A 55,112-nucleotide genomic window follows, 5' to 3' on the forward strand; every position below is an offset into this window, starting at 1 on the left:
GCGGTCGTCGGCGGGCAGTGCGCCGCCGAGGGCCGCGGCGGCGGCCTCGTTGACGTGGTCCACGAGGGGGGCGCCGGTGGTGGGGTGGGTACGGAGCAGGGCGCCGGGGTGGACGAGCGAGTCCAGGACGTCGACGAGGGCGGGGGCGCCGGGCTCCTCGGCGTCGGGCCGGTCGAGGACGGCGACGGCCACGTCCATCAGGCCGGTGACGGCCCGTCGTACGGAAGGGGTGAGCTCCACGGGGCCGGGCCAGCCGACCAGGGCCAGGCCCACGGTCGCCCCGCGCCGGCGCAGCGGCAGCACCGCCCTGGCCGCGTCCGGCCCGGCGCCGGGCAGCGGGCCCGCGTCGCCGGGGCCGTTCTCCAGCCACACGGGGACGTTCTGGGCGAGGGCGGCGCGGATCGGCGCCGGCGCGGCCGGCGGGATCGACCACCAGGCCACCGCCTCCGTCGCCCCGACCCCCGCCTGCCCGGCCAGCCGCAGACAGCCGGCCTCGGCGCACCGCCACAGCCACAGGCTCTGCGCGCCGAGCGGCTCCAGGCCGCCCTCCAGGAGCGTGCGGACGCCCTCGGTCACGCCGTCCGCGATCTCCGCCGCGGCGGCCGTGCGGCGCAGGCGGCGCCCCATGAGGGGCGGAAGGTCACCGGCCGGGAGGGCTTCGGCTCCGAGACCGGCGGCCGGTCCGGTCGGGGGTGCCGTGAGCGTGTCGCTCAGGGTGAGCAGGGGGTCCCCGGGGCTGGCGGACGCGTTCAGGACGTCGGCGGCGAGGTCCTCGGCCGAAAGACCGGTCGCCCCCGCCAGGGCGGCGAGGTGCTCGGCGGCGTCGGCGGTGGAGATGCCCAGCTGGACGGCGAGGACGCCGGTGGCGAGGTCGAGCAGATGACGGCGTACGAGTTCGGCCCGCAGCCTCCGGTTCTCGGCGGCGAGGCCGGCGAACGCTGACTCGGCCCAGGCGGCGGACGTGGTCGCGGACGCCTCGGCGGACTTCTCGGCGGACGTCTCCGCGGGCCCTGCGGAACGGGTCAAGACGACCTCCGGAACACGCGCTCGTGCCTCTTCGGAGTCTACCCGCGCCGTGCCGCGGACGGCCGGACGGAGAGGGCGGGCGGAGGGACGGCCGGAGGGTCGGGCGGACGGAGGGACGGCGCCGGGACGGACGAGGAGCCGGGACGTCGTGGCCGGGGGCTGCGAGGACGGTCCGGGTTGGGCCGACCGGATGAGGCGCGGCCGGAAGATCCGCTCCGCGCCGGAACCTTTCCCGCGCGCCGCCCCTCATCTTCGGTGAACGGGTCGGCCGGGGGCTTCCGGCCCCGTCGACCCGCCGAGGCTCGTCCCCACCCGAAGAAGAAGTCGAGGAAGCCTGTGCTCCGTTCGCCGCACCGACGCCTGGCCGTGGGCGCCGCTCTGTTCGCCGCGCTCGCCGGGGGTCTCGTCCCGGCCGCCCCCGCCTCCGCCGCCGCACCGACGCCCGCGCCCGCACCCGCACCCGCGCCTCAGGCGGATCCCGCGCCCGCGCCCGACATGAAGGGCGTGGTCGCCGCGCTCGAGGCCGCCATGGCCGAGGGCGCGCCCGGGGCGATGGCCCGGTACAGCGGTCCGGACGGCGTCCGGAGCCGTACGGTCGGGGTCCGGGACCGCGCCACGGGCGCGCCCATGGACATTCACGCCCGCTTCCGGATCGGCAGCGTCAGCAAGACGTTCTCGGCCGTGGTGCTGCTCCAGCTGGTGGAGGAGGGCCGGCTGAAGCTGGACGATCCGGTGAACCGCCTGCTGCCGGGGCTCCTGCCCGACGACCGGGTGACGGTCCGTCATCTGCTCACCCACCGCAGTGGTCTGGCGGACTACACGGACAAGATGTTCGAGCACACCGTCCCGGGCTTCGAGGCCGTGCGGAACCGGGTGTTCTCCTACCAGGAGCTCGTCGACCTGTCCCTCGCCGAGCCGCGCACCATCGAGCCGGGCGCCTCCTACGCGTACTCCAACACGAACTTCGTCGTGGTCGGCATGCTGATCGAGAAGCTCACGGGGCGGCCGGTGGCCGACGCGTACGAGCGCAGGATCATCAAGCCGCTGAAGCTGCGCGGCACTTCGTACGTGCACCCCGACACGCGGATCAAGGGGCTGCACGTCCGGGGTCATCTGCACCCGGACGAGGCGGGCGCTCCGCTCGTGGACTCCACCGAACAGACGGTGTCCTGGGCGCAGTCGGCGGGGGCCGTGCTGTCCACGCCGGCCGATCTGAACACCTTCATGAGCGCGCTGATGCGCGGCCGGCTGCTGTCCCCGGCGATGCTGGACGCCATGACGACGGTGACGCCGACGGAGCCCACGGGCGCCCGGGCGTACGGCCTGGGGCTGCGCCGCTACACGATGTCCTGCGGCGTCCAGGTGTTCGGCCACACGGGGACGGTGCAGGGCTACTACACGTACGCCTTCGCCACCCGGGACGGCCGGCGCAGCCTGTCGGCGCTGGCGAACACGTCGAACCACGGGGCCGCGAACACGGCCCTCGGCCGGACGCTGGAGGCCGCGTTCTGCGGCACCAAGCCCGAGGCGAAGGCGGAGGCGAGGAGCCTCGCGCCGGAGCGGGCGCGGGAGGAGGCGCCGGAGGGGGTCCTGGACCTGCCGGCGGAGCGTGATCTGCCCGAGCGCCACTGACGCGTAGACTCCGCGCGGTCGTGGACGGATCGAACGGCCGCGCGGGGTCGAGCGTGACGGAGGTCGGGGCATGGCGGCGTCGGGCATGACGGGGGGACGCAGGTGACGCAGATGACGGACGAACGCGAACCGTTCGCGTTGATGCGGGTCGTGGGAGCGTACGGCGGCGGTGTCGTCCTGGAGTTGGAGGACTCGTACGCGCCGGGCGTCCCCAGCGTCGAAGGGCAGCTCTCCGTGCACAGCGACTTCGTCGCCGGCGTCCTCGACACCAACGTCCTCCCCGAGGACCTGCCCGGCTGGGCCTGGGTCCTGGACGAGGTCGCCGCCGGACGCGACGCGGTGTGGCGGGAGTTCTCCCGCGCCCCGTCCGTCGGCATCCGTCTGGAGTGGCGGGAGGACGACCACGACGGGATCACGGTGACGGTCGCGGACCAGCAGACCACCCGGGTGTCCGTCACCCTCCACATGGAACGGTCCTGGATCGACGAGCAGCGCGCCCTGCTCGACCGGCTCCGGGCGGCGTGGGCGCACCTCCTGCCCAAGGACTGACCGGCCCGGCCCGGGCCCCGAGCCCGGGGACCGGGGCTTCGGGCTCGGGCCGCGCTCAGGGCATGACGCTCAGGACGTGGCGCTCAGGCCGCGTTCGGGCCCACGTCGGCCGTCGTCAGCGGACGGCGGACCGGGGCCAGGGTGGAGTACTCGTCGGCGCCGACGTCACGGCGGCCGCCGCGGGCGTGCCCGTCCAGGTCCTGGGTGACGGCGAGCTCGGTGAGCGTCGCCGCGTCGATCGCCGGGCTGTCCGCCGACAGCCGGTGCACCCCGTCGGTGTCCAGGCGCAGCCTCGGGTCGACCCGGCGGTAGCCGGCGGACGGCAGGGTGCCGTCGGCGGCGGCGCCCCAGAGGATGTTGCCCTGCCACAGGAAGCCGACGGTCTGGTCCAGGTCGACCAGGGTCCCGGTGCCCGAGACCAGGATGTTGTCGGCCACGACCACGTCGCTCGGCGCATAGGTCCGGCTCTCGCCGGAGAGCGTGCGCGCGTTGCCGACGAAGGTGTTGTGGGCGATCACCGCCCGGTCACAGGCGTCGTTGCCGCGCCGCTCCTCGGTGGTCTCGCCGGAGTGGTGGTCGCGGGTGGTGCCGCTGCCGATCACCAGGGCGCGGCCGGTGAGGCCGCCGAAGTAGTTGTTGACCACGAGGTGGTCGTTGCCGTAGAGGCGGACGCCCTCGACGCCGCCGAGGAGGTGATTGCCCTCGACGGTGGTGCGGTTGCCGTGGCGGAGCACGATGGCGCCCCGGCTGTCGCGGACCGTGTTGAAGCGGACGGTGTTGTCGGAGGACTTCACCGAGAGGGCCTCGGGGTCGCCGTCGCACCGCTCGAAGAGGTTGAACTCGACCACGGCGGAGGCGCTGGACAGGGCGCGGGAACTGACGCCGAGGCGGATCGGTTCGCCGCCGTTGGCGCCGGTGTAGGAGTGGTCGGAGAAGTGGTTGCGGAGGATCTGGGTCCGCTGGGCCATGGCGGTGCTGCCGGGGCCGTCCACGACGAGGAAGATGCCCTCGGTGGTCTTGTGGTGGAAGCGGTTCCGGTCGATCTTGGCGTCGTCGCCGCGTACGACCACCCAGTCGAGCCCCGCGGTGTCGGCGAAGCGGAGGTCGTTGCGGGTCAGCCGGATGCGCGGACAGTTCGCCGGGATCTCCAGGGTGGTGCTCTGCCGGAGCGCGAAGCCGCTGACGACGATGTCGCTGGAGTCGGAGAACACGAAGCCGCGTTCGCCCTGGAGCACCGCGCCGCCCCGGGACTCGGCGACGATCGTGATGGGCGCGGCGGCGGTGCCGTGGCGGCCGGAGACGGCGATGGCGCCGCCGGAGGGCACGGTGTAGGTGCCGTTGGCGAGGACGATCCGGTCACCGGGTATCGCGCGGTCGATCGCCCGCTGGAGCTCGCCGAGGGAGCCGACGGTGACGGTGGTCGCGGCGGAGGCCGTGGTGAAGGACGGCACGGTGGCGAGTGCCGTGCCGAGTGCGGTGCCGGTGAGGAACGTACGTCGTCGCATGATGCCCCTTGGGGGATGGCGGATGTGGTCCGCGCCAAGACTGGGGTACGCCCCTGTCGTTCCGCTGGCGTATCGCTAACGCACCCCGCCGTCCTCGCCGCCTGCGCGCAGCGAGGCGACCGTGGCCGCGAGCTCGGGCTCTGCGCCCAGGGTGTCCAGGGTGCCGGAGAGCACGTCGGCGTACGTGCCGCGGGCGTCCTCGTAGCGGCTGCGGCCCTCGGCGGTGATCACGGCGTAGACGCCGCGCTTGTCCGAGGGGCAGAGGTCCTTGAAGGCGTAGCCCGCGCCCTTGAGCCGGTCGACCAGGCGGGTGACCGAGGACTGGTTGAGCCCGATCCGGTCGGCGAGCTCCTGCATGCGCAGTTCGCTGTCCGGCGAGGCGGAGAGGTTCTCCAGGGCCCGGTACTCCGACAGGCCGATTCCGTGCCGGCGCTGCAGGGCGGTGGCGAGCTCGCGCTCCACGCGTGCGTGCACGGTGAGCACGCGCTCCCAGACGGCCTGGTCGCTCACCGAGTCGCTCACCTGGTCGCTCATCGGGCTCTCCTTCCAGGGGTTTGACAACAGGTTATATGACCATGCAAGCTCCTTGTTGACAGGAACTTGCACGTACAAGCATTCACATGGGGGTCCCCTTGTCCACCGATGTCGCACGCGCAGCGTCGGAAGTCCCTTCGGAGCAGGACGGGAGGAACAACCAGAACGTCGGCTGGGCCTGGCTGCTCTTCTCCTCCCTCTTCGAGATCACCTTCGCGCTGTCCACCGAGGCCACCCACGCCTTCACCCGCCTCGGCCCCTCCCTGCTCACCGCCGCCGCGGCCGCCTGCGGCATCTACACGCTGTCCCGTGCCCTGCGATACGTGGACGTCGGCGTCGGCTACACGGTCTGGGCGGGCATCGGCGGTGTCGGCACCGTCGTCTTCGGCACGCTCCTCTACGACGAGCCGATGACGATCTGGAAGGTCGTCGCGTTCGTCCTGATCATCGGCGGCGGTACGGCCCTGAGGGTCACCGACAAGATCGCCGCCGAGAAGGCCGGGAAGGCCGGGAAGGCCGAGAGGACCGAGAAGGCTGCCGCGGTCTGAACGCCCACGCCTGACGCCGGCAGTCCCGCCCCTCAGTCCCGCCCCTCCCCTTACCCACAGAGAGAGCCACGTCCCATGACCTGGGTGTTCCTCGGCATCGCCATCGTCTTCGAGATCCTCTTCGCGCTCGGCACCAACGCCACACAGGGCTTCACCCGCCTGTGGCCCAGCGTGCTGACCCTGCTCGCCGCCGCCGGCGGCATCTACACCTTGTCCCGTGCCCTGCTCGAGCTCGACGTCTCGGTCGGCTACACCCTCTGGACCGGCATCGGCGGCGTCGGCACCGTCGTCTTCGGTGCGATCCTCTTCAAGGAGAAGATCACCCTCGCCCGGCTGCTCTCCTTCGCGTCGATCATCGGCGGCGCGGTCATCCTGCGCGTGACCTCCGTCTGAGGCCCGCCGTGACCGATCCGGCGAAGGAAGCTGAGGCAGCGGAGGAAGCGAAGGGCCGGCTGATCGAGCGGGTGGCGGAAGCGGTCCGACTCAGCCGCGAGCACGTCGCCACCGGCGGCGGCGCGCAGTACCGCGAACGCCACCGGGCCGCCCTGCGGGAGGCCGAGGCCCACGGTGTACGGGTCGTGCCGACGATCCTGATCGGCGCCACCCGCCTGGAGGGCGTGCCGAGCGCGGCACGGATCCGCCGGGCGGTGCTGGACGAGCGGGCGCAACCGGACCTCGTACGCGACGGGCATGCTCCCCGGCCTCGTGGTCTCCGGTCTGGGGCACGGCATGATCTACACGGCGGTGTTCGTCGGCGGCGCGGCGGACGTCCCCGACGCCCACCAAGGCGTCGCGGGCGCACTGATGACGACCAGTCAGTACGCGGGCGGGGTGCTGGGCGTGGCCGTGCTGGCGATCCTCCTCGGTGACCGTCCGGCCGACGCCCGTTTCCTCCCCGCCTACCTCCTGGCCGCCGCGCTCGCCACGACCGGCGCGCTGTGGGCCTGGCGCGGTTTCTCCCCTCCGCCACGGGAGCGGGGACCCGCTGCGCGGCGAGTGAGCCGGCGTGAGCGCAAGTCGGTGGCGTGAGCCGGGAAGATCGGGGAGGCTCGTGCGCATGGTCTCGATATTGCAGAACGTGGCGATCGACTGTACGGATGCCTACGAGCTGGCTCGCTTCTGGAGCGGGGTGACCGGCCGTCCCCTGCACCCGGAGGACCGTCCGGGCGACCGGGAGACGCAGGTGACGCTGGCGGAGGGCACGGTGCTGTACTTCAACCAGGTCCCCGAGCCCAAGACGGTCAAGAACCGGATCCATCTGTGCCTGCGCCCCGAGACCTCGCGCGATCAGGAGGTGGACCGGCTGCTCGGTCTCGGCGCCGCCTTCGTCGCCGATCACCGCAACCCCGACGGTTCGGGCTGGGTCGTCCTCGCCGACCCGGAGGGCAACGAGTTCTGCGTACTGCGCAGCGAGTCCGACCGGGCCGCCGGCGCTTCCTGACAGGGCACCTCCCCCGCCCCCGACTGCCTCGTCAGGACGGGGCGAGGACGCAGAACTCGTGCCCCTCCGGGTCGGCGAGGCACGTCCACGGGACCTCGCCCTGGCCGAGATCGAGGTCGGTGGTGCCGAGGGCCCGCAGCCTGGCCACCTCCGCCGCCTGGTCGTCGCCGGGGTACGGCAGCAGGTCGAGATGGAGGCGGTCGGGCACGGTCTTCGCGTCGGGCGTGCGGAGGAATTCGAGATAGGGCCCGAGGCCCTTCGCGGAGCGCAGCACCGCACTGTCGTCGGTCACCTCGTGCAGCGTCCAGTCCGTCGCCTCGCCCCAGAACCGCGCCATGGCGCGCGGGTCCGCGCAGTCGACCACCACCGCGGCGATCGGCCCGGTGTCCCGGTAGATCTCCCGGGGCTCCAGCACGCAGAACTCGTTGCCCTCCGGGTCGGCGAGGACGGTCCACGGCACGTCGCCCTGGCCCACGTCGACGGGCGTCGCCCCGAGCGCCCGCAGGCGCTCGATCAACTCCGCCTGATGGGCGGGGGATTCGGTGGAAAGATCGAGGTGCAGCCGGTTCTTCGTGCCCGTCTTGCGCTCCGGCACGGGCACGGCGTCGAGTCCCAGGACGACCGGGTCCGGCCAGACGAAGCCGCCGACGGGTCCGACGTACGTGGTCACGCCGGGTCGGTACGCAGTCCAGCCGAGGGCCTCCGCCCAGAACCGCCCGACGGCCACGTGGTCGACGGCCTTGATGTTCACCTGCACGGGTCGCAGCGCCATGCCGCCGATCCTAGGCGCCGGCTCCGTCAGTCCTTCGACGCCCGATGCCTTCGGTCCCGGTCGGGGTTCCGTCCGGGGCGAAGGAGTCGCGGAAGGTGAAGGCGTGCGGCGCGGAGCCGTGGTGGTGGAGGCGCTCCAGCCTGGAAACCCCGTCCCGCCAGGTGGGTATCACGCCGTCGGAGACCCACCAGAACACGTGGTTGGGGTGCTCCGTCCTCTCGAACCAGTCGTAACGCCTGTTCAGCGCCTCACGGTGCAGACCGGTGTAGACGGCGTCGAAGGCGGGGCGCAGGCCGGTCCAGAGGGACAGGGTCGTGGCCAGGGCGGTGGTTTCCCGCGTACGGCCCTTGCCGTACCAGGTCGGTACGGCGAACTCGCCCCAGGCGCCCCAGTCGGCCTCGAAGAGCTCGCCCTGGTCACCGCCTTCCGCTTCGGCACGCGCGAGGTAGCCGGGGTGCCGGCTGATCTTCCGGTAGACGGCCTCACCGATCTCGTAGAACTCGCGCGTGCGAGGTGCGGGGTCGGCGAGAGGCGACTTCAGGACGCCGAAGGTGTACAAAGCGAGGTGGGGCATGCGTCTCTCCCTGGTCAGGGGTGCCTGGTGTTCCCGGTTCGGCGGCTCACGCGTCGGGGCGGGGGTTCGTGAAGGTAGCCGCCTCCACGGGCCCTGTCGAAGTTGCGTTTTCCCTGTCCACGTGGCCTCGCCGGTCACCACGAGAGGCCCTCTGTCGCACCGGCGGCGTGAACGACCGCCGCGGGATGTACGGCGTCGACCGCTACGCACCGGCTCCGTCGCCGGAAGGGGGCCAGTCGGGGGCGGGATCCGTGGGGAGGAGGGGGCGCAGGGCGCCCACGGCGGCGCCGACGCAGGCGTCGCGCAGTTCCTCGCGGTCACAGGTCTCGTGGGTCAGCCAGTCCACGCACAGCACCTGGACGAAGACGAGCCACGCCTTCAGCGCGGCGGACACGGCTTCGCGGGTGCGCGCGTCGGCGAGCGGCAGGACACCGAGCAGCCGGGCGCGCAGGGCGTCGAGTTCGTCCGTCATGATCGTCTGGATGACGGGGTCTCCGGCCAGCACCCGGTTCGCGGCCAGGACGGCGTGGCGGTTCGCGATGAAGTAGTCGAGGTGCGCGTTCCAGTCCCTGGGCGGCGTCGGCCGCCTGATCTCCCTGGCCGTCCACGGCTGGCCGCACTGGTTCCAGGTCGTCCTGACCGTGCTCGAACTGGTCTTCCCGCCCGTCTGGTTCTGGCTCGCGGACGCCGACGAGCGCGCCGTCCGCCACCGCCCCGCGACACCCGCCACCGCGTAGACGTCACCAGGTTCCCGCCTCGTACCCCGGCGCCCTCGCCGCCGAAGGGACCCACACCCGGCAGGGTCCCGGGCGACTGGAGTCGATCACATGACGCGCAGTCACCTCGCCCTCACCGCAATACTTCTGACCGCTCTGACCCTCTCCGCCTGCTCGACGGACAAGGCCCCGCAGGGCGAGGGGGCGCCGCCGCCCGCCGGGGCGCCGTCCGCGAGCGCGACGGGCACGGTGCAGCCCTTCAAGGACGACACCGACGTGCCGCTGACCCGGCAGCTGACCCGGGGCGAGCTCACCCGGGCGATCCCCGACGCCGAGGACGTGGTCCCCGGCTACTACACCGGCAGCCTGCACAAGAGCCTGCCGGGCGAGCCGGACGACTGCGCGCTCTCGGACGCCCCCGCGCCGGCGGGCTGGCAGCGGTCGGGCCGCGGCGAGTACGACTACCAGGGGTCGACCGTCTCGCGGGGAATCGACCTGGACGTCTGCCAGTTCGACACGGCCGCGCACGCGAAGGCGGCGTACGAGCGGTGGCAGGACAAGGACGAGACGGTTCCGGCCGGAACGCCCCGCAAGGTCGGGGAGGAGTCCGTCTTCCTCGCGCACACCGGATCGAGCGGCTCGGTCTACGGCTACAGCCGGTCCGGCACCGTCGTCGCCCGGGTCCGCGTCGAGGACGCGGGCCAGGACGCCACGGACGCCCATGACGTGCTGGCCGCCACGATCAAGCGCCTCCAGCAGGTCCAGGCGGGCCGCCGGGCGACGGCGACGGCGCCCGAGATCGCCGCGGCCGAGCGGGCCCGGGACCAGTAGGCCCGCTCGACCGGCGGTTCACCCGCGCGTACGGAGGATCAGGCGGGCACGAACCCGGCGCCGTACGCGTCGAGGGCATGGACCTACGCCTCGGCCGCCTGCGCCGCCTCGGCCAGGACACGGGCGAGTTCCCGGGGGCGGGTGGTCATCGGCCAGTGGCCGGAGTCCAGGTCCACGTAGTCGAGTTCGGCGGCGCGGGCGAGCTCCGGGCTCTCGCCGCCGGCGATCCACTCCTTCGCCTGGGCCGGGCTGAACTCGGGGCACACCAGCTGCACCGGCACGTCGAAGCGGCGCTCGTCGCCGAGCCGTACGGTGCCTCGGGCGACGGCCTCCGGGACGGGGACGGCGGCGGCCGCGAAGCGGCGCCGGGCCGCCTCGTCGAGGTCGGCCGAGTCGGGCCCTTCGAAGGGACCCCAGCCCGGGAAGGGCATGACGCCGTCCTCGATGGCGAAGAAGTCGGCGTAGGGGCGGCCGTCGGAGGCCGGGAAGCCGCCGATCAGGACCACCTTCGCCACCTTCTCCGGGCGGGCGTCGGCGGCCGTCCAGGCCAGGGTCGCCGCGGCCGAGTGCCCCACGACCAACGGCCTGCCGGGGGCGGCGTCCACGGCGTCGAGGACCGCCGCCAGCTGGTCGTCGAGGGTGGCGGAGCCGTTCCCGTCGCCCTGTCCGGGGAGGGCGACGGAAACGGGACGGTGGCCGAGGGCCGTGAGCTCCGGCACGACCTCGTCCCATGCGGAGCCGTCGAGCCACAGCCCGGCGATGAGCAGGATGTCCATGGGGCGGTCCTCCCGGAGGATGTGAGGGTCTGGGCCCCACGGACGCTATCGGGAGGGTCTGACAACGGCCCGACAACAGCCTGGCAACGGCCTGACAACAGGCTTCAGGCCGTGGCGGCGGCCGCCTTCGCCGCGGCGACGAAGGCGCGGACGCGGTCGTGGTCCTTGACGCCGGGTGCGGACTCGACGCCGCTGGAGACGTCGACGCCCCAGGGCCGGGCCCGGTCGATCGCCTCGGCGACGTTCTCGGGGGCGAGCCCGCCGGCCAGGAGCCAGGTGCCGTCGGGGCGGGCGGCGTCGAGGAGGGACAGGTCCCAGCGGGCGCCGGAGCCGGCGCGGGGCGAGTCGAGCAGGAGCACGTCCTCGCCGTGGGCGCCGACGCGGGTGTCGGGGCGCTCCTTGAGGGAGGTGGCCCGCCACAGGCGGGGGAAGACGCGGGCGGCCTGCTCGAAGTCGGCCTTGGTGTAGGGCCCGTGGAGCTGGAGGGCGTCGACGTCCAGGTCGCGGGCGAGCCGGGCGGCCTCTTCGGCGGGCGTGTCGTTGACGACGAGGACGGACAGCACGTGCGCGGGGGTGTGGGAGCGGGCGTGGGCGGCGAGCAGCGCGGCCGTGTCCCGGTCGAGGCCGCGGACGCTGGTCCCGCTGATCACCAGGCCGATCGCGTCGGCCCCGGCTTCGACGGCCACGTCGATGTCGGCGGTCGTGGCCAGCCCGCACACCTTGACGAACACTGTCTCTCCTCCGCGCCGCTCCCGCCGCCGGGTCACCGCCCGGCCGCCGTCTCCCGGCCGATCCTATGCCGCGCCGCTCCCGTGCCGCGCTGGTCCCTCTACGCTCCCTCGGTCTCCTCCGCCGGGGCGTCGGCGGCGTACGGGTGGACGTAGCGGTCCTCGCCGTACGGGGTGAACCAGGCGCCGAAGCCGAGGAGGGCGGGATCCTGGACGGCCGGGTCCCGGGCCGGGTCCGGTTCGCCGTGGACGTGGGCGAGGAAGCGGTCCAGGGCGGCGGTGACGTCGTCGTCCAGGAGGCCGTAGAGGTCGAGGGCCACGTGGGCCTGTTCCAGGAGGAAGCGCAGGACGAGCTCTTCGGCGAGGCAGCCGAGCCGTCGGAAGCCGCCGTCGGTGAACCGGGTGGTGAGCGCGACGGCGGTGACGAGGAAGCGGCGGGCGAACAGCTCGTCGTAGCGGTCCGCGTGCCGGTCGGGCAGCCGGTCGAGGTGCCAGAGGTGGCCCTGGCAGGCGGCGACGTGGGTGTCCTCCTCGGCGAGGGCCTGCACGTCGTCGTACAGCTCGTCGATGAGGATCTCCGCGCCGTGGACCAGGGCGCCGGCGGCGAGTTCGGCGGTGTCGGGGCTCGCGCCGAACACGGCCGGGTCGAAGGAGCGCAGTCGTACGGCCATGGCCCGTATCCCGGCCTCCGGGTCGGCGGTCTCCTCGATGACGTCGACCCACACCTCGTCGCCGCCCTCCCCACCGTCACCCCGGTCGCCGCGGCCGGCGTCGGGGGCGGCCGCGGCGTGCCGGGCCCGGCGGAGGGCGGGGTCGCCGGGCGGGGCGTCGGGCCCGTCGGCGGCCTCCAGGCTTTCCCACGCCCGTTCGGTGTGCAGTTTGACCTCGCTGTTCACCACCACCCACGCGGTCAGCGGCTCCGTGCGGTCCAGGATCTCCTGGGCCACGGCCCCCACCGCGTCCTCGGCGGCCTCGAGGGCCGGGGCCGCCACGGTCACCGTCAGTTCGGCGCCGCGCGGGTGGGCCGCGACGGCCACGTCGAAGACGTCCACCTCCACGCCGTCGGGCCCCTCGGCCCCGGCCACGGAGCCGAAGCCCCGCTCGATCAGCACGACGGCCCCGACCCGGCCCAGCTCGTCGAGGTCGGGGGCGTCGTCCGGTATGCACGTTTCCACGGTCACGACGTACGTCACGACGGCAAGGGTGCCAGGCGGGCACGGGCGGTTCGGGCCGATCGGGCAATCCCGTCCGGCGTTGACCTGCTCCTGACCGGGAACCGGTGCGGCTTCAGGTGGCGAGGAAGGCGCGGACGCCCTCGGCGACGGCCGCGTCGCCCAGGAGGGCGTTGTGGTCGAGGCAGCCGGCCGGGTGGTTGGCCGCGCCGGTGAGCGGGACGCTGTCGTCGGGGTTGATCACCTCGTCGCAGTCGGACCAGAAGGTGGCGTACGCGACCGGGCCCGGCGTCTCGTCGCCCTCGGCCAGCCGCTTCTGCACCCAGCTGCCGGGGGTCATGTCCCGGCAGGCCTGGTCCCACAGGGCGCAGGCCCAGGCGACGCCCGTGCCGTGGTTGGGGCCGGCCAGGGAGATCCAGTGGGCGACGGTGGTGGTGCCGCCGCCGTACTTCACGTACCAGCGGGTGGGCAGGCTGCCGAAGGAGTGGGCGACGACGTCGACCCGGTCGGCCCCGGTCCGCCGCCGGACCTCGTCGACGTACGCGGCGAAGCGGCCGGCGAGCACCTCGTTGACGGACTGGTGGCTGTCGTAGCCCCAGCGGAAGATCTCGCCCTCGCCGTAGCCGGCGGCCCTGAGCCGGGCGTCGAGGCCGCCCCAGACTCCGGGGTCGGCGTTGTAGCCGTGGACGAGGATGACCGGTCGGCGGGCCGCGGCGTCGGCGGCCGCGGCGGGGGCCGGGCCCGCGAGCATCCCGGCCAGGGCGGCGAGGCCGGCGAGCGCGGCGGACAGCACGGTGACGGGGCGACGCATCGACGGGCCTCCCGGGGCAGGCGGTGACGGGGCGGACGGCGACGGGGCGGAAGGCGACGAGCGGAAGGCCCGCACACCTTGTTGACGGACCGTCAGATCCTCGCCGCCCGTGATGTTACCGCCGGGAACCCGTCACCACAGCCCCCACGACAGCCCCCATGTCCGAAAACCCATCGCCCGTGTCCGGAACCACATGGGACCCCCCTGCCGCCCGCCAAAACGGTCGGGTTAGCATATGAGCACCGCCTAGCTCGAAAGATGCACTGTGACTGTCAACGAGGACTCGTTCACAAACTGGAAGAACCGCGAGGAGATCGCGGAGTCCATGATTCCGATCATCGGGAAGCTGCACCGAGAGCAGGACGTCACGGTCCTCGTTCACAGCCGCTCCCTGGTGAACAAGTCGGTGGTCAGCATTCTCAAGACCCACCGATTCGCCCGCCAGATCGCCGGCGAGGAGCTCTCGGTCACCGAGACCCTGCCGTTCCTGGAGACGCTGACCACCCTCGACCTGGGCCCGTCCCAGATCGACATCGGCATGCTCGCCGCGGAGTACAAGACGGACAACCGCGGCCTTTCGGTCGCGGAGTTCACCGCCGAGGCCGTCGCGGGTGCCACCGGTGCCAACAAGATCCAGCGGCGTGACGGCCGCGACGTCGTCCTGTACGGCTTCGGCCGCATCGGCCGGCTCGTCGCCCGCCTGCTGATCGAGAAGGCCGGCTCCGGCAACGGTCTGCGGCTGCGCGCCATCGTCGTGCGCGGCGGCGGCGAGCAGGACCTGGTGAAGCGCGCCTCGCTGCTGCGCCGTGACTCCATCCACGGCCAGTTCCAGGGCACCATCACCGTCGACGAGGCCAACGGCACGATCATCGCCAACGGCAACACGATCAAGGTGATCTACGCCAACGACCCGTCCGAGGTCGACTACACGGCGTACGGCATCGAGAACGCCATCCTCATCGACAACACGGGCAAGTGGCGCGACCGCGAGGGTCTGTCGAAGCACCTGCGCCCCGGCATCGACAAGGTCGTCCTGACCGCGCCCGGCAAGGGTGACGTGCCGAACATCGTGCACGGCGTCAACCACGACACGATCAAGCCGGACGAGCGGGTCCTGTCCTGCGCGTCCTGCACCACGAACGCGATCGTTCCCCCGCTCAAGGCGATGGACGACGAGTTCGGCGTGCTGCGCGGTCACGTGGAGACCGTCCACTCGTTCACGAACGACCAGAACCTGCTGGACAACTACCACAAGGCGGACCGCCGCGGCCGTTCCGCGCCGCTGAACATGGTCATCACGGAGACGGGTGCCGCCTCCGCCGTGGCCAAGGCGCTGCCCGAGCTGAAGGCGCCGATCACCGGCAGCTCGATCCGCGTCCCCGTCCCGGACGTCTCGATCGCGATCCTGAGCCTGCGCCTGGGCCGCGAGACCACCCGCGAGGAGGTCCTCGAGTACCTCCGCGACGTCTCGCTGCACTCGCCGCTGAAGCGTCAGATCGACTTCACCACGGCTCCCGACGCGGTCTCGATGGACTTCGTCGGTTCGCGCCACGCCTCGATCGTCGACGCCGGCGCGACCAAGGTCGACGGCGACAACGCGATCCTGTACCTGTGGTACGACAACGAGTTCGGCTACTCCTGCCAGGTCATCCGGGTCGTCCAGCACGTCTCGGGTGTCGAGTACCCGACCTTCCCGGCTCCGGCGGTCTGATCCCAGGGGTCCGATCCGAAGGGTCCGGTCGAAACGGTCCGGTACGAACGGCGGTGGGGCTTTTGCCCCGCCGCCGTTCGGCGTTTCAGGGCGCGGCCGTCGGCCAGTGGCGGTGCAGCGCGTCGATGTGGAAGACGTGGGTGTGCCCGCCGGCGGCCCCGGCCAGATGCGGGTGGTCGGCCGGCAGCTCCGGGTGGGTGTGCGGCAGGGCGACCGGATCCGCACGAGGCCACAGCCGGGCCGCGGCGAGGGCGGCCAGCAGCGCGAGCCCGCCGAGGAGCGCCGCCGGGAGGGCCGGAGAGGTGCGGGCGGTGAGCCAGCCCGCCAGCGGATAGGTGAGCAGCCAGCAGGCGTGGGCGAGGGAGAAGCGGGCGGCGAAGGCGGCGGGGAGGTCGGCCGGGTCGGCGGAGCGGCGCAGCAGCCGGCCGCCCGGGGTGAGGACCGCGGAGGTCGCGGCCCCGGCGAGCAGCCAGGCCGCGAGCAGGCCGGACCACGGCAGGGCACCGCCCGGCCTCGCCGCCGGGGCCGCGAGGCCGAGGGCGAGCGCGCCGAGGACCACCGGGAGCGCGAAGGCGCCGGTCAGCATGACGTGCCGGTCGTCGACCCGGTCCAGGAGGCGGGGCAGCAGCAGCGCGACGACCATGGAGCCCGCTCCGTACGCGGCGAGGGCGAGGGGCACGTCGCCGTCCGGGCGGCCCAGGGTGTCGCGGACCAGGGTGACGGTGCCGACCAGGACCATGGCGCCGGCCGCGGCCACCCCCAGGTCCAGGGCGACCAGGGCGCGCAGCCGGGGGGTGGCGAGCACCAGCCGCGCGCCGAAGCCGGCACCGACGCCGCCACCGGACGCCGGTGGGCGAGGGCGCGGGTGCGGCAGGACCACGGAGAGCACCAGCGCCGCCGAGGCCAGGAAGCCGGTCGCCGTGCCGGCGAAGAGCCAGGGGTACGGGACGAGGGCGAGGAGCGCGGCGGCGAGGGCCGGGGAGGCGAGGCTCTCCAGGTCGTAGGCGAGCCGGGAGAGGGACAGGGCCTCGGTGTACGGGCGTTCGTCGGGCAGCACCTCGGGGACGGTGGCCTGGAAGACGGGGGTGAAGGCGGCGGAGGCGGTCTGGAGCAGCACGATCAGCGCGTAGACGTGCCACACCTCGCTCACGAAGGGCAGGGCGAGGGCGGCGCAGGCGCGGGCGAGGTCCGCCGAGACGAGCAGGGTGCGGCGCGAGACGCGGCCGGCCAGGGCCCCGGCGAGCGGCGCGACGGTGACGTAGGCCGCCATCTTCAGGGCGAGCGCGGTGCCCAGGACGGCGGAGGCGTCGGCGCCTGCGAGGTCGTACGCGAGCAGGGCGAGGGCGACGGTCGCGAGGCCGGTGCCGAGGAGGGCGACGACCTGGGCGGTGAAGAGGCGCCGGAAGGTGGGCTCGCGCAGCACGGACAGCACGGTTCCACGGTAGCGACATGTGCGCGCGTGCGCACATGTCGACGTCATCCGGGATTCGGCTCGGGCCTCAGTCGTGCCAGGGTTCTCCGCTCACCTCGTGGTCGGCCCGGCTGATCGCCTCGACCACCAGCCGCTTGAGGTGGCCGTCCGGCATCGCGTACACGACCCGGCGCCCGTCACGGCGGGACTGGACGAGTCCGCCGATGCGCAGCTTGGCCAGATGCTGGCTGACCGCCGGCCGGGAGGCACCGCACGCCTGGGTGAGGGCGCTCACGTCGGCCTCCCCCTTGGTGAGCAGCCAGACGAGCTGGAGGCGGGTGGGGTCGGCGAGCAGCGCGAAGACCGCGGCGGCCGCCCCGAGTTCCGCGGGCCCGGGGGTCCGCGCGTGCGTCTGGCGTTCCGGCATGTGCTCATCGTAGGCACCGGCACGTGGTACGCCGTGCCGTCACCGGACGGAACCCCGTGCCCCCGATGCCGCGCGCCACGCCTGAGCCACTAGCATCATGGCACTGAGTGTGTTTTGCTGAGGGTACTCAGTGCCAAGACCGTGCCTTAAAGTGCCACAAGCATCGCTAGGGGAGCCCCAGACCATGGCCAAGGACTTCGACCTGTATCGCCCGTCGGAGGAGCACGAGATGCTCCGGGAGACGGTCCGCGCGCTGGCGGAGGCGAAGATCGCGCCGTTCGCCGCCGCGGTGGACGAGGAGGGCCGGTTCCCCCAGGAGGCGCTGGACGCGCTGGTCGCGGCCGATCTGCACGCCGTGCACGTCCCGGAGACCTACGGCGGTGCGGGCGCGGACGCGCTGGCCACGGTGATCGTGATCGAGGAGGTCGCCCGCGCCTGCGGTTCGTCCTCGCTGATCCCGGCGGTGAACAAGCTGGGCTCGCTGCCGGTGATCCTGTCCGGCTCGGAGGAGCTGAAGAAGAAGTACCTCGGCCCGCTGGCCAAGGGCGACGCGATGTTCTCCTACTGCCTGTCCGAGCCCGACGCGGGCTCCGACGCGGCCGGGATGAAGACCCGTGCGGTCCGCGACGGCGACCACTGGATCCTCAACGGCGTCAAGCGGTGGATCACCAACGCCGGCGTGTCGGAGTACTACACGGTGATGGCCGTCACCGACCCCGAGAAGCGGTCCAAGGGCATCAGCGCCTTCGTCGTGGAGAAGGGCGACGAGGGCGTGTCCTTCGGCGCGCCGGAGAAGAAGCTCGGCATCAAGGGCTCCCCGACCCGCGAGGTCTACCTCGACAACGTCCGCATCCCCGCCGACCGCATGATCGGCGCGGAGGGCACCGGGTTCGCCACCGCGATGAAGACCCTCGACCACACCCGCATCACCATCGCCGCCCAGGCCCTCGGCATCGCCCAGGGCGCCCTCGACTACGCCAAGGGCTACGTGAAGGAGCGCAAGCAGTTCGGCAAGCCGATCGCCGACTTCCAGGGCGTGCAGTTCATGCTCGCCGACATGGCCATGAAGCTCGAGGCCGCCCGCCAGCTCACCTACGCCGCCGCCGCCAAGTCCGAGCGCGTCGACGGCGACCTGACCTTCTTCGGCGCCGCCGCCAAGTGCTTCGCCTCCGACGTCGCCATGGAGGTCACCACCGACGCCGTCCAGCTCCTCGGCGGCTACGGCTACACCCGCGACTACCCCGTCGAGCGCATGATGCGCGACGCCAAGATCACCCAGATCTACGAAGGCACCAACCAGGTCCAGCGCATCGTCATGGCCCGCAACCTCCCGTAACCACCTGCCCGTCGAAAGGAGACAGGCCGTGACCCTCAAGATCGCTGTCTGTGTGAAGTACGTTCCCGACGCCACCGGCGACCGCGGTTTCGCCGACGATCTGACCACCGACCGCGAGGCCGTGGACGGCCTCCTCTCGGAGCTCGACGAGTACGGCGTCGAGCAGGCCCTGCGGATCGCCGAGGAGGCGGACGACGCCGAGGTCACCGTCATCACCGTGGGCCCCGACGACGCCAAGGACGCGCTGCGCAAGGCGCTGTCGATGGGCGCCGACAAGGCCGTCCACGTCAACGACGAGGACATCCACGGCACCGACGTGATCGGCACCTCCGCGATCCTGGCCAAGGCGCTGGAGAGGACCGGCTTCGACCTGGTCGTCTGCGGCATGGCGTCGACGGACGGCACCATGGGCGTGCTGCCGGCGCTGCTCGCCGAGCGGCTGAACCTGCCGCAGGTGACGCTGCTGTCCGAGGTCTCGGTCGAGGACGGCGTCGTGAAGGGCCGCCGGGACGGCGATGCCGCCAGCGAGCAGCTGCAGGCCCCGCTGCCCGCCGTCGTGTCGGTCACCGACCAGTCGGGCGAGGCCCGTTACCCCTCCTTCAAGGGGATCATGGCCGCCAAGAAGAAGCCGGTCGAGGAGCTGGACCTGGACGACCTCGGCATCGACGCCGACGAGGTCGGTCTCGCGGGCTCCTGGACCCTGGTCGAGTCGGCCACGGCGCGCCCGGCCCGTACGCAGGGCACGATCGTCACGGACGAGGGCGAGGGCGGCAAGCAGCTCGCCGCGTTCCTCTCCGCCCAGAAGTTCATCTGACCCACCGTCACCACCCCTCAGGAGCAAGGAATCATGGCTGAGATCCTGGTTCTCGTGGACCACGCCGACGGTGCGGTCCGCAAGCCGGCCCTCGAACTGCTCACCCTGGCCCGCCGGCTCGGCGAGCCCTCGGCGGTCGTCCTCGGCGCCGGCGAGGCCGCGGCCTCGATCGCCGCGACGGCCGGCGAGTACGGCGCGGCGACCGTGTACGTCGCGGACGGCGCCGAGTTCGGCGAGCAGCTGGTCGTGCCGAAGGTCGACGCGCTCACCCAGATCGCCCAGGACAAGGGCGTCGCCGCCGTTCTGGTGACCTCCTCGGGCGAGGGCAAGGAGGTCGCGGCGCGCGTGGCGCTGCGCCTCGGCTCGGGCCTGATCACCGACGCCGTGGAGCTGGAGGCCGGCGAGAACGGCCCGGTCGCCACCCAGTCGGTGTTCGCCGCCTCGTACCAGGTGAAGTCGGCCGTCTCGCACGGCGTGCCGGTCATCACCGTCAAGCCGAACTCGGCCGCCCCGGAGGCCGCTCCGGCCGCGGGCGCCGTCGAGAACGTGTCGGTCGCCTTCTCGGGCAACGCCGCCAAGGTCGTCTCGCGCACCCCGCGGGTCTCCACCGGCCGCCCCGAGCTGACCGAGTCGGCGATCGTGGTCTCGGGTGGCCGCGGTGTCGGCGCGGCCGAGGGCTTCGAGGTCGTCGAGAAGCTGGCCGACTCGCTCGGCGCGGCCGTCGGCGCCTCGCGCGCCGCGGTGGACGCGGGCTGGTACCCGCACTCCAACCAGGTGGGTCAGACCGGCAAGCAGGTCTCGCCGCAGCTGTACATCGCGGCGGGCATCTCCGGCGCGATCCAGCACCGGGCCGGCATGCAGACCTCGAAGACGATCGTCGCGGTCAACAAGGACCCGGAGGCCCCGATCTTCGACCTGGTCGACTACGGCGTGGTCGGTGACCTCTTCGAGGTGCTGCCGCAGCTCACGGACGAGATCGGCGCGCGCTGACCTCACCCCACAGAGCGGAAGGGGCGGGTGGCACTCTGTGCCACCCGCCCCTTCCGTTCGGGCGATCGGATCGGACCTTTCGCGCTCAGAACCAGCCGTCGAGGGCGGTCTCCTCGCAGAGCCGGACGACCGGCCTGCGGCCCTGGCCCGAGCCGTCGTGGGCGAGCCTGACCCGGACTCCGGGGCGCACCGCGTGCGGCGGTCCGTCGACCCGGCAGCGCACGACGAAGCCCTCGGCCATGTGCACCGGCCAGAGGTCGGCCTGGGCGGCGGTGAAGGCGCGGCGTACGGAGATCACGCCCTCTCCGGCGCTGAGTTCGGGGGCGAGGTCGGTCGACCCGCAGGTCGGACAGAGCAGGCGCTGGAAGGTGGTGGTGTGGCACCAGCGGCAGCGCTGGAAGTAGAGCTCGGGCTCGGCGGCCGACTCGTCGGCCAGGACGGCGCTGGTCCCGTTCCGCAGGCCCGTGGAGGATCCGGTGGGGAACACGATGCTTCTCCTTGCACTCGGCGGCTCAACCGTGCATGGAGCAAAGATATGGCACTGAGTGCCAGCAAATAAAGACCTGAGTTCCCTCAATTGACGATACTGAGATCCCCGGCCGTCTCTCAGCCGTCCCCGAGGCTCGACTCCACCTCGCGCACCACGCGCCACATGGGGGTGGAACGCTTGGTGATGACCACGACCACGTCGTCGGTCTCCCGCTCCCCCGCCGGGCCCGCCGGCGCCGCCTGCGGGCTCCAGGTCTCCCGTACGAACTCGAGCGCCCGGTCGACCTCCGCCAGCGGGTCGCCCTCGCCGCCGGAGCGCAGCCAGTGGCGCAGGGCGTGGTTGTGCGCGGCGACCACGGCCGCGGCGACGACGTTGGCCCGCAGGGTGCCGTCGCGGCGGTCGGCGAAGCGGGTGCGGAGATAGTCGCCGAGGGTCTTCTCGTACCGCCAGACGACGGAGAGCTCGTACGTCCGCAGGCCGGTGACCTCGCGGGTGAGGCGGTAGCGCTGGACGGAGAAGGTGGGGTTCTCGGCGTACATCCGCATCACGAGCCGGGTGGCCTCGCAGACCCGGACCAGCGGGTCGTCGGAGTCCTCGCTGGCCGCGAGGAAGGCGGTCATGTCGGCGAGGCTCTGCTCGTGGTCGGGGAAGACCACGTCCTCCTTGGACGGGAAGTACCGGAAGAAGGACCTCCGGCCGACCCCGGCCGTCCGGACGATGTCGTCGATCGTCGTCTGCTCGTAGCCGCGCTCCAGGAAGAGCTGGAAGGCCGCCGCGACGAGGGAGTCACGCATCGAGGGCTTGGCGGGGTTGGTGCTCATGCCCCCGAACCTAGCACTCGGATCCCTCACGCGGCGGCACTTGGTGCCATGCCCGAGGTCAGGGCCCGGACCACGGCCTCAGCGAGCGGCCATGCGCAGGGCGCCGTCCATCCGGATGGTCTCGCCGTTGAGGTAGTCGTGCTCGGCGATCATGGTGACCAGGCGGGCGTACTCCTCGGGACGGGCGAGCCGCTGCGGGAAGGTGACCCCGGCGGCGAGCCCGGCCCTGATCTCCTCGGAGAAGCCGGCCATCATCGGGGTGTCGACGATACCGGGGGCGACGGTGACGACCCGGATGCCGAACTGCGCGAGGTCACGCGCGGCGGTGATGGTCATCCCGGCGACGCCGGCCTTGGAGGCGGCGTACGCGATCTGGCCGACCTGCCCCTCGAAGGCGGCGATGGAGGCGGTGTTCACGACCAGACCGCGCTGTCCGTTGCCGTCGGCCTCCTGCTTGGCGATGACCTCGGCGGCGAGCCGCATCACGTTGAAGGTGCCGACCAGATTGACGTCCAGGACCGACCGGAAGAGCGCGAGGTCGTGCGGGCCCTTGCGGCCGAGCACCCGCGTGGAGGGCGCGATGCCGGCGCAGTTCACGGCGAGCCGCAGCGTGGCCCCGTCCTCCTCGACGCGCGCGAGCGCGGCCCGCACCTGCTCCTCGTCGGTGACGTCGGCCGGGATCAGGGTGACTCCGTCGGCGGGGGCCTCGGCCCCGGCGACCGCCTTGTCGAGGTCCAGGCCGTAGACGGTGGCCCCCTTCGCGGCGAGCGCGGCGGCGGTGGCGGCCCCGAGACCGGAAGCGGCCCCGGTGACGAGTGCGGCGGAACCTGCGATGTCCATGAAACTCCTCGTACGAACCGGCGGCCCGCTTCCGGGCCGCCTGACGGGTGCACCCCCTCGGTGCACCGGGAACTACCTGGGTGCGCGTCGGGCGCGCACTACTTCCATGCCCAGACCTTCGCCGTGTTCCTGCCGTCCTTGTCCTCCTCGTACTCGAACGTGCCCGCGGTCCCGTTGAGCTGGGCGAACCTCTCGGAGGCGGTCTCCCAGAAGATCGAGCCGCGATAGCTGACCCCGCCGGACTCGGTCATGCGGCCGACGCCGGAGCCGTGCCAGGTGACGAACTCGCCGTCCTGGGTCATGGTGCAGCCCTGGCCGTCCCCGTAGAGCGTGCCGTCCGGCTGCATCACCGAGTCGTAGGTGCCCAGGTCCGTGACCGCCTCGCCCAGCAGCGTGCCGGTCGCCTGGAAGGACGCCTCCAGATGCGGCTGGCCGCCTTCGACCGACACCACCCGGATTCCTGTGTTCTGGCCCTGTTCCTCACTGATCAGGTCGCCGAGCATGATGGGACTCCTCTCCGGATACGACGGATCGGGTGCCCCCTCCTTCCGGACTACGCCCGGTGGCACGGCCCGGCAACCCGGGTCGGCGAACTCCCGGTCAGGCCGTCAGGCCGCGGCTGATGACCAGGCGCTGGATCTGGTTCGTCCCCTCGAAGATCTGCATGATCTTGGCCTCGCGCATGTAGCGCTCGACCGGGAAGTCACGCGTGTAGCCGTAGCCGCCGAGCACCTGCACCGCGTCCGTGGTGACCTTCATGGCCGTGTCGGTGGCGATCAGCTTCGCGACGCTGGCCTGGCGGCTGAAGGGCCGCCCGAGGTCGCGGCGGCGGGCCGCGTCCAGGTAGGTGGCGCGTGCCGCGTCGACGGCGGCGGCCATGTCGGCGAGCAGGAAGCCGAGGCCCTGGTGGTCGATGATCTTCCGCCCGAAGGTGGTCCGCTCGTTGGCGTAGGCGACGGCGGCGCTCAGGGCGGCCTGGGCGAGCCCGGTGGCGCAGGCGGCGATGCCGAGGCGCCCGTTGTCGAGCGCGCTGAAGGCGATCTGGAGCCCCTGCCCCTCGTCGCCGATGCGCCGGCCGGCCTCGATCAGCGCGCCGTCCCAGTGGGCGGAGGTGGTGGGGACCGCCTGGAGGCCCATCTTGCGCTCGGGCTTGCCGAAGCTCAGGCCCTCGGTGGCGCCGGGGGCGAGGAAGCAGGAGATCCCGTGGCTGCCGGGGGCGGTGCGGGCGAACAGGGCGTAGAAGCCGGCCTTGCCGCCGTGGGTGATCCAGGCCTTGCTGCCGGTGACGCGGTAGGCGGACCCGTCCTCGGTGGGCTCGGCCTTGCAGGCGAGCGCGGCGGCGTCGGAGCCGGCCTGCGGCTCGGAGAGGCTGTAGCCGCCGATGAGCCGGCCCTCCAGCATGTCCGGCAGCCAGCGCTCCTTCTGCTCGGGGGTGCCGAAGGCGTACAGCGGGTGACAGGCGAGGGTGTGGACGCTGGTGGCGACGGCGACGGCCGCCCAGCGGGCGGCGAGCTCTTCGAGGACCTGGAGATAGACCTCGTACGGCTGGCCTCCGCCGCCGAACTCCTCGGGGTAGGCGAGGCCGAGCAGCCCGGCCTCGCCCAGGGTCGCGAACAGGCCTTCCGGGTAGGTCTCGGCGGCCTCGTGCTCGTCGGCGCGGGGGGCGAGCTCCTTGTCGGCGATCTCCCGCGTGAGAGCGATGAGGTCCGCTGCCTCGGGGGTGGGAAGCAGGCGGTCGACATCCATGGCGACTCCATCACGACGCAGTCGGTGCTGCGAAAAGCTTCGAAAGCTCTGAACCGGTACTGCGAGGGGTACCGCAGTACCGGTTAGCGTAGCGCAGAAGGGGTCCCGCGTAACCCCCCGGACGGGTCGACCCGGCATACTGTTCGGGTGATCGAGACCTCCGCCGCCGACACACCCCGGCTCACCGGCCGGGGCGCCGCCCGGCGCTCCGAGCTCTTCGAGGAACTGGTGGCACTCCTGGTCGGCGAGGGCTTCGCCCAGCTGACGCTCGACGACCTCGCCGCCCGGCTGCACTGTTCCAAGCGCACGCTCTACGGCCTCGCGGGCAGCAAGGAGCAGCTCGTCCGGGCCGCCGTGGTCCACTTCTTCCGCCGCGCCACCGTCCGCGTCGAGTCGGTGCTCGCCGCCGCGACCGGACCCGCCGAGCGCCTGGCCGCCTATCTGCGCGCGGTCGCCGCCGAACTCGCCCCGGTCTCCCCCGCGTTCTTCGACGACGTGGCCGCCTTCGAGCCGGCCGCCGAGGTCTACGAGCGCAACACCCGCGCCGCCGCCGGCCGCGTCCAGCAGCTCATCGAGGAGGGCGTCACGGCCGGCGTCTTCCGCGAGGTGCACGTGACCTTCGCGGCCGACGTCATCGCCTCCGTCATGGTCCGCATCCAGCGCCGCCAGGTCGCCGCCGCGACCGGCCTCGCCGACGCGGCCGCGTACGAGCAGCTCGCCGAACTGCTGCTGCACGGCCTCCGCAGGGGCTGAGCCCGCACCCGTACCGCGCCCGCCTGAGTGCCTGAACGCCAGAAAGCCCGTCGGGCACTCCGGAAGTCCGGAGTGCCCGACGGGCGAGAACGGAGCGAGGACGCCGGGCCGTCAGGCCACCGAGCCGATGCGGCCGGCCGGCGCGTGCGGGCCGTCGTGGTGGATGGGGGTGTGCGCACCGGTCAGGGAGACGCCGCTGCCGCCGCGGCGGTTGGCGACGATCTCGGCGCCGATGGACAGGGCGGTCTCCTCCGGCGTACGGGCGCCGAGGTCGAGGCCGATCGGGGAGCGCAGCCGGGTGAGCTCGAGTTCGGTGACACCGACCTCGCGCAGACGCTTGTTGCGGTCCTCGTGGGTGCGGCGGGAGCCCATCGCGCCGATGTACGCGACGGGAAGTCGGAGGGCGGTCCGGAGCAGGGGCACGTCGAACTTGGCGTCGTGGGTGAGGACGCACAGCACCGTGCGGCCGTCGACCTCGCCCGCGGCGGCGGCCGACTCCAGATAGCGGTGGGGCCATTCGACGACGATCTCGTCGGCCTCGGGGAAGCGGAGCTTCGTCGCGAAGACGGGACGGGCGTCGCAGACGGTGACGTGGTAGCCGAGGAACTTGCCGACCCGGACCAGCGCCGACGCGAAGTCGATGGCGCCGAAGACGATCATGCGGGGGGCCGGGACCGAGGACTCCACGAGGAGGGTGAGCGGCTGTCCGCAGCGGCTGCCGTCCTCGCCGATCTCGACGGTGCCGGTGCGGCCCGCGTCCAGCATCGCGCCGGCCTCGGCGGCCGCGGTGCGGTCCAGCTCGGGGTGGCCGCCGAGCCCGCCCTCGTACGAACCGTCGGGGCGGACCAGGACCGCCCGGCCCATGAGTTCCTCGGGGCCGGACACGATCCGGGCCAGGGCCGCCGCCTCCTTGGAGACGGCGGCGGCCAGCGCGGCGGGGTAGACCCCGCCGCGGACCGGGGTGACGAGGATGTCGATGATGCCGCCGCAGGTCAGACCGACCGCGAAGGCGTCCTCGTCGCTGTAGCCGAAGCGCTCGACGACGGTGCGACCGTCCTCGATGGCCTGTTGGCACAGCTCGTAGACGGCGCCCTCCACACATCCGCCGGAGACGGATCCGATCGCCGTGCCGTCGCTGTCGACGGCGAGTGCGGCGCCCGGTTGCCGGGGCGCGCTCCCGCCGACGGCCACCACGGTGGCGACGGCGAAGTCGCGTCCCTGCTCGACCCACCGGTGCAGCTCCTCGGCGATGTCCAGCATCTCGAACTCCTCTGGATGTGTGGAGAGGGCGACGTTACGGGCGTCAGCCGACGCCCAGCCAGCTCTCGATCGGATGGATCGCGAAGTAGACGACGAAGACTCCGGTCAGCGCCCACATGAAGGCTCCGACCTCCCTCGCCTTGCCCTGCGCGCTCTTGATGACCGCGTAGGAGATGACGCCGGCCGCGACACCGGTGGTGATGGTGTACGTGAAGGGCATCAGGACCACGGTGAGGAACACCGGGATCGCCACGGAGCGGTCGCTCCAGTCGACGTGCTTGGCGTTCTGCATCATCATCGAGCCGATGACGACCAGGGCCGCGGCGGCGACCTCCTGCGGCACGATCGCGGTGAGCGGCGTGAAGAAGAGGCACAGGGCGAAGAATCCGCCGGTGACCACGGAGGCCAGACCCGTGCGGGCGCCCTCGCCGACACCGGTGGCGGACTCGACGAACACCGTCTGACCGGAGGCACCGCCCGCGCCGCCGATGACGCCGCCGGCGCCGTCGATGAACAGGGCCTTCGACAGGCCCGGCATGCGGCCCTTGTCGTCGGCGAGCTTGGCCTCGGTGCCGACGCCCAGGATGGTCGCCATGGCGTCGAAGAAGCCGGCCAGCACCAGGGTGAAGACGATCATGGTGATCGTGATGTAGCCGACGTCGCCCCAGCCGCTGAAGGACACGTCACCGATCAGCGAGAAGTCCGGTGCGGAGACCGCGCTGCCGTCCAGCTCCGGCGCGCCGGAGAACCAGGCCTTGCCCGGGATGTCGGCGATCGCGTTGAGGACGACCGCGACGATCGTGCCGACGACGATGCCGATGAGGATGGCGCCGGGGACGTTGCGGGCCTGCAGGGCGAAGATCAGCAGCAGGGTGACGGCGAAGATCAGGACCGGCCAGCCCTGGAGTTCGCCGGCCGGGCCGAGCGACACGGGACCGCCGCCGGGGGCGGGGTTCTCGTGCACGAAGCCGGCCTTCACGAAGCCGATGATCGCGATGAAGAGACCGATGCCGATGGTGATGGCGTGCTTGAGCGCGAGGGGGATCGCGTTCATGATCATCTCGCGGAGGCCGGTGACCACCAGGAGACAGATCACGGCACCGTAGGCCACCGACATGCCCATGGCCTGCGGCCAGGTCATGACGGGCACGACCTGCGAGGCCATGACGCCGGAGACGCTGAGACCGGCCGCGAGGGCCAGCGGGACCTTGCCCCAGAAACCCATGAGGAGGGTCGTGGCAGCCGCGCACAGCGCCGTGGCGGTGATCAGCGCGGGCTGGCTGAGGACGTTGCCGTCCACATCCTTGCCGGAGAGGATCAGGGGGTTGAGCAGGAGAATGTACGCCATCGCCATGAAGGTGGTGACGCCGCCGCGGATCTCCGTCGCGACGGTGGATCCTCTCTCCGAGATGTGAAAGTACCGGTCGAGCCAAGACCTGCCGGCGGGGTTGCGCGAGCCGTTGCCCGCGTCCTCGGCCGTGGTCTTGGGCTCCACTGACGACTGGGTCATGGGGCCTACTCCCAAGGTTCAAAGGGGCACCCGCAGAAAGCGTTGGGGATTGCGGGATTTGGGAAATCAAGTTGGCTGCACGACCCGGGGGACGGCCCGAGACGAACGGGTGAATCGGTACTGCGGTAATGCGGTACTGCGGGTACTTCTGGTGGAGCGGTACTGCGGGGGGTCCCCGGACGGTGCGGGCGGGGAAGTGTGACGTTCCTGGGAGGCACGCACCGTCCGGAGAGGTCCTACAGGGTGCCGGTGAGCGCCTCGGGGCGGACCGGCGTCTTGTTGAGCTCGAGACCGGTCGCGTTCCGGATCGCCGCGAGGACGGCCGGGGTCGACGACAGGGTCGGGGCCTCGCCGATGCCCCGGACGCCGTACGGCGCGTTGGGGTCGGCCAGCTCGAGGTACTCGACCGGGATGGTCGGCGTGTCGAGGATCGTGGGGATCAGGTAGTCCGTGAAGGAGGGGTTGCGCACCTTCGCGGTCTTCGGGTCGACGATGATCTCCTCCATCACCGCGACGCCCAGGCCCTGGGTGGTGCCACCCTGGATCTGGCCGATGACGGAGAGGGGGTTGACCGCCTTGCCGACGTCCTGGGCGCAGGCCAGTTCGATCACCTTGACGAGACCGAGCTCGGTGTCGACCTCCACCACCGCGCGGTGCGCGGCGAAGGCGTACTGGACGTGGCCGTTGCCCTGGCCGGTGACGCGGTCGAAGGCCTGGGTGGGGCGGTGCCGCCACTCCTCCTCGACCTCCACGGCCTCGTCGCCGAGGACGTCCACGAGGGTCGCGAGGACCTCGCCGCCGTCGGTGACGACCTTGCCGCCCTCCAGGAGGAGCTCGGCCGTGGCCCACGCCGGGTGGTACGAGCCGAACTTGCGCCGGCCGATCTCCAGGACCTTCTCGCGGACGAGCCCGCAGGAGTTCTTGATGGCGCCGCCGGTCATGTACGTCTGGCGACCGGCCGAGGTCGAACCGGCCGAGCCCACCTGGGTGTCGGCGGGGTGGATCGTGACCTGCTGGACGCCGAGCTCCGTACGGGCGATCTGGGCGTGGATGGTGACACCACCCTGGCCGACCTCCGCCGCGGCGGTGTGCACCGTGGCGACGGCCTCGCCGTTGATGACCTCCATGCGGATCCGGGCGGTCGAGTAGTCGTCGAAGCCCTCGGAGAAGCCGACGTTCTTGATGCCGACGGCGTAGCCGACGCCCCGCACGACGCCCTCGCCGTGGGTGGTGTTGGACAGGCCGCCCGGCAGCGCGCGGACGTCCGCGCCCTCGCCGGCGGACTCCCACTGGCGCTCCGGCGGCAGCGGGCGGGCCTTGACCCGGCGCAGCAGCTCGGCGACCGGGGCGGGCGAGTCCACGACCTGGCCGGTCGGCATGATCGTGCCCTGCTCCATGGCGTTGAGCCGGCGGAACTCCACCGGGTCCATGTCCAGCTTCGCCGCGAGCTTGTCCATCTGGGCCTCGTAGGCGAAGCAGGCCTGGACCGCGCCGAAGCCGCGCATGGCGCCGCAGGGCGGGTTGTTGGTGTAGAGGCCGATCGCCTCGATCTCGACGTCGTCGATGACGTACGGGCCGACCGACAGCGACGAGGCGTTGCCGACGACGGAGACCGTGGAGGAGGCGTAGGCGCCGCCGTCCAGGACGATCTTGCACTTCATGTGCGTGATCTTGCCGTCCTTGGTGGCGCCGTGCTCGTAGTAGAGCTTGGCCGGGTGCCGGTGGACGTGCCCGAAGAAGGACTCGTACCGGTTGTAGACCATCTTGACCGGCTTGCCGGTGCGCAGCGCGAGCAGCGAGGCGAGGATCTGCATGGAGATGTCCTCGCGGCCGCCGAAGGCGCCACCGATGCCGGCCATGGTCATCCGGACCTTGTCCTCGGGCAGGCCGAGGCAGGGCGCGATCTGCTCGCGGTCCGCGTGCAGCCACTGGGTGGCGACGTACAGGTCGATGCCGCCGTCCTCGGCCGGCACCGCGAGCCCGGACTCGGGGCCGAGGAAGGCCTGGTCCTGCATGCCGAAGGTGTACTCGCCCCGGACGATGACGTCGGCGCGCTTGGCGGCCTCGTCGGCGTTGCCCCGGATGATCGGCTGGCGGTGCACGATGTTCGGGTGCGGGACGTACGCGGCGTGGTGGTCGTCGCGGTTCTCGTGGACCAGGATCGCGTCGGGGGCGGTGGCCGAGGCCTCGTCCGTGATGACCGGGAGCTCCCGGTACTCGACCTTGATCTTGGCCGCGGCGCGGCGCGCGGTCTCCGGGTGGTCGGCGGCCACGAGGGCCACCGGCTCGCCGTGGTGCCGGACCTTGCCGTAGGCGAGCACCGGGGTGTCCCGGAACTCCAGGCCGTAGTTCTTGGCGGCCGGCAGGTCCTCGTGCGTCAGGACGGCGTAGACGCCGTCCATCGTGAGGGCCTCGGAGGTGTCGATGGAGACGATCTCGGCGTGCGCGACGGGGGACCGCAGGACCTGGCCCCACAGCATGTCCTCGTGCCACATGTCCGAGGAGTAGGCGAACTCGCCGGTCACCTTGAGGGTGCCGTCCGGACGGAGGGTGGACTCGCCGACGCCGCCCTTGGTGTGGTTCTGGGTGACGTCCGTGGGCGTGCCCGCCGGTACGGTACGTGTGTTCTGAGCCATCGTCAGACCGCCTCTCCCTGGCGCTCCTGGCGCGCGGCCGCGAGGCGGACCGCGTCGAGGATCTTCTCGTAACCGGTGCAGCGGCAGAGGTTGCCGGAGAGCGCCTCGCGGATGTCCGCGTCCGTCGGGGACGGGTTGCGCTCCAGCATCTCGTCGGCCGCGACCAGCAGACCGGGGGTGCAGAAACCGCACTGGACCGCGCCGGCGTCGATGAACGCCTGCTGGATCGGCGACAGTTCGACGCCCTCGCCGGTCTGCGAGTCCTGACCCGGCTTGGCCTCCCAGCGCTTGGCCTCGTCGAGCGAGGTGCCGCAGGCGCCGGAGGCGCAGCCGCCGTGGCCGTGCTCCTCACGCTGCTTGGCGAACTCCGCCAGGCCCTCGACCGTGACGACCTCGCGGCCCTCGACCTGACCGGCCGCGACCAGACACGAACAGACCGGCACCCCGTCGAGACGGACCGTGCAGGAACCGCACTCGCCCTGCTCACAGGCGTTCTTGGAGCCGGGCAGCCCCAGGCGCTCACGCAGAACGTAGAGGAGGGACTCACCCTCCCAGACGTCGTCGGCTTCCTGCGGACGACCGTTGACCGTGAAATTCACGCGCATGGTTATGCAGCTCCTTCAAGGGTGCGGCCGGTGCCGCGGTACTGCTCCCAGGTCCAGCCCAGCGTGCGGCGGGCCATGATGCCCACGGCGTGCCGGCGGTACTTGGCGGTGCCTCGGACGTCGTCGATCGGGTTGCAGGCGCCGGAGGCGAGCTCCGCGAACTGCTTGGCGATCGAGGGAGTGATGATCTTGCCGCTCTCCCAGAAGCCGCCCTCCTCGAGGGCCGCGTTCAGGAACTCCTCGGCGGCGGTCGCCCGCACCGGCGTCGGCGCGGCGGAGCCGATGCCGGTGCGCACCGTGCGGGTCTCCGGGTGCAGCGCGAGACCGAAGGCGCACACGGCGATCACCATCGCGTTGCGGGTGCCGACCTTGGAGTACTGCTGGGGGCCGTCCGCCTTCTTGATGTGGACGGTCTTGATGAGCTCGTCGGGCTCCAGCGCGTTGCGCTTCACGCCCGTGTAGAACTCGTCGATGGGGATGAACCGGCTGCCGCGCACCGACTCCACCTCGACCTCGGCGCCCGCAGCGAGCAGCGCGGGGTGGGCGTCGCCGGCCGGGGAGGCCGTGCCCAGGTTGCCGCCGACGCCGCCGCGGTTGCGGATCTGCGGAGAGGCGACGGTGTGCGAGGCGAGCGCCAGACCCGGGAGCTCGGCCCGCAGGTTCTCCATGATCTGGGTGTACGGAACGGAAGCGCCGAGGCGGACGTTCTCCTCGCCGACCTCCCACTCGCGCAGGAGCTCGATCCGGTTGAGGTCCAGGAGGTACTCGGGACGCCGGTGGTCGAAGTTGATCTCGACCATGATGTCCGTACCGCCTGCGATGGGCACGGCCGTGGGGTGCTCGGCCTTGGCGGCGAGCGCCTCCTCCCAGCTGGCGGGGCGAAGGAAGTCCATGGTGGCTCTCTTCTTGTGCTTCTAGTGATCAGGGGGGTGTCGTTCGTACGGGCCTAGGGGGACGGCCGGCCCTCGACTTGCGGTTCATGTGCTGTTCACGCGCTGTGTGGCCTAGTACACAAGCCCCTGACCTCGGGGTGCAGTGACAGAAACCATGAAGCGGTTGGCTGGCTGCCATCCTCGTCTTGTAGATTCGAACGAAAGGCGGGAAACACTCACCTCACTGTTTCCCCCCGGAAACGGTGGCACCACGCCACCGACGACAACGCGACACACCACCACCCCTGACGAGAAGGAACGGCGGCGACATCATGCGGCTGCGCGCACTGCTGGAGAACGACGCGCTCGGGCTGCGCCTGCTCGGCGGCGACGACGAGCTGGACCGGACCGTCCGGGGCGTGATGACGACGGACCTGAAGGACCCCAGTCGCTACCTCGCCGGGGGTGAGCTGGTCCTCACCGGCCTCGCCTGGCTGCGGGAGCCCGCCGACGCCGAGCCCTTCGTCCGCATCCTGGCCTCCGCCGGAGTGGCCGCCCTGGCCGCGGGCGAGGCCGAGCTCGGCGACATCCCCGACGACCTCGTACAGGCGTGTTCTCGCCATCGACTGCCCCTGTTCGCAGTCAACGAATCCGTTGCGTTCGCGACGATCACCGAGCACGTTGTTCGACAGGTCTCCGGTGAGCGCGCGGGCGACCTGGCCGCCGTCGTCGACCGCCACAGGCGCCTGATGACCTCCGGGCCCGCCGGTGGCGGCCCCGAGGTCGTCCTCGACCTCCTCGGCTCCGACCTGGACCTGCGCGCCTGGGTGCTGTCCCCCACCGGCCGCCAGATCGCCGGCGCCGGAGAGCCCCTGGAGCCCGGCCTGGCCGCCGGCCTCGCCGGCGAGCACCTCGCCGCCACCCGCACCGGGCGGCGCGGTCCCCACCGCCTCAGCATCAGCGGAACGGCCTACTCCCTGTTCCCGATCCGCAACACCGGCCGCGGCGCCGCCCCCGCCACCCGCGACGTGCGCGAAACCGTGCTGTCCGACTGGCTGCTCGCCGTGGAGGCCGACGCCGGCGACTGGCCCGCCGCCCGCCTCGACCTGCTCCAGGGCGTCACCCAGCTCATCGCCGTGGAACGGGACCGGCGCGACGCCGCCCGCACCGTACGCCGCCGCCTCGCCCAGGAAGTCCTGGAACTGGTCCAGACGGGCGCCGCGCCCGCCGAGATCGCCGCCCGCCTCCGCGTCGCCGCCCCCGTCCTGCTCCCCGGCCTCGGCACCGCCCCGCACTGGCAGGTCGTCGTCGCCCGCGTCGAATGGGACCAGGACCCCGGCCAGACCGTCATCGACAGCGGCCCCATCGCCCAGTCGCTCCTCGAGGAGATCCTCGTCGACCCGGCGACCTCCGGAGCCGACTCCGCCGACCGTATCGCCGTCGCCCACAGCGGCGACGAGGCCATCGCCCTCGTCCCGCTGGCCACCGCCCCGCTCCCGGACAGCGAGGACGACGTCCCGGCCGCCACCATGGGGCTGCACGCCGACGCGCTCCTCGCCTCCGTCCGCGCCCCGCTGTCCGCCGGGCTCGACGGCGACGGCCGGCTGACCCTCGGCGTGAGCGCCGCCGTGCACTCCGCCGAGGGCCTGCGCGGCGCCCTGGAGGAGGCCCGGCACGCCCGCCGGGTCGCCGCCGCCCGCCCCGGCCGGGTCTGCGCCGCCGGACACCACGAGCTGGCCTCCCACGTCCTGCTGCTGCCCTTCGTCCCCGACGACGTGCGCCGCGCCTTCACCGCGCGGCTCCTCGACCCGCTGAAGGACTACGACCGCCGCCACCGGGCCGAGCTCATCCCGACCCTCGAGGCCTTCCTCGACTGCGACGGCTCCTGGACCCGCTGCGCGACCCGCCTCCACCTGCACGTGAACACGCTGCGCTACCGGGTGGGACGGATCGAGCAGCTCACCGGACGGGACCTGTCCCGCCTGGAGGACAAGCTCGACTTCTTCCTCGCCCTGCGCATGAGCTGAACGGGTGAAGCCACATCCGTGACGAGCCCGTTCATCTCATCGGGTGATCAAGCGGACTGACGGGGCGGCAGGCGACTGCCGCCCCTTTGCCGTGTCCGGCCGCGTTTCCCCCGCCCTCCCTTTGTGAAAAGTTTCACCCGACCTCTTGGCCGGGCCTTCGGGTTCGTGCTGAGATGCCGTCCTACTCAACAGCTCGATGGCGCGCTCGGGGAGGGCAATGTGGAGTACGGCCGGGGCACCCCACTGGAGACCGCGGTCTGGAGACTTCGCTCCCGCGGCTGCTGGACGGACGCGGCCGAACTCCTCGCCCCCCAGGCGGCCGAACCGGCCGCGGCCCTCGAACGGGCCGCGCTCCTGATCGAACGCTGCCTGTACACCGAGCAGGGCTGGGCCGAGGCGGAGGAAGCCCTCCGCGCGGCGGAAGCCGTCGCCCAGACCGACCAGGAACGCGGTGCGGCGGCCTGCGAGCGCGGCTATCTGGCGTACGCCTCCACCCTTCTGGGCGTACGGGACCGGGCCGACGAGGCCCGCGCGGCGCTCGGACGCGCGGCGGCCCTCGTCGACCCCGAGACGCCCCGGCGCGCGCTGCTCGACCTCCGGCGCGGCCTTGTCGCCCAGAACCTCGGCGACTCCCCCCAGGCGGCACGCGCCGCCTACCGCCGCGCCCACGAGGGCGCCACCGCCCACGGCGACACCCTGCTCCTCTCCTTCACCTGGCGCCACCTCGCCGGACTCGCCCTGCGCGAGGGCGAGTTGGCCGAAGCACGGCACGGCTTCACCGAATCGCTCCGCATCCGCGAGGAGTTGGGCTACCTGGTCGGCACCGTCCCGGCGCTCGCCTCCCTCGCGGAGGCCGAGACGGAACCGGAGGCGGGCCGCCTGCGCGCGGAGGCGAGCCGGCTCTTCCGGCTGCTGGGCGGCGTACCGACCTGGCTGGCCGCGCAGTTGACGCCCCGTCCGGCGATCTGAGCCGTCGGCGTCAGCCGCCGTCGCGCTCCAACCGCACGAGTGCCTCGTCCAGGCCGACGACCAGCGCACCGTCCGGCGTGACGGCCACGGACCGCACCGGTGGGCCCGGGCGGAAGTCCAGGTGGGCGCCCTGTTCCGGCCGGTGGACCCGGACCGTGCCGTCGGCCCAGGCGACCGCGAGGACGGGGCCGTGCGGGGTCTCGGTGGCGGAGAGGGAGACCACCGGGGAGGGGCGCTCGGCCAGCGGGGCCGGGTCCGGGGCGCGGCCCGGGGTCCAGCGGCGGACCGTGCCGTCGGTGCCGCCGCTGCAGACGAACGGCGTCGCCGACTCGACCGCGGCCACCGCGGTGACCCGGCCGCTGTGCAGGGCCGCCTGGTGGAGGCCGGTGAGGCCGAAGGCGTGGACGGAGCCGAGCCGGTCGCCCACGACGACGGAGCCGGCGATCGCGGCGAGGGCGGTGCCGGGGTGCCGGCTGAGGGTGGTGGAGACGGCTTCGGTGAGGCGCTGGAGGTAGGGCGGGCGGGGCTTGGTGCCTCGTACGGTGTGCAGCCGGCCGCGTTCGTCGAGCAGCAGCACGGTGCCGTCGGGTGCGGGCGCGAGGGAGGTGACGCGCCCGGTGACGGGGTGGTCGAGCCGGCCGAGGGGGCGGGCGTCGGCGGCGGCGAGCAGGTGGACGGTGCCGCCGAGGTCGGCGACGAGCAGGGTGCCTTCCTGGGCGGCGAGCGCGGCGGCGGGTCCCGGCCAGGGCGGTGCGACGTCGCCGGCGACCCGGGTCCACCGCACCCGCCAGGGCGCGGTGGCGGCGAGTTCTTCGAGTGCGGGCCGCAGTCGGGGGTCGGCGCGGTCGCCGAGGACGGCGAGGAGTCCGAGGGCGCGGTCGGCGGGGGTGCGGGCGGCGCACAGGGCCTGGCCGGCCCGCAGCCAGGCGGAGCGGAGGCCGCCGTGGTCGTCGGCGGGGTCCTGGACGTAGCCGGTGGTGACGGCGACGGGGTCGGCGGTGCACACGGCGCGGGGGTCGGACAGGTCGGGCGGGAGGGGCGCGGGCTGGGGCGTCTCGGCGGGCCGGTCCTCGTCGACGACGGCGACGCGGCCCTCGGCGAGGAGGGTGTGTTCGGGGGTGCCGGGGAGGGTCTCGGCGACGACGCGGACGCGGCCGAGGGCGGCGAGGTCCTTGAGGAGGCGGGCGACGGCGAGGGGTTCGGCTGCGGTGTGGAGGGCGGGCAGGAGCAGGACGGTGCGGGCGGCGCGGCCGGTATCGGTGGTGGCGAGGGCGCGGACCAGGTCGTCGGGTGAGCCGGCGACGACGCCGAGGTGGTCGGCGACGGCCCAGGCGGCGCCGAGGGCGGTGCGGCCGGTGAGCGGGACGAGGGCCCGGACGGTGCGGTGGCGGCCGGCGGCGCGTGGGCCGTGGGCGGCGAGCCAGGTCAGGAGTCCGGGGGCGCCGGTGACGAGGCAGAGGCGGGGGGCGTCGGGGTCGGTGAGCCAGCCGAGCAGGGCCGCGGCCCCGGGGCGCTCCGCGCGGACGGACGGCATGGGCACCTCTCGGTCGGCGCGGTTCGGTCGTACGGGAGACCTTAGTCGTCAGTCCTGCGCTCCGGTGAAGTGCTCCCGTACGAGGGACGACACGACCGGAAGGTCTTGGGCGACGAGGGCGTCGAGGAGGGCGGTGTGTTCGGCGGCGTCGGCGACGAGTTCGCCGTGGCGGGTGGCGGGGGCGCTGACGAGGGGCCACTGGGAGCGCCGGTGGAGGTCGTCGGCGATGAGGAGGAGTTGTTCGTTGCCGGCGAGGGAGAGGACGGCGCGGTGGAAGGCGCGGTCGGCCTCGGCGTAGTGGGCGCGGTCGCCGCGGGCGGCGGCGGTGGCGGTGGCTTCGGCGAGGGGGCGGAGTTCGGCCCAGCGGGCGGCGGGGACGGTGCGGGCGAGGCGGAGCATGACGGGGACTTCGATGAGGGCACGCACCTCGGCGAGTTCGGCGAGTTCGCGGGGGGTGCGTTCGGTGACGCGGAAGCCCCGGTTGAGGACCACCTCGACGGCGCCTTCGGTGGCGAGCTGCTGCATGGCTTCGCGGACGGGGGTGGCGGACACGCCGAAGCGTTCGGCGAGGACGGGGGCGGAGTAGACCTCGCCGGGGACGAGCTCTCCGCCGACGAGGGCGGTGCGGAGGGCTTCGAGGATCTGGCCGCGGACGGAGTGGCGCCGGACGGTCCTGGGGCCGGGTCCGTCGTGGGTGTGTTCGCCGCGTACGTGGGGGGCGCGGGTCTGTCCCGGAACCCTGGTGGCGCCGTCGTCCGGGGTGGCGGCATCGCCGTGGGTCGCGGGGGCGGGCCTGTCGGTGGTCCGTCCGCGCGTGTCGCCGTGCTCCACCCGGGTCCTCCTGCGCTGTCGTGCCGGGCCCGGCTCGCGATGCCGGGGTCCCCCGTGCACGATAGGCGGACGGCGTCGCAGTTCAAACACCGTACGCATCGGGTAAGGTAAGGCTAACCTGCTAACGATCGCGATTCGGTGGTCCCATGACCGTGCCCGCTCTGCTGCCGTCCGCTCCCGCCTCGCCCGTCGCGGCCGCGTATGCCCGGCTCGGCGAGGTGTTCACCGCGCTGCGCGTGGAGGAGCGGGCCGGGGACGAGCGCATGCCGTCCGGGACGGGCTGGGTGGGCGCGGGCGAGCTGGGCGCGGGCGGGGACGGCCTGGACGCCTTCCTCGCGTGGGACGACGCCCAGGTGCGGCGGGACTACGGGAGGGCGGCGCGCCCGGACGTGGTGGCGAGTTTCGGTCTGCACCGGTACGCCTGGCCGGTCTGTCTGCTGGTGACGCTGCCCTGGTTCCTGCACCGCCGGGTGCCGCGGCTGCCGGCTCGGAACGTGGCCTTCCATCGGGGGCTCGGCCGGATCGCGGTGCGGGTGGAGGAGTTCGCGTGTCTGCCGGGGGATCCGGCCGCGGCGCTGCCGGGGGCGCGGGTGGTGGCGGACGAGGAGGCGCTGCGGGCGGAGGTGCGGGGCGCGCTGGCGGAGCACTTCGAGGAGGTGCTGGCCGGGTTCGGGCCCCGGATGCGGCGGGGCCGGCGGGCGTGGTGGGGCATGGTCACGGACGAGATCGTCGAGGGCCTGTGGTACATCGCCTCGCTGCTCGGCGAGGAGCACCGGGCGCTGGCGGAGCTGGAGCGGCTGATGCCGGGGACGGCCGAGCCGTACGTGGGGGCGGCGGGCTTCCGTGAGCTGTCAGGGTCTGCGGAGGCGTGCGGGACGGCACGGACGACGCGGGACCGGGCGACGTGCTGTTTCTTCTACACGCTGCGCCCCGAGGACACCTGTCTGACGTGCCCGCGGACCGGTGATGGGGAGCGGGTCCGCCGACTGGCGGCGACCGCCTGACGTCACACCACCCTCAGGGGTGGTGCACGTCGAACACAACTCGGTGCTCTCGTGCGGCAGTTCGACCAGATCGCACCTATTCGTATGCCGTACGACCCCGTTGGCGTGCTCTTGCCGCGAAACCCCCTGCCCGCCCCGCCCGGTCGGCCAGTATGGGCGGCCGAATCGCCCTGTTGCGAGGCACTACTGCGAGGCAAGGGACACCGCAATGAGACTGACCGACATATCGCTGGACTGGCTGCTTCCGGGCGGCGTGATGGTGGCGGGCGTCCTGACGGCGGTGGCGGTGCTCGCGCGCGGCAAGCGCGCCGGTGACCAGGCCGCGGCCGAGGACTCCTGGGAGCGCAGCGAGGAGCGCCGCAGACGCAAGGAGGCCGTCTACGGCACCGCCTCCTATGTGCTGCTCTTCTGCTGCGCCGCGGTCGCGGCGGCGCTCTCCTTCCACGGGCTCGTCGGCTTCGGCCGGCAGAACCTCAACCTCACCGGGGGCTGGGAGTATCTGGTCCCGTTCGGCCTCGACGGCGCCGCGATGTTCTGTTCGGTGCTGGCCGTCCGGGAGGCCAGTCACGGTGACGCGGCCCTGGGTTCGCGGCTGCTGGTGTGGACGTTCGCGGGCGCCGCGGCCTGGTTCAACTGGGTGCACGCTCCTCGGGGCCTGGGCCACGCGGGCGCTCCGCAGTTCTTCGCGGGCATGTCGCTGTCGGCGGCGGTGCTGTTCGACCGGGCGCTGAAGCAGACCAGGCGGGCCGCGCTGCGCGAGCAGGGCCTGATCCCGAGGCCGTTGCCGCAGATCCGGATGGTCCGCTGGCTGCGGGCGCCCCGGGAGACCTTCGGCGCCTGGTCGCTGATGCTCCTGGAGGGCGTACGGACTCTGGACGAGGCCGTCGACGAGGTGCGTGAGGACCGGCGGGAGAAGGAGCAGAACCGGATCCGCAGGCGGGAGCAGGCGAAGCTGGACCGGGCGCGGCTGAAGGCGCTGAACCGTCAGCACCGCGCGTTCGGCCGCAGTGGTCGGCAGGTCGAGATGGCGGCGCTGGGTGCCGCCTCCGGTACGGGCTCCGCGACGGGCACGGTGCAGGCCGCGGTCGCGGAGCCCGCCATAGCGGACCCCGGACAGCTGCCGCTTCGACCCCGGCCCTCCCTGCAAGCCGTGAGGGGCGCTGAGTCCCGCACGGCGGAGCCCCGGACGGTGGACCTCACCGCCGAGGACGACACCCAGACGCTGCCCCGGCTCGACTCCCTGGAGCGCAAGCTCGCGGATCTGGAGCAGCAGTTCGGCTGAGCGCCGTTCGGCGGGGCCGCCTCAGGCGGCCCCGCCGTTCAGTTCGAACCAGACCACCTTGCCCACTCCGTGGTTCTCCACGCCCCAGGAGTCGGCGAGGGCCTGGACCAGGACGAGTCCCCTGCCGTGCGTACCGTCGTCGGCGTCCGGTACGCGCGGCGCGGAGAGTCCGGAAACGAAGTCCCGTACCTCGACGCGTAGTTGCTCGGGGGCGACGGTGGCGGTGACGACCGCGCCGTGGTCCGTGTGGATCAGGGCGTTGGTCACCAGTTCGCTGGTGAGCAGTTCGGCGACGTCGGTGGCGCCCGGCGCGCCCCACGTCCCCAGCATCGCGCGCAAGGCGTGCCGCACCTCCGGCACCGCCGTGAGCTCGGCGCATCCCACCTTTCTGAGCAGCCCCGTCGGCTGTTTCGCCTCCCCGGCCATATCCCCACCCCGTCGTCGCGTCGAACAGGCTCACGGGGATGCATGCCCCGCGGGCCCGTCGGCATTCATCGGGGTGCACGGACCGTCAGGGCCTGGGCACGTTACGCAGGTTGGATCGAGCCATCTGGAGCATGCGGCCCACTCCCCCGTCGAGCACGATCTTGCTCGCGGAGAGGGCGAAGCCGGTCACCATGTCGGCCTTGATCTTGGGCGGGATGGACAGGGCGTTGGGGTCGGTGACGACGTCGACCAGCGCCGGGCCCTTGTGCCGGAAGGCGTCCTTGAGGGCGCCGGCGAGCTGTTTGGGCTTCTCGACGCGGACGCCGTAGGCGCCGGCCGCGCGGGCGATGGCGGCGAAGTCGGGGTTCTTGTTCGTGGTTCCGTACGAGGGGAGTCCGGCGACCATCATCTCCAGCTCGACCATGCCGAGCGAGGAGTTGTCGAACACGATCACCTTCACCGGCAGGTCGTACTGGACGAGGGTGAGGAAGTCGCCCATCAGCATGGAGAATCCGCCGTCGCCGGAGAGGGTGACGACCTGGCGGCGGCGGTCGGTGAACTGCGCGCCGATGGCCTGCGGGAGGGCGTTGGCCATGGAGCCGTGACTGAAGGAGCCGATGATGCGGCGCCGCCCGTTGGGGGTGAGGTAGCGGGCGGCCCATACGTTGCACATGCCGGTGTCGACCGTGAACACGGCGTCGTCGTCGGCGAGTTCGTCGAGGACGGAGGCGACGTACTCGGGGTGGATCGGCACGTGCTTCTCGACCTTGCGGGTGTAGGCCTTGACCACGCCCTCCAGCGCGTCGGCGTGCTTCTTCAGCATCTTGTCCAGGAAGCGCCGGTCGGTCTTGGCCCGCACGCGCGGGATGACGCAGCGCAGGGTCTCGCGGACGTCGCCCCAGACGGCGAGGTCGAGTTTGGAGCGCCGGCCGAGGCGTTCGGGCCGCACGTCGATCTGCACGATCTTGACGTCGTCGGGCAGGAAGGCGTTGTACGGGAAGTCGGTGCCGAGCAGGATGAGCAGGTCGCACTCGTGGGTGGCCTCGTAGGCGGCGCCGTAGCCGAGGAGTCCGCTCATCCCGACGTCGAACGGGTTGTCGTACTGGATCCACTCCTTGCCGCGCAGGGCGTGCCCGACGGGTGACTTCACCCGTTCGGCGAACTGCATGACCTCCGGGTGGGCGCCGGCGGTGCCGCTGCCGCAGAACAGCGTCACCCGGTCGGCGGAGTCGATCATCCGGACGAGGGCGTCGATCTCCGCGTCGCCGGGGCGCACGGTGGGCCGGGAGGTGACGAGCGCGGTCTCGGCGGCCTGGTCGGGGGCCGGTTCGGAGGCGAGGTCGCCGGGGAGCGCGACGACGCTGACGCCGCCCTGGCCGACGGCGTGCTGGATGGCGCTGTGGAGCAGCCGGGGCATCTGTTTCGGGTTGGAGATCAGCTCGCTGTAGTGGCTGCATTCGCGGAACAGCTGGTCGGGGTGGGTCTCCTGGAAGTAGCCGAGGCCGATCTCGCTGGAGGGGATCTGGGAGGCGAGGGCCAGCACCGGGGCCATGGAGCGGTGGGCGTCGTACAGGCCGTTGATCAGGTGGAGGTTGCCGGGGCCGCAGGATCCGGCGCAGGCGGCGAGCCGGCCGGTGATCTGGGCCTCGGCGCCGGCGGCGAAGGCCGCCGTCTCCTCGTGCCGCACATGGATCCAGTCGATGGCGGAGTGGCGGCGGATCGCGTCGACGACGGGATTCAGGCTGTCGCCGACCACTCCGTAGAGGCGTCGGACGCCCGCGCGGACGAGGATGTCGACGAATTGTTCTGCGACATTCTGTTTGGCCATGGGTCCATCAACCCATGGCCGGGGAGGTTACGCCTCCCAGACGGCCACGCCTGTACGGTCGTCGGCGTAACCGGTCACCCGTAGCTGGGTGTCGGCGAGGAACGCGGCGAGTCCGGGCGGCTCGGCGCCGGCCCAGCGGGCGGCGAGCTCGCGGGCGAGGGCGGGTTCGCCGCGCAGCGGCTCGGCGAGGCCGGCGGAGGCGAGCAGCAGGGTGTCGCCGGGACGGGCGACGGAGGCACGGAAGCGGAACGGTTCGGCGGGCGGGAGCGGGGGCTCCTCCACGAAGGGGCCGGGCGCGGTGGTGATGCCGAGGTCCATGGTGAGGCGGTCGCCCTCCTCGGTGGCCTCGGGCGTCGCGGCGGCCGGCGGGGGCGTGGGCGGCGGGGAGCCGAAGCCCACGACGGGTGCGCCGACGGTGGCGGCGGGCTCGGGGAGCCGGGGTTCGATGTCCTGCCAGGCGCCGTCGCGGAGGCGGAAGAGCCCGCCGGGACCGACCCCGAAGAAGATCCGGGTGCGGCACGCGGGGTCGGCGGAGAGCAGCAGGCAGCGCAGGCCCGCCGTGTACTCCTCGGGGTCGAGGCCGCGTTCGGTCGCGTGGGCGCGCAGTCTGCCGTAGGTGCGGTCGGTGAGCCGGTGGAGGCCGGACTTGAGGTCGCCGCGGCGGCCGGAGCGGATGTCCTCGGAGAGCCGGGTGTGGCTGCGGCCGACGGACTCGCCGATCCAGCGGCAGACGTCGGCGGCGGCGAGGTGGGCGTGTTCGGCGGCGCGTCGTCCGGCGGCGACGGCGACGAGGACGAGGGCGGCCTCGTCCTGGCCGAAACGGGCGGTGAGGAGGGCGTCGCGGCGGGGTTCGCCGCGGAAGCGGGCGGAGTCGCCGCGGACGGAGGCGGCGCGCAGGGTGTAGGTGCCGTAGCGGGCGCCGTCGAGCACGGTGTCGGCGACGAGTCCGTCGAGTGCGCCGGGGCGGGCGGCGGGCAGCGCGGTCGGTTCGGCCTCGTAGGTGGGCGGCCGGCTGCCGATGTGTCCGGTACGGGGGCGGGGCGCGGGGACCTGGACGGTGGGGGCCTCGGCGGGCGGGTCGGCCGCGGTCGCCGGGGTCGCGGTGACCGGGGCTCCGGCGGGCGGGGTGCCGTGGGGCGGGCCGGCCGTGGTGGTGCGGGCGGCGGAGTCGTAGCGCTCGTCGAGGCTGTCGGACGTCGGGGCGGGCGCGGTGTCGGGCGCCGCCGCGTCGTAGAGCTTGTCCCACCAGTTGGTGTCCCCCTGCTGAGTCATGCCCTTATTGTCCACCGCACAGGCCGTCAGAAAACGGGACATCCTCAAATGTGTCGCGGAAAAGGGTGGTCCGCCGGGCGACCCCACCCCCCACGGGAAGGACGCCCGGCGGACCGGCGTGATCAGCGCACGTCGTAAGCGCGGACCACGGTCTGGGTGACGGAGTTGCCGTGGGCGTCCGTCAGTTCGGTCTTCAGGGTGACCTGCTTTCCGGTGGCGCCCGCGTGGTTCACGGTGGCGCTCCAGGCGTCGCCCTGGTGGGTGACCGGCGCTTCGGTCCAGGTCCCGCCCCCGTCGTAGGAGTAGGAGAGCCTGGCCGAGGTGAGGGGGGCGGGGGTGTAGCCCGCGTGGCCCGTCACGGAGAGGCCGATCCGCTGGCCGTCGGTCGCGGCGAGGGTCTTGAGTCCGTCCTCCGGAAGGTCGTACCGGGGGAAGAGAATCGGGATGCCTTGAGAGTAGACGCTCGCGTCCTCCTTCGAGGTGAATTCCCAGACGGAGTTGACGGAAGTCGAGCGGAACCAGACCTTGCTGGCGAACTTCGCCACGTTCTGTTCGAGCGTGTACCGCGCGTTTTCGGACGGGACTTCGAATACTCCGAACGGCCATGCGGTCTGGCCGATCAGTTCGCCGTCCTTGTGCAGCCGGAGGTTGCCGACGTCGCCGAAGGATCCGGGCTCGCCGTGGTGGGTGCCGTCGCCCCACAGGGCGTCGGCGAAGCCGATCAGGTTGCCCTGGCGCTCGGAGACGAGCAGCGGCCGGCCGGTCGCGTCGCGCGGGGCGGTGGGGGCGATCACGCCGTCGTACCAGCGTTCGGCGCGCTTCTCGCCGGGTCGGTAGGCGTGCGGGGTGCCGATCATGAACTCGCCGAACGGGAAGCTGGAGCAGAGCATCTTGTCCCAGACGGTGTCCCCGGCGGTGTGGTGTTCGGTTCGGGTGCCGGGCGCGGGGGCCGTCTCCAGGCCGGCGAAGGAGACCGCCGCGCCGCTCGGGCGCCGTGCGGAGCCGAAGTCGAGGAAGTCGTTGGCGACGCCCATCGCGGTGTACGCGGATTCGGTACGGCCCAGGGCGGTGTCCCGGACGCGGTAGGTCCGGTCGTCGCGGATGGCGCCGGGCTCGGGGAACGCGAGTTGGTAGAGGTACGGGCTCTTCGCGGTGGCCTTCCAGGAGAGGGTGACCTCGCCGGCGGAGAGCTTCGTCAGGAGGGTCGCGGCCTCGGCGGACGGGACGGCGAGGACGGGCAGCGCCGCGCTGCCGAAGCCGGCGGTGGGGTACCAGCGACCGGGGGCGGTGCGGTGGCCGAGGACGGCGATCGCGCCGGCTGCCTTGGCGTCGCGGGCGACGGTGGCCGAGAAGGCGTTGTCGTCCGGGAAGCGGACCAGCGCGATCCGGCCCTTGACCCGGGCGGCCGCCAGCTCGGCCGGGGTGCCCGCGCCCGCGTCGACGAGGGCGGCCGTGCCGGTGCCGTCGAGGTTGTCGGAGCCGGTGGAGCCGGTGACCGGGTGCAGCGCGAGGCCGTCGGTCGTCCTCAGTTCGGATATCAGCGGGGCGGCGGTGCGCCAGTAGCTGCCGAACTCGAAGTCGCCGTCGACGGCGGCGCCTTCGACGGAGGCGTAGTGGCCGCGGAGGGTGCGGGTGCCCGCGGCGGTGCCGGCGTGCAGCCAGGTGTCGTCCCAGGAGCGGGAGAACGCGAGGGTGGAGGCGCGGACTTCACCGGGCTTGTCGGTCCGCACGGACAGCGCGTGGGCCTTGCGGGCGTCGAGGACGACGACCGTGTCCTTGCGCAGCTCCAGCTGCGGGCGGCCCAGGTAGGTGAGCGAGTCGTACAGCGTGGCGTTCGCGTCCGCGTCCGCGTCGGGCGTGGTGACGAAGGAGGAGAGGAAGTAGCCGCCGGGACGCAGCCGGTAGACCTGGTCGGCGGAGCCCTCGTTGAAGCGGCGCTCGCCGGTCGCGGTGTCGGTGCCGATGACGTCGAGCGACGACGCGCCGTCCGCGGGCCTGCCCTGACGGTCGATCAGCTTTACCCTCAGGGTGACCGTCTCGGGCTCGACGTACAGCGAGAACGGGGTGGAGACGCGGAGGCCGCCGGGACCGGTGGCCACGACGCGTCCGGTGACGTCGCCGTACTGGGCGCGCTCCAGCGCGGCGGCCGGGTTCAGCCCGAGCGGGACCTCGGCGGTGCCGCCGGCCGGGACGGTGACGGTGCGCTGCCCGAGGCGGGCGACGGAGGACCGGACGGCTGAGCCGTCGTTGCCGGTGACCTTCTCGACGGCGAGGCTCAGGGTGACGGGCCGGTCGGAGGTGTTGGCGTACGGCACGGCGACCGTGGTCCGGTCGGTGCTGTGCTGGGGCCAGGGGAAGGTGCCGCCCTGGACGGCGGGGGCGCCGAGGACGGTCTGGTCGACGGCGGCCCTGACGTCGAGGCGGCCGCCGCCGACCTCGCGGACGTCGCCGGGGACGCGGCTGTCGGCGGAGGAGACGAGCGCGGCCTTGAGCTGCCGGGCGGTCCAGTCGGGGTGGCGCTGCTTGAGGACGGCGGCGGCGCCCGCGACGTGCGGGGTGGCCATCGAGGTGCCGGACATGCTCTGGTAGGCATGGGCGCCGCGGCCGCCGGCCGCGGCGGCGGAGATGCCGACGCCGGGGGCGGCGATCTCCGGCTTGAGGGTGTGGGCCGCGTTCGCGACCGGGCTGCGGCTGGAGAAGTACGCGGTGGAGTCGTCGCGGTCGGTGGCGCCGACGGTCAGGACGCTCGGGGCGCAGCCGGGCGAGGAGACGGAGTTGAGGGACGGGCCGGTGTTGCCGGCGGCGACGACGAACAACGTCCCTTGTTCCTGGGAGAGTTGTTCCGCGGCGGCGCTCATCGGGTCGTCGCAGTCGGTCTCGGAGGGGTTGCCGAGGCTCATGGAGACGACGTCGGCGCCCTGGGCGACGGCCCATTCCATGCCCGCGATGATCCACGAGGTGGCGCCGGAGCCGGAGTCGTTCAGGACCTTGCCGTTGAGGAGGGCGGCGCCGGGCGCGACGCCCTTCTTCCTGCCCTCGCTCGCGGCGCCGGAGCCGCCGACGGTGGAGAGGGTGTGGGTGCCGTGGCCCTGCCGGTCGTCGGCGGTGTCGGAGTCGGTGAAGTTCCGTGCGGCGGCGATCCGGCCCTTGAGGTCGGGGTGCTCGGCGTCGGCGCCGGTGTCGAGGACGGCGACCATGGTGCCGGTGCCGTCGTAGCCGGCGGCCCAGGCCTCGGGGGCGTGCACCTGGGCGGTGGAGCGCTCCAGGGTGGCCTGGACCTTGCGGTCGAGCCACAGCTTCTTCAGCCCAGAGGCGCCGCGGGCGGCCGGGGCCTCGACGTCCTTCCAGAACGCGGCGGCCTGCTTCTTCTCGGCGGCGAGGGCGACACCGCGGACCGTCTCAAGGACCGTGCCGCGCTTCGCGCCGCGCGGGGCGGCGGGCGCCGAGCGGGTGATGTCGGAGCCGTAGACGGCGATCAGCGGCAGGGTGCCGGTGGTGGTGTCGTCGTAGCCCTGGCGGATCAGGCCGGTGACGTTGAAGAGCTCCTCGTCGACGCGGTCGGCGGCGAGGGCCGCGGTGGCGCCCTGCGGGTAGACGTACAGGTCCTTGCCGGACCGGCGGGTCTGCACGAACGGCACGGTGCCGTCCTCGCGGGGCAGCGCGGCGGCGGCCGGGTTGCCCTCGACGTCGTGCGTGACCACGACCCGGTCGCCGGTGACGAGGGTGACCGTGACCGGTCGCTGTCCGGCCGTGCCGGTCGTCTCGCTGCCGACCAGCGGTCGCTTGCCGGTCCTCGGGTCGTCCTGCGGCGCTGCTGCCGCGGACGCCGAGACCGCGGTGACGGCCAGGACGGCGGCGATCGCCGCCCCCAGGGCCGTACGCGAAATCGGGCGCATCGCTCTCCCCATCTGATTCCGGGCATGGCGGCACAAGGTGCCCATATCCGGAGGCTGTTGGTGCTGCGGTGGCGCCACATTGGCAGAGGTGAGGGTGGTGGAGGCAGGATGGGCGCGGCGGGAATGCGCCGTGGCCGATTCCCGCCAACGCACCGACGGAACGAACGCGTCCGCCGGTCGTCCCGGGAATGTCCGGGTCGTCCGGGGACGTCCGCGCGAGGGGTGGGATCAGCGATGCTGGGAGCGATAGGTCTCGACGAACGACAGGAGTCCGCCTACCGCGCGCTGGTCGCGATGGGCGCGGCCGAGGTCTCCGACCTGGCCCACCGGCTCTCCCTGCCGGTGGGCGACACAGAACGGGCGCTGCGCCGCCTGGAGGCGCAGGGGCTGGCCGCGCAGTCCTCGGCCCGTACGGGGCGCTGGGTCGCGGCGCCGCCGGGGGTGGCGCTGGGCGCGCTGCTCACCCAGCAGCGGCACGAGCTGGAGCAGGCGGAGCTGACGGCGGCGCTGCTCGCGCAGGAGTACCGCGCCGAGGCGACCGAGCCGGCCGTGCACGACCTGGTGGAGGTGGTGACCGGCGCGAGCGCGGTGGCACATCGTTTCTTCCAGCTCCAGCTGGGCGCGACGGAGGAGGTCTGCGCGCTGGTGACGGGCAAGCCGATCGCGGTGACCGGGCTGGAGAACGACGCCGAGGCGATGGCCGCCGAGCGGGGCGTGCGCTATCGGGTGGTGATCGAGCGGGAGGTGCTGACCCTGCCCTCGGGTCTGATGGAGCTGTCGGCGGCGCTGGGCCGCGAGGAGCAGATCCGGATCGTGGACCGGGTGCCGACCAAGCTGGTGGTCGCCGACCGGACGCTGGCGATGGTGCCGCTCACCGGCCGGGGCGCCGAACCGGCCGCGCTGGTGGTGCACGCCAGCGGTCTGCTGGAGTCGCTGATGGGCCTGTTCGAGTCGGTCTGGCGCGACGCCCTGCCGCTGCGGCTCGGCGCGGGCGCCCAGGTGACGGAGGACGAGGTCGCGGGCCCCGACCCGACGGACCTGGAGATCCTGAGCCTGCTGCTCGCGGGGATGACGGACGCGAGCGTGGCCAAGCAGCTGGACCTGGGGCTGCGGACGGTGCAGCGGCGGGTGAAGGGCCTGATGGAGCTGACGGGCGTGACGACCCGGTTGCAGCTGGGCTGGCACGCGTACGAGAAGGGGTGGGTGGCCCGTCGGTGAGGAGGGACCGTATGGCAGGGTGAGCGCCCGGTTTTGTTTCGGTCGCGGCGGAACGAATCCCCGCACCGCAGCCTCCACCCTGCATCCCTCACCCCGCTCACCCAGGAAACTCAGGAGCACCACCGATGAACGGAAGGCGCCGTCGCGCCCTGCTGGCCACCGTCACCCCGATGCTGGAGCCCGGGGAGCGGGTGGAGGTCACCTCGCTCGTCAATCTGAGCTCGGTCTCGGTGCGCCGGACGGCCGCGTTCGGCATCGCGTCGGCGATCGCCAGCGGGGGCGGCATGACGATGGTCCCGGCGCCGACGCCGATGTACCTGGTGATGACCGACCGCCGGATCCTCATCTTCCGGGCGGACCCGGTGTTCGCGAAGCCGGTCGAGCACACGATGACGATCCGGCGGGAGAATTTGTTCCGCTCCGAGATCAAGGAACGGATCCTGAACTCGTCGTTCGTGCTGTCGTCCCCGTACAGCGAGACCTCACTGAAGATCATCTTCCCGCTGATCGACCGCAAGGCGCGAAACCTCGTGGCGGCGGCGCTGCCCGTGGCGGGCTGACCACCCCTGGCCGACGTTCCTGGTCGACGTCCCTGGTCAGCCGGTCTTGACCTGCGGGAACACCCGGTTTCCGGCACCCTTGACAGATGGGTGTGTGGCAGCTCCTGATGATCGCGATGGTGATGCTGCTCGGCCTGTTCGGGGTCCTGACGCCCGGCGTGCCGGGGACGTGGCTGGTGTGGGCGGCGATGCTCTGGTGGTCGCTGAACGAACAGACGGGCCTCGCCTGGATCCTCCTCGTCTCCTCCACCGGCCTGCTGCTCCTCACCCAGGTGGTCGTATGGCAGCTGCCGCCCCGCCGGTTCCGGGGCGTGGGCATCACCCGGCGGATGGTGGCGTACGCGGGAGTGGGCGCGTTCCTGGGCTTCCTCCTGGTCCCGGTGCTCGGCGCGATCCCCGGGTTCGTCGGCGGGATCTACCTCTCCGAGCGGCTGCGCCTCGGCGGCCACGGCCAGGCGCGCGCCGCCACCCGCACCGTGATGCGGGCGGCGGGGACGAGCGTCCTGGTGGAGCTGTTCGCGTGCCTGCTGATCGTGGGGGCGTGGGCGGGAGCGGTGCTCTGGGGCTGACGCGGTCAGGCGGTCGGGCGGTCAGGCGGTCCGGAGGTAGCGGGCGGCGTAGGAGCGCCAGGGGCGCCACTGCGGGTGGGCGTCGTCCGGGAGGGGCTCGGGAGCCGGATCTGCGGTCGCGTCCGGGGCCAGGTCCGGGTCCCGCGCCGGGTCCGGGTCCCGCCCCGGGTCCAGGGCCACGTCGGGGTCGCCGAGGGCCCGCATGCGGATGACGGCGGCGGCCCGCGGGCTCACGCCCGGAACCGCGGCCAGGGCGGCGGCGGAGGCGTCCCGGTCCGCGCCCGGGTCCAGGCGGACGGTCCCGTCGACGAGCGCGGCGGCGAGGGGTCCCGCCATCGGGTGGCCGGTCAGGGCTGCCGGCTCGGGGAACAGATGGGTGAGCGTGCCGCACGGGGAGTCCAGCGGCGTGCCGTACCGCTCGACGAGCCGGGCCGCCTCGTCCGGTCCCACGACGGTCCGGAGCGCGAACTCCTCCGGCTCCGCCGTGCCCGGTGACCGCACGCCGGGGCGGGCGGCGACCTCCGCGGCGAGGGCCGGATCGGCGCCGAGGCGCTCGGCGACGGCGTACGGATCCGCGTCCAGGTCGAGCAGCCGGCGCAGCCGCTGCACGGCGGTGGTGAGATCGCGCAGGTCGGTGAGGTGGATCCGGGCCTCGAGCCAGGCGCCCGGTGAACGCTCGTCGACGGAGACGATCCCGGTGCCGTACGGCAGGCGGAGCGTACGCCGGTAGGTGCGGGTGCCGTGATCGCCGACGACCTCCTCGACGCCCGGCACCGCCTCGGCGGCCAGGAGGTCGAAGACCTCCCCCGCCGCGTACGGCCCCCGGTGCGCGAGCCGCAGCGGCACTCCGGCGGCGAGCGCGGTACGGGGGCCGGTGGCGGTGCCGGTGCGGGACTCGGCGCGCAGCTCGGTGGGCGTGCGCGCGTAGACGGCGCGGATGGTGTCGTTGAACTGCCGGACGCTGGCGAAGCCGGACGCGAAGGCGATGTCGGTGACCGGGAGCGCGGTCGTCTGCAGCAGCAGGCGCGCGGTGTGCGCCCGCTGGGCGCGGGCGAGCGCCACCGGCCCGGCCCCGAGCTCGGCGGTCAGCTGCCGCTGCACCTGCCGGGTGCTGTACCCGAGGCGTACGGCGAGGCCGGGCACGCCCTCGCGGTCGACGACGCCGTCCCCGATCATGCGCATGGCCCGGCCGACGACATCGGCCCGCACGTTCCACTCCGCGGACCCGGGGACGGCGTCCGGCCGGCACCGCCGGCACGCCCGGAAGCCGTGCCCCTGCGCCGCCGCGGCCGTCGGGAAGAAGCGCACGTTCCGCCGCCTGGGCGTGACGGCCGGACAGCTGGGCCGGCAGTAGATCCCGGTGGTCGCCACGCCGAAGAAGAACACCCCGTCGAACCGCGCGTCCCTGCTGCTCACCGCGCGGTACCGGGTCTCCTCGTCCCCGGACCCGCCCGTGATGGTCGTGTCCGTCGCCCTGTCCGTCGCCGTGTCCGCCGTCATGCCCTCCAGTGTGCGCGGGGAGGGCGATACGGGCTGGCGGTTTTCGGACACCACCCCGCCCCGCCCCGCCCCGGGGCATGCGGCTACCGCAGGCGGCCGCGCTTGGCGTCCATCGCCGCTCGGCCCTCCGCGCCCTTGCGCTTCCAGTCCTTCAGGATCTCGGAACGGACCCGGGCGTCGGTCTTGGCGACGAGGCGCTGGTTCTCGCGGAGGAGCTTGCGGTAGCTGTCGAGGCGGCGTTCGGGGAGGGAGCCGTCGGCGATGGCGGCCGTGACGGCGCAGCCCGGTTCCGACTCGTGGGCGCAGTCGTGGAAGCGGCACTCCGCCGCCAGCTCCTCGATCTCGGCGAAGACCTGGCCGACACCCGCCTCCGCGTCCCACAGGCCGACGCCCCGCAGACCCGGGGTGTCGATGAGGACGCCGCCGCCGGGCAGGACGAGCAGGTTGCGGGTGGTCGTGGTGTGCCGGCCCTTGCCGTCCACGTCGCGGGCCGCCCTGACGTCCATGACGTCGTCGCCGAGCAGCGTGTTGGCGAGGGTGGACTTGCCGGCGCCGGAGACGCCGAGCAGCACGCTCGTCCCGCCGCCGGCGACCGCGCGGAGCACGTCGAGCCCCTCCCCCGTGTGGGAGCTCACGGGCAGGACCTGGACGCCGGGCGCGACGGTCTCGACGTCCTCGACGAGGTACGAGAGCCCGACGGGGTCCGGCACCAGGTCGGCCTTGCTGAGGACGACCAGCGGCTGCGCACCGGACTCCCAGGCGAGCGCCAGGAAGCGTTCGATGCGGCCGAGGTCGAGCTCCACGGCGAGCGACACGGTGATGATCGCGAGGTCCACGTTGGCCGCGAGGATCTGCCCCTCGGACCGCTTGGAGGAGGTGGAGCGGGCGAACGCGGTACGGCGCGGGAGACACGCCCGTACGTAACGGGGGTCGCCGACCCCGTCGGGGTCGACGGCCGCCCAGTCACCGGTGCAGATGACCCGGAGCGGGTCGTGCGGCGTGACGAACGCGGTGTCGGCGCGCACGATCCCCTCGGGGGTGATCACGTCGCACTGGCCGCGGTCGACCCGTACGACCCGGCCGGGCAGCAGGCCCTGCGCCGCGTACGGGGCGAACTCGGCCGCCCACGCGTCGTCCCAGCCGTAGGCGTGCAGCGAGGAGGCGGCGGACGAAGCGGAGGAGGTGGTGCTGGAAGTGGTGGTGGAGAAAGACAAGGGGAACCCTTCACAGGGGTGGCCCCGGCGCTGCGCGCGGCAGCTGTGGAAGAGGTCAGCCGGTGGCCACGGAGGTGGAGTGGACGAGCATCTGGATGCGGGCAACGCCCGTCGTGACGACAGCCATCGGTCACACCTCCTGGTCGAAAGGAACGGCAGAGTCTTCCGGACCACGATCGTCGGTCTTCGCCGTCGATCTTCGCGGTCCAGGAGACCGTAGCGGGTGCCGGGCTCGCGGCGCCACGCATTTATCTCCCTGTATCTCCGTGCACGGCGTCAGCGTCCCGACAGGGCGTGGCCGGTCGTGGCGTCCACGTGGTCCGGCAGCTCCTCGTGGCGGTCGCCCACCGAGAGCGTCCCGGTCGGCTCGAACATCAGGATCGCGGCGCCGGCGGGGGCCGAAGGCCGGTGCTCCGTGCCCCGGGGCACGGTGAAGACGGACCCGCGCGGCAGGACGACGGTCCGCTCCCCCGCCGGTTCCCGCAGGGAGATCCGCAGTTCGCCGTCGAGGACGAGGAAGAACTCGTCGGTGTCGTCGTGGGCGTGCCAGACGTGGTCGCCCTCGACCTTGGCGACGCGGACGTCGTAGTCGTTGACGCGGGTGACGATCCGGGGACTCCACACGGCGTCGAAGGAGGCGAGGGCGGCGGCCAGGGCGAGGGGGTCGTTGTTCATGCGCCCCAGCCTCGGCGGTCCCGCCCGCCCACCGTGAGTGCTAGAAATCGCGCATGGCGAAAGAATCCTCGCACGGCGGGGCGGCGGCCCCACGGCCGCCGCTGCACCGGGTCGTCGTGATCGTGGACGAGAACTCCAACCCCTTCGAGCTGGGCTGCGCGACCGAGGTCTTCGGGCTGCGGCGCCCCGAACTCGGGCGTGACCTCTACGACTTCGCGCTGTGTTCGGCCGAGCCCCGCACGCTGATGCGCGACGGCTTCTTCACCCTGACCGGGGTCGCGGGCCTGGACGCCGCCGACGCGGCGGACACCCTCGTCGTACCCAACCGCCCCGACGTCGAGGTGCAGCGCCGGCCGGCCGTGCTCGACGCGGTCCGCCGGGCGCACGCGCGGGGCGCGCGGCTGATCGGCTTCTGCAGCGGCGCGTTCACCCTGGCCGAGGCCGGGGTCCTGGACGGACGCCGGGCCACCGCCCACTGGCAGTGGGCGGACGACTTCCGCGCCCGGTTCCCCTCCGTACGGCTGGAGCCGGACGTCCTGTTCGTGGACGACGGCGACATCCTGACCGCCGCGGGCAGCGCGGCCGCGCTCGACCTGGGCCTCCACGTGGTCCGCCGGGACCACGGCGCCGAGGTCGCGAACGCGGTCAGCCGGCGGCTGGTCTTCGCGGCGCACCGGGACGGCGGGCAACGGCAGTTCGTGGAGCACCCCATGCCCGAGCCCAAGGACGAGTCGCTGGCCCCGCTCCTGGCCTGGGCCCGGGAACGCCTGGACGCGCCCCTCGCCGTCGCCGACCTCGCGGCCCGCGCGGCGGTGAGCCCGGCGACGCTGCACCGCCGCTTCCGGGCCCAACTGGGCACGACGCCTCTCGCGTGGCTCACGGGCGAGCGGCTGACCCTCGCGTGCCGCCTGATCGAGCGCGGCGAGTCCCGCTTCGACGTGGTCGCCCGGCACAGCGGGCTCGGCACGGCGGCGCATCTGCGGATGCTGATGCGCCGGGAGATCGGCATCACCCCCTCGGAATACCGCCACCGCTTCGGACCGCCCTCGTCCGCGCGCTGACTCCCCGACGGGCCCGGGCCCGGCCCGCCCCGGCCCCACCCCCGCACGTAGGCCGATCCGCTGACAGCGGGCCGGGCGGTCGGACAGAATGGCGCGCGAGTCAACTGATCGGGGCACGGGGGTCGTTGTGAGCACATTGATGGAGTTCGGCACGGAGAGCGGCGCGGTCCTGGTGGAGGCCGACGGCCCCCAGCCCGGGGCGCGACCGGTCGCGCGCGGCGGGAACTCCCTGGTCCGGGCGGGCCAGACGCTCGACGAGGCGCTCTCGGGGATCCGTACGGCGGCCGAATCGGCGCTGGCGGTCTTCCGCGGGGGTTCGCTCCGGCCGGACGGGGTGGAGCTGGAGTTCGGCGTGAAGCTGACCGCCGAGGCGGGCGCGGTGATCGCCAAGACGGCCGTCGAGGGGCATCTGGTGGTGCGGCTCTCGTGGTCCCCGGACGGCCGCGGCACGGAGGCGACGGTCACGGTCCCTCCGCAGCCGTCACCTGCGCAGCCGTCGCCCGCGCAGGCCGACGCGGCACCGGCGGGCGCGGCGTCGGCCGACGGTCCGGAGCGGATCTCCGCGCCCGAGGCGGGTGACGGCGCGTCGCCCGGCGCGCGGTGATGTCCTCGCCCGCCTGGCACGTACGCGTCGGCCATGGGGACGAGGTCCTGGGCTCCGGCTTCCTCGTCACCCCCGACACCCTGCTGACCTGCGCCCATGTCGTTCAGGACGTCGAAGACGTCTCCGTCTGGTTCCCCGGCGCCCAGGGCCTCGGCGAAGTCCCGGCCCGGGTGGCGCTGCGCGGCCCGTGGGGCGGGTCGCCCACGGACACCGGCGACGTCGCCGTGCTCGTCCTGGACCGGACGGTGCCCGTGCCGCCCGTCGTCTTCGCCGGACCCGAGGGCGTACACGACGTACGGCAGCCGCCCCGTCTCGTGGCGTACGGCTTCCCCGAGGGGTACGAGCGGGAGGGCGCCCAGACCGAGCTGCGGGTGACCGCGGCCCGGCAGCTGATCCACGACGAGTGGAGTCAGGCGGAGTACTGGTCGGGGCACGGCCAGGAGCCCTCGTTCGGGTTCAGCGGCGCCGCCGCGATGCGGGTCGCGGACGAGACGGTCGTGGGAATGGTCGCCTCCTACGATCCCTCCGTCCGCAACGCCCGGATCATCCCCGCCCGGGTGCTCGCCCGGCACGTGCCCGCGCTCGCCGACCTCGTGCCCACGCCCGGCTGCTCGGCCGACGAGAAGCGCCGGCTGCGGGAGCTCGTGGACCGGGCCGAACACGCCGGACCGCTGCCGGTACCGATGGAGCGGCTCCTGCACGCGGCGGGCGGCCGCCTCGGTCTCGCCCCGCCGCCGACGGGACCCACGAGTCTCTGGCAGGGCGTCTGGTACCTGCTCACCGAGAGTCATCCGGCGCCCGGCCA

The 55,112-nt window shown here is 73.0% G+C and carries 53 protein-coding genes and 1 pseudogene (2 of these 54 running past the window's edge); 23 read left to right on the forward strand and 31 right to left on the reverse strand.

The window, feature by feature from the left end; translation table 11 throughout:
- Positions 1–1,026: the beginning of a SpoIIE family protein phosphatase gene (locus tag ACFY7C_RS06935; protein ID WP_389644844.1), read on the reverse strand. Its footprint begins 1,497 nt before the window's first position; 1,026 of the gene's 2,523 nt are visible here — the first part of the coding sequence; the start codon lies at positions 1,024–1,026; the stop codon falls past the left edge of the window.
- A gap of 336 nt (positions 1,027–1,362) precedes the next feature.
- Here ACFY7C_RS06935 and ACFY7C_RS06940 point away from each other — a divergent pair, with 336 nt between their 5' ends.
- Together ACFY7C_RS06940 and ACFY7C_RS06945 are read left to right on the forward strand one after the other, a co-directional pair.
- A complete protein-coding gene (locus tag ACFY7C_RS06940) occupies positions 1,363–2,658 on the forward strand; it encodes a serine hydrolase domain-containing protein (protein ID WP_389644847.1) in 1,296 nt (431 codons plus the stop codon).
- A 111-nt stretch (positions 2,659–2,769) separates the two neighbouring features.
- A complete protein-coding gene (locus ACFY7C_RS06945; RefSeq protein WP_389644850.1) occupies positions 2,770–3,207 on the forward strand; it encodes a DUF5959 family protein in 438 nt (145 codons plus the stop codon).
- 83 nt (positions 3,208–3,290) lie between these two features.
- Here the strand turns inward: ACFY7C_RS06945 and ACFY7C_RS06950 are convergent, their stop codons facing one another.
- Positions 3,291–4,712, reverse strand: coding sequence for a chondroitinase-B domain-containing protein (locus tag ACFY7C_RS06950; RefSeq protein ID WP_389644853.1), 1,422 nt, complete (start codon positions 4,710–4,712; stop codon positions 3,291–3,293).
- A gap of 75 nt (positions 4,713–4,787) precedes the next feature.
- Positions 4,788–5,246: a MarR family winged helix-turn-helix transcriptional regulator gene (locus ACFY7C_RS06955; RefSeq protein ID WP_389644856.1), complete on the reverse strand. Its 459-nt coding sequence runs from the start codon at positions 5,244–5,246 to the stop codon at positions 4,788–4,790.
- Positions 5,247–5,332: 86 nt separating this feature from the next.
- Between ACFY7C_RS06955 and ACFY7C_RS06960 the strand changes: the two genes are divergently transcribed.
- The 4 genes from ACFY7C_RS06960 to ACFY7C_RS06975 all read left to right on the forward strand — a co-directional run bounded on the left by ACFY7C_RS06960 (position 5,333) and on the right by ACFY7C_RS06975 (position 7,235).
- Positions 5,333–5,794: a DMT family transporter gene (locus ACFY7C_RS06960; protein WP_389644859.1), complete on the forward strand. Its 462-nt coding sequence runs from the start codon at positions 5,333–5,335 to the stop codon at positions 5,792–5,794.
- Between the two features lie 75 nt (positions 5,795–5,869).
- The gene (locus tag ACFY7C_RS06965; RefSeq protein WP_389644862.1) at positions 5,870–6,187 is read left to right on the forward strand and encodes a DMT family transporter; all 318 of its coding nucleotides are present in this window, start codon (positions 5,870–5,872) and stop codon (positions 6,185–6,187) included.
- A 297-nt stretch (positions 6,188–6,484) separates the two neighbouring features.
- A complete protein-coding gene (locus tag ACFY7C_RS06970; RefSeq protein WP_389644864.1) occupies positions 6,485–6,823 on the forward strand; it encodes a hypothetical protein in 339 nt (112 codons plus the stop codon).
- Positions 6,824–6,851: 28 nt separating this feature from the next.
- Positions 6,852–7,235, forward strand: a complete 384-nt coding sequence (locus ACFY7C_RS06975) for a VOC family protein (RefSeq protein ID WP_389644865.1) — start codon at positions 6,852–6,854, stop codon at positions 7,233–7,235.
- Positions 7,236–7,266: 31 nt separating this feature from the next.
- Here the strand turns inward: ACFY7C_RS06975 and ACFY7C_RS06980 are convergent, their stop codons facing one another.
- The 3 genes and pseudogenes from ACFY7C_RS06980 to ACFY7C_RS06990 all read right to left on the reverse strand — a co-directional run.
- Positions 7,267–8,007: a VOC family protein gene (locus ACFY7C_RS06980; protein WP_389644867.1), complete on the reverse strand. Its 741-nt coding sequence runs from the start codon at positions 8,005–8,007 to the stop codon at positions 7,267–7,269.
- Positions 8,008–8,017: 10 nt separating this feature from the next.
- Entirely contained in the window at positions 8,018–8,581 is a 564-nt protein-coding gene (locus ACFY7C_RS06985) for a DUF3291 domain-containing protein (protein WP_389644868.1), read from the reverse strand.
- A 202-nt stretch (positions 8,582–8,783) separates the two neighbouring features.
- Positions 8,784–9,143, reverse strand: a pseudogene (locus ACFY7C_RS06990) (TetR/AcrR family transcriptional regulator); the annotation flags it as partial.
- 34 nt (positions 9,144–9,177) lie between these two features.
- Between ACFY7C_RS06990 and ACFY7C_RS06995 the strand changes: the two are divergent.
- Together ACFY7C_RS06995 and ACFY7C_RS07000 are read left to right on the forward strand one after the other, a co-directional pair.
- The gene (locus ACFY7C_RS06995) at positions 9,178–9,318 is read left to right on the forward strand and encodes a DUF4345 family protein (RefSeq protein ID WP_389646042.1); all 141 of its coding nucleotides are present in this window, start codon (positions 9,178–9,180) and stop codon (positions 9,316–9,318) included.
- 90 nt (positions 9,319–9,408) lie between these two features.
- A complete protein-coding gene (locus ACFY7C_RS07000; RefSeq protein WP_389644869.1) occupies positions 9,409–10,128 on the forward strand; it encodes a hypothetical protein in 720 nt (239 codons plus the stop codon).
- 83 nt (positions 10,129–10,211) lie between these two features.
- Here the strand turns inward: ACFY7C_RS07000 and ACFY7C_RS07005 are convergent, their stop codons facing one another.
- From ACFY7C_RS07005 to ACFY7C_RS07020, 4 genes are all read right to left on the reverse strand, one after another.
- The gene (locus tag ACFY7C_RS07005) at positions 10,212–10,904 is read right to left on the reverse strand and encodes an alpha/beta fold hydrolase (protein ID WP_389644871.1); all 693 of its coding nucleotides are present in this window, start codon (positions 10,902–10,904) and stop codon (positions 10,212–10,214) included.
- Between the two features lie 104 nt (positions 10,905–11,008).
- Positions 11,009–11,635, reverse strand: a complete 627-nt coding sequence (locus ACFY7C_RS07010) for a phosphoribosylanthranilate isomerase (protein ID WP_389644874.1) — start codon at positions 11,633–11,635, stop codon at positions 11,009–11,011.
- A 98-nt stretch (positions 11,636–11,733) separates the two neighbouring features.
- Positions 11,734–12,825, reverse strand: a complete 1,092-nt coding sequence (locus ACFY7C_RS07015) for a hypothetical protein (RefSeq protein WP_389644877.1) — start codon at positions 12,823–12,825, stop codon at positions 11,734–11,736.
- A gap of 94 nt (positions 12,826–12,919) precedes the next feature.
- Complete coding sequence (locus tag ACFY7C_RS07020) at positions 12,920–13,615, reverse strand: esterase/lipase family protein (RefSeq protein WP_389644880.1); 696 nt, start codon at positions 13,613–13,615, stop codon at positions 12,920–12,922.
- Between the two features lie 265 nt (positions 13,616–13,880).
- On the opposite strand from ACFY7C_RS07020, the gene ACFY7C_RS07025 reads away from it, so the two are divergent.
- The gene (locus ACFY7C_RS07025; protein WP_389644894.1) at positions 13,881–15,326 is read left to right on the forward strand and encodes a glyceraldehyde-3-phosphate dehydrogenase; all 1,446 of its coding nucleotides are present in this window, start codon (positions 13,881–13,883) and stop codon (positions 15,324–15,326) included.
- An 85-nt stretch (positions 15,327–15,411) separates the two neighbouring features.
- Here ACFY7C_RS07025 and ACFY7C_RS07030 read toward each other — a convergent pair whose 3' ends face one another.
- Both ACFY7C_RS07030 and ACFY7C_RS07035 read right to left on the reverse strand, forming a co-directional pair.
- Positions 15,412–16,758: an MFS transporter gene (locus tag ACFY7C_RS07030; protein ID WP_389644897.1), complete on the reverse strand. Its 1,347-nt coding sequence runs from the start codon at positions 16,756–16,758 to the stop codon at positions 15,412–15,414.
- A 67-nt stretch (positions 16,759–16,825) separates the two neighbouring features.
- Complete coding sequence (locus tag ACFY7C_RS07035; protein ID WP_389644900.1) at positions 16,826–17,164, reverse strand: ArsR/SmtB family transcription factor; 339 nt, start codon at positions 17,162–17,164, stop codon at positions 16,826–16,828.
- Between the two features lie 184 nt (positions 17,165–17,348).
- Between ACFY7C_RS07035 and ACFY7C_RS07040 the strand changes: the two genes are divergently transcribed.
- Genes ACFY7C_RS07040 through ACFY7C_RS07050 form a run of 3 tightly spaced genes read left to right on the forward strand, consistent with a single transcriptional unit; the run spans position 17,349 to position 20,304 of the window.
- Complete coding sequence (locus ACFY7C_RS07040; protein ID WP_389644903.1) at positions 17,349–18,500, forward strand: acyl-CoA dehydrogenase family protein; 1,152 nt, start codon at positions 17,349–17,351, stop codon at positions 18,498–18,500.
- Between the two features lie 28 nt (positions 18,501–18,528).
- Positions 18,529–19,314: an electron transfer flavoprotein subunit beta/FixA family protein gene (locus ACFY7C_RS07045; protein ID WP_389644905.1), complete on the forward strand. Its 786-nt coding sequence runs from the start codon at positions 18,529–18,531 to the stop codon at positions 19,312–19,314.
- 33 nt (positions 19,315–19,347) lie between these two features.
- Positions 19,348–20,304 carry an electron transfer flavoprotein subunit alpha/FixB family protein gene (locus ACFY7C_RS07050; RefSeq protein ID WP_389644907.1) on the forward strand — a complete coding sequence of 319 codons (957 nt, stop codon included), beginning with the start codon at positions 19,348–19,350 and terminating at the stop codon, positions 20,302–20,304.
- 85 nt (positions 20,305–20,389) lie between these two features.
- Here the strand turns inward: ACFY7C_RS07050 and ACFY7C_RS07055 are convergent, their stop codons facing one another.
- The 5 genes from ACFY7C_RS07055 to ACFY7C_RS07075 form a co-directional block, all read right to left on the reverse strand.
- Entirely contained in the window at positions 20,390–20,791 is a 402-nt protein-coding gene (locus tag ACFY7C_RS07055) for a Zn-ribbon domain-containing OB-fold protein (protein ID WP_389644910.1), read from the reverse strand.
- 119 nt (positions 20,792–20,910) lie between these two features.
- The gene (locus ACFY7C_RS07060; protein WP_389644912.1) at positions 20,911–21,615 is read right to left on the reverse strand and encodes a TetR/AcrR family transcriptional regulator; all 705 of its coding nucleotides are present in this window, start codon (positions 21,613–21,615) and stop codon (positions 20,911–20,913) included.
- A 78-nt stretch (positions 21,616–21,693) separates the two neighbouring features.
- Complete coding sequence (locus tag ACFY7C_RS07065; RefSeq protein ID WP_389644914.1) at positions 21,694–22,455, reverse strand: SDR family NAD(P)-dependent oxidoreductase; 762 nt, start codon at positions 22,453–22,455, stop codon at positions 21,694–21,696.
- A gap of 98 nt (positions 22,456–22,553) precedes the next feature.
- Positions 22,554–22,958, reverse strand: coding sequence for a hypothetical protein (locus tag ACFY7C_RS07070; RefSeq protein WP_389644916.1), 405 nt, complete (start codon positions 22,956–22,958; stop codon positions 22,554–22,556).
- A gap of 97 nt (positions 22,959–23,055) precedes the next feature.
- Positions 23,056–24,201, reverse strand: coding sequence for an acyl-CoA dehydrogenase family protein (locus tag ACFY7C_RS07075; RefSeq protein ID WP_389644919.1), 1,146 nt, complete (start codon positions 24,199–24,201; stop codon positions 23,056–23,058).
- Between the two features lie 147 nt (positions 24,202–24,348).
- Between ACFY7C_RS07075 and ACFY7C_RS07080 the strand changes: the two genes are divergently transcribed.
- Positions 24,349–24,954 (forward strand): TetR/AcrR family transcriptional regulator, encoded by a 606-nt coding sequence (locus ACFY7C_RS07080; protein WP_389644921.1) that lies wholly within the window; start codon positions 24,349–24,351, stop codon positions 24,952–24,954.
- Between the two features lie 111 nt (positions 24,955–25,065).
- Here the strand turns inward: ACFY7C_RS07080 and ACFY7C_RS07085 are convergent, their stop codons facing one another.
- From ACFY7C_RS07085 to ACFY7C_RS07105, 5 genes are all read right to left on the reverse strand, one after another.
- Positions 25,066–26,214: an XdhC family protein gene (locus ACFY7C_RS07085; RefSeq protein WP_389644924.1), complete on the reverse strand. Its 1,149-nt coding sequence runs from the start codon at positions 26,212–26,214 to the stop codon at positions 25,066–25,068.
- A gap of 43 nt (positions 26,215–26,257) precedes the next feature.
- Complete coding sequence (locus ACFY7C_RS07090) at positions 26,258–27,724, reverse strand: NCS2 family permease (RefSeq protein WP_389644927.1); 1,467 nt, start codon at positions 27,722–27,724, stop codon at positions 26,258–26,260.
- A 236-nt stretch (positions 27,725–27,960) separates the two neighbouring features.
- A complete protein-coding gene (locus ACFY7C_RS07095; protein WP_389644929.1) occupies positions 27,961–30,360 on the reverse strand; it encodes a xanthine dehydrogenase family protein molybdopterin-binding subunit in 2,400 nt (799 codons plus the stop codon).
- A gap of 2 nt (positions 30,361–30,362) precedes the next feature.
- A complete protein-coding gene (locus tag ACFY7C_RS07100) occupies positions 30,363–30,965 on the reverse strand; it encodes a (2Fe-2S)-binding protein (protein ID WP_389644932.1) in 603 nt (200 codons plus the stop codon).
- A gap of 2 nt (positions 30,966–30,967) precedes the next feature.
- Positions 30,968–31,858, reverse strand: a complete 891-nt coding sequence (locus ACFY7C_RS07105; RefSeq protein ID WP_389644935.1) for an FAD binding domain-containing protein — start codon at positions 31,856–31,858, stop codon at positions 30,968–30,970.
- 311 nt (positions 31,859–32,169) lie between these two features.
- Between ACFY7C_RS07105 and ACFY7C_RS07110 the strand changes: the two genes are divergently transcribed.
- Positions 32,170–33,864 (forward strand): PucR family transcriptional regulator, encoded by a 1,695-nt coding sequence (locus ACFY7C_RS07110; RefSeq protein ID WP_389644938.1) that lies wholly within the window; start codon positions 32,170–32,172, stop codon positions 33,862–33,864.
- Positions 33,865–34,083: 219 nt separating this feature from the next.
- On the forward strand, positions 34,084–34,833 hold the full coding sequence (locus tag ACFY7C_RS07115; protein WP_389644941.1) for a hypothetical protein: 750 nt from the start codon (positions 34,084–34,086) through the stop codon (positions 34,831–34,833).
- Positions 34,834–34,843: 10 nt separating this feature from the next.
- Here ACFY7C_RS07115 and ACFY7C_RS07120 read toward each other — a convergent pair whose 3' ends face one another.
- Positions 34,844–36,367: a WD40 repeat domain-containing protein gene (locus ACFY7C_RS07120; RefSeq protein ID WP_389644944.1), complete on the reverse strand. Its 1,524-nt coding sequence runs from the start codon at positions 36,365–36,367 to the stop codon at positions 34,844–34,846.
- A gap of 48 nt (positions 36,368–36,415) precedes the next feature.
- Positions 36,416–37,198: a GntR family transcriptional regulator gene (locus ACFY7C_RS07125; RefSeq protein ID WP_389644947.1), complete on the reverse strand. Its 783-nt coding sequence runs from the start codon at positions 37,196–37,198 to the stop codon at positions 36,416–36,418.
- Between the two features lie 146 nt (positions 37,199–37,344).
- On the opposite strand from ACFY7C_RS07125, the gene ACFY7C_RS07130 reads away from it, so the two are divergent.
- A complete protein-coding gene (locus ACFY7C_RS07130; RefSeq protein ID WP_389644950.1) occupies positions 37,345–38,202 on the forward strand; it encodes a (2Fe-2S)-binding protein in 858 nt (285 codons plus the stop codon).
- A 208-nt stretch (positions 38,203–38,410) separates the two neighbouring features.
- Complete coding sequence (locus tag ACFY7C_RS07135; protein WP_389644952.1) at positions 38,411–39,484, forward strand: DUF2637 domain-containing protein; 1,074 nt, start codon at positions 38,411–38,413, stop codon at positions 39,482–39,484.
- 21 nt (positions 39,485–39,505) lie between these two features.
- On the opposite strand, the gene ACFY7C_RS07140 is transcribed toward ACFY7C_RS07135, so the two are convergent.
- The 4 genes from ACFY7C_RS07140 to ACFY7C_RS07155 all read right to left on the reverse strand — a co-directional run bounded on the left by ACFY7C_RS07140 (position 39,506) and on the right by ACFY7C_RS07155 (position 46,906).
- On the reverse strand, positions 39,506–39,910 hold the full coding sequence (locus ACFY7C_RS07140; protein WP_389644955.1) for an ATP-binding protein: 405 nt from the start codon (positions 39,908–39,910) through the stop codon (positions 39,506–39,508).
- A gap of 85 nt (positions 39,911–39,995) precedes the next feature.
- Positions 39,996–41,738: a pyruvate dehydrogenase gene (locus ACFY7C_RS07145; protein ID WP_389644958.1), complete on the reverse strand. Its 1,743-nt coding sequence runs from the start codon at positions 41,736–41,738 to the stop codon at positions 39,996–39,998.
- A 27-nt stretch (positions 41,739–41,765) separates the two neighbouring features.
- Positions 41,766–43,010 (reverse strand): protein phosphatase 2C domain-containing protein, encoded by a 1,245-nt coding sequence (locus ACFY7C_RS07150; protein WP_389644961.1) that lies wholly within the window; start codon positions 43,008–43,010, stop codon positions 41,766–41,768.
- Positions 43,011–43,132: 122 nt separating this feature from the next.
- The gene (locus ACFY7C_RS07155; RefSeq protein ID WP_389644964.1) at positions 43,133–46,906 is read right to left on the reverse strand and encodes a S8 family serine peptidase; all 3,774 of its coding nucleotides are present in this window, start codon (positions 46,904–46,906) and stop codon (positions 43,133–43,135) included.
- Positions 46,907–47,140: 234 nt separating this feature from the next.
- Between ACFY7C_RS07155 and ACFY7C_RS07160 the strand changes: the two genes are divergently transcribed.
- The 3 genes from ACFY7C_RS07160 to ACFY7C_RS07170 all read left to right on the forward strand — a co-directional run bounded on the left by ACFY7C_RS07160 (position 47,141) and on the right by ACFY7C_RS07170 (position 49,253).
- Positions 47,141–48,124: a helix-turn-helix domain-containing protein gene (locus ACFY7C_RS07160; RefSeq protein ID WP_389644967.1), complete on the forward strand. Its 984-nt coding sequence runs from the start codon at positions 47,141–47,143 to the stop codon at positions 48,122–48,124.
- Between the two features lie 125 nt (positions 48,125–48,249).
- Positions 48,250–48,684, forward strand: a complete 435-nt coding sequence (locus ACFY7C_RS07165) for a hypothetical protein (protein ID WP_389644970.1) — start codon at positions 48,250–48,252, stop codon at positions 48,682–48,684.
- Between the two features lie 86 nt (positions 48,685–48,770).
- Positions 48,771–49,253, forward strand: a complete 483-nt coding sequence (locus tag ACFY7C_RS07170; protein ID WP_389644973.1) for a DUF456 domain-containing protein — start codon at positions 48,771–48,773, stop codon at positions 49,251–49,253.
- A gap of 21 nt (positions 49,254–49,274) precedes the next feature.
- On the opposite strand, the gene ACFY7C_RS07175 is transcribed toward ACFY7C_RS07170, so the two are convergent.
- The 3 genes from ACFY7C_RS07175 to ACFY7C_RS07185 form a co-directional block, all read right to left on the reverse strand.
- Positions 49,275–50,753, reverse strand: coding sequence for a DNA-3-methyladenine glycosylase 2 family protein (locus ACFY7C_RS07175; RefSeq protein ID WP_389644976.1), 1,479 nt, complete (start codon positions 50,751–50,753; stop codon positions 49,275–49,277).
- Positions 50,754–50,836: 83 nt separating this feature from the next.
- Positions 50,837–51,967, reverse strand: a complete 1,131-nt coding sequence (gene rsgA / locus ACFY7C_RS07180) for a ribosome small subunit-dependent GTPase A (RefSeq protein WP_389644978.1) — start codon at positions 51,965–51,967, stop codon at positions 50,837–50,839.
- 276 nt (positions 51,968–52,243) lie between these two features.
- The gene (locus ACFY7C_RS07185) at positions 52,244–52,642 is read right to left on the reverse strand and encodes a cupin domain-containing protein (RefSeq protein WP_389644980.1); all 399 of its coding nucleotides are present in this window, start codon (positions 52,640–52,642) and stop codon (positions 52,244–52,246) included.
- 53 nt (positions 52,643–52,695) lie between these two features.
- Here ACFY7C_RS07185 and ACFY7C_RS07190 point away from each other — a divergent pair, with 53 nt between their 5' ends.
- The 3 genes from ACFY7C_RS07190 to ACFY7C_RS07200 all read left to right on the forward strand — a co-directional run.
- Complete coding sequence (locus ACFY7C_RS07190; RefSeq protein WP_389644983.1) at positions 52,696–53,703, forward strand: helix-turn-helix domain-containing protein; 1,008 nt, start codon at positions 52,696–52,698, stop codon at positions 53,701–53,703.
- Between the two features lie 127 nt (positions 53,704–53,830).
- Entirely contained in the window at positions 53,831–54,307 is a 477-nt protein-coding gene (locus ACFY7C_RS07195) for a CU044_2847 family protein (RefSeq protein ID WP_389644986.1), read from the forward strand.
- Positions 54,307–55,112: the start of a trypsin-like peptidase domain-containing protein gene (locus tag ACFY7C_RS07200; protein ID WP_389644989.1), read on the forward strand. Its footprint extends 1,015 nt past the window's final position; the window shows 806 of its 1,821 coding nt (coding positions 1–806); it begins with the start codon at positions 54,307–54,309; the stop codon falls past the right edge of the window. Before ACFY7C_RS07195 ends, ACFY7C_RS07200 begins: the two co-directional genes overlap by 1 nt.

The organism is Streptomyces sp. NPDC012769, from assembly GCF_042901205.1.
Lineage (GTDB): Bacteria > Actinomycetota > Actinomycetes > Streptomycetales > Streptomycetaceae > Streptomyces.

Excerpts from the sequence above, each read along its gene's own strand:
- ACFY7C_RS07150 (WP_389644961.1), bottom strand. The coding sequence starts at position 43,010 with ATGACTCAGCAGGGGGACACCAACTGGTGGGACAAGCTCTACGACGCG.
- ACFY7C_RS07105 (WP_389644935.1), bottom strand. The coding sequence starts at position 31,858 with ATGGACTTCCTTCGCCCCGCCAGCTGGGAGGAGGCGCTCGCCGCCAAG.
- ACFY7C_RS07060 (WP_389644912.1), bottom strand. The coding sequence starts at position 21,615 with ATGAGCACCAACCCCGCCAAGCCCTCGATGCGTGACTCCCTCGTCGCG.
- ACFY7C_RS07035 (WP_389644900.1), bottom strand. The coding sequence starts at position 17,164 with ATGCCGGAACGCCAGACGCACGCGCGGACCCCCGGGCCCGCGGAACTC.
- ACFY7C_RS06985 (WP_389644868.1), bottom strand. The coding sequence starts at position 8,581 with ATGCCCCACCTCGCTTTGTACACCTTCGGCGTCCTGAAGTCGCCTCTC.
- ACFY7C_RS06945 (WP_389644850.1), top strand. The coding sequence starts at position 2,770 with ATGACGGACGAACGCGAACCGTTCGCGTTGATGCGGGTCGTGGGAGCG.
- ACFY7C_RS07160 (WP_389644967.1), top strand. The coding sequence starts at position 47,141 with ATGCTGGGAGCGATAGGTCTCGACGAACGACAGGAGTCCGCCTACCGC.
- ACFY7C_RS07175 (WP_389644976.1), bottom strand. The coding sequence starts at position 50,753 with ATGACGGCGGACACGGCGACGGACAGGGCGACGGACACGACCATCACG.
- ACFY7C_RS06965 (WP_389644862.1), top strand. The coding sequence starts at position 5,870 with ATGACCTGGGTGTTCCTCGGCATCGCCATCGTCTTCGAGATCCTCTTC.
- ACFY7C_RS07130 (WP_389644950.1), top strand. The coding sequence starts at position 37,345 with ATGACCGTGCCCGCTCTGCTGCCGTCCGCTCCCGCCTCGCCCGTCGCG.
- ACFY7C_RS07020 (WP_389644880.1), bottom strand. The coding sequence starts at position 13,615 with ATGCGTCGCCCCGTCACCGTGCTGTCCGCCGCGCTCGCCGGCCTCGCC.
- ACFY7C_RS07100 (WP_389644932.1), bottom strand. The coding sequence starts at position 30,965 with ATGCGCGTGAATTTCACGGTCAACGGTCGTCCGCAGGAAGCCGACGAC.
- ACFY7C_RS07085 (WP_389644924.1), bottom strand. The coding sequence starts at position 26,214 with ATGCTGGACATCGCCGAGGAGCTGCACCGGTGGGTCGAGCAGGGACGC.
- ACFY7C_RS07155 (WP_389644964.1), bottom strand. The coding sequence starts at position 46,906 with ATGCGCCCGATTTCGCGTACGGCCCTGGGGGCGGCGATCGCCGCCGTC.
- ACFY7C_RS06960 (WP_389644859.1), top strand. The coding sequence starts at position 5,333 with ATGGGGGTCCCCTTGTCCACCGATGTCGCACGCGCAGCGTCGGAAGTC.
- ACFY7C_RS07075 (WP_389644919.1), bottom strand. The coding sequence starts at position 24,201 with ATGGATGTCGACCGCCTGCTTCCCACCCCCGAGGCAGCGGACCTCATC.
- ACFY7C_RS07145 (WP_389644958.1), bottom strand. The coding sequence starts at position 41,738 with ATGGCCAAACAGAATGTCGCAGAACAATTCGTCGACATCCTCGTCCGC.
- ACFY7C_RS07120 (WP_389644944.1), bottom strand. The coding sequence starts at position 36,367 with ATGCCGTCCGTCCGCGCGGAGCGCCCCGGGGCCGCGGCCCTGCTCGGC.
- ACFY7C_RS07050 (WP_389644907.1), top strand. The coding sequence starts at position 19,348 with ATGGCTGAGATCCTGGTTCTCGTGGACCACGCCGACGGTGCGGTCCGC.
- ACFY7C_RS06980 (WP_389644867.1), bottom strand. The coding sequence starts at position 8,007 with ATGGCGCTGCGACCCGTGCAGGTGAACATCAAGGCCGTCGACCACGTG.
- ACFY7C_RS07095 (WP_389644929.1), bottom strand. The coding sequence starts at position 30,360 with ATGGCTCAGAACACACGTACCGTACCGGCGGGCACGCCCACGGACGTC.
- ACFY7C_RS07040 (WP_389644903.1), top strand. The coding sequence starts at position 17,349 with ATGGCCAAGGACTTCGACCTGTATCGCCCGTCGGAGGAGCACGAGATG.
- ACFY7C_RS07065 (WP_389644914.1), bottom strand. The coding sequence starts at position 22,455 with ATGGACATCGCAGGTTCCGCCGCACTCGTCACCGGGGCCGCTTCCGGT.
- ACFY7C_RS06970 (WP_389644864.1), top strand. The coding sequence starts at position 6,485 with ATGCTCCCCGGCCTCGTGGTCTCCGGTCTGGGGCACGGCATGATCTAC.
- ACFY7C_RS07070 (WP_389644916.1), bottom strand. The coding sequence starts at position 22,958 with ATGCTCGGCGACCTGATCAGTGAGGAACAGGGCCAGAACACAGGAATC.
- ACFY7C_RS06975 (WP_389644865.1), top strand. The coding sequence starts at position 6,852 with ATGGTCTCGATATTGCAGAACGTGGCGATCGACTGTACGGATGCCTAC.
- ACFY7C_RS07135 (WP_389644952.1), top strand. The coding sequence starts at position 38,411 with ATGAGACTGACCGACATATCGCTGGACTGGCTGCTTCCGGGCGGCGTG.
- ACFY7C_RS06955 (WP_389644856.1), bottom strand. The coding sequence starts at position 5,246 with ATGAGCGACCAGGTGAGCGACTCGGTGAGCGACCAGGCCGTCTGGGAG.
- ACFY7C_RS07165 (WP_389644970.1), top strand. The coding sequence starts at position 48,250 with ATGAACGGAAGGCGCCGTCGCGCCCTGCTGGCCACCGTCACCCCGATG.
- ACFY7C_RS07185 (WP_389644980.1), bottom strand. The coding sequence starts at position 52,642 with ATGAACAACGACCCCCTCGCCCTGGCCGCCGCCCTCGCCTCCTTCGAC.
- ACFY7C_RS07110 (WP_389644938.1), top strand. The coding sequence starts at position 32,170 with ATGCGGCTGCGCGCACTGCTGGAGAACGACGCGCTCGGGCTGCGCCTG.
- ACFY7C_RS07140 (WP_389644955.1), bottom strand. The coding sequence starts at position 39,910 with ATGGCCGGGGAGGCGAAACAGCCGACGGGGCTGCTCAGAAAGGTGGGA.
- ACFY7C_RS07000 (WP_389644869.1), top strand. The coding sequence starts at position 9,409 with ATGACGCGCAGTCACCTCGCCCTCACCGCAATACTTCTGACCGCTCTG.
- ACFY7C_RS07170 (WP_389644973.1), top strand. The coding sequence starts at position 48,771 with ATGGGTGTGTGGCAGCTCCTGATGATCGCGATGGTGATGCTGCTCGGC.
- ACFY7C_RS07190 (WP_389644983.1), top strand. The coding sequence starts at position 52,696 with ATGGCGAAAGAATCCTCGCACGGCGGGGCGGCGGCCCCACGGCCGCCG.
- ACFY7C_RS07005 (WP_389644871.1), bottom strand. The coding sequence starts at position 10,904 with ATGGACATCCTGCTCATCGCCGGGCTGTGGCTCGACGGCTCCGCATGG.
- ACFY7C_RS07090 (WP_389644927.1), bottom strand. The coding sequence starts at position 27,724 with ATGACCCAGTCGTCAGTGGAGCCCAAGACCACGGCCGAGGACGCGGGC.
- ACFY7C_RS06950 (WP_389644853.1), bottom strand. The coding sequence starts at position 4,712 with ATGCGACGACGTACGTTCCTCACCGGCACCGCACTCGGCACGGCACTC.